The following is a 56,149-nucleotide window of genomic DNA, read 5'->3' as shown; positions in this document are numbered from 1 at the left end:
ATATGAGAGGGATCGTAGTGTGGGCGATCGCGGCCGCCGCGATCGGCGGTTGTCAGAACGGCCCCGGGGGCGACGGAGACACGAACGGGGCTACCGACAGCGACGGGGTCACGGACGGGGTTCCGGCCGGCGCGACCGACGGAGGTGAGGCTGCGGAGTGCAGGGGCATCGAGCCCGGACCGTCGCCGATCCGGCGCATGAATCGGCGCGAGTACGACAATACCGTCTTCGACCTGCTGGGCGACGACAGCCGCCCCGCGCAGAACTTCCCGGCCGAGGAGGAGGCGCTCGGCTTCAACAACAACGCCGACGCGCTCGTCGTCACCTCGCTGCTCGCCGAGGGCTACCTCGCCGCCGCCGAGGCGCTGGCCGAGAACGCCGTCAAGGACCTCCCCGCGCTGCTCCACGGCTGCGACGTCAAGTCCGACGGCGAGGCCGCGTGCGCCGAGCGGTTCATCACCGAGTTCGGCCGCTCGGCCTATCGCCGACCGCTGGCCGCCGGCGAGGTCAAGACCTTGCTCGCGGTCCATCAGGCCGCCGCCGACGAGTTCGACTTCGTCACCGGCGTGCGCCTCACCATGACCGCGATGTTGCAGTCGCCGCATTTCCTCTACCGCGTCGAATTCGGCGAGCCCATGCCCGATAGCGACGACATCCTCAAGCTCGCCCCGTACGAGCTCGCCTCGCGGCTCTCGTACTTTCTGTGGGGCACCATGCCGGACGCCGAGCTGTTCGCGGCCGCGGCCGAGGGTCGGCTCGCGGAGCCCGAGGACGTGGCCAAGCAGGCCACGCGCATGCTGGCCGACGCGCGCGCCCGCGCCACCGTGCGTGACTTCCACGGCCAGTGGCTCGAGCTGCGGCGGATCGAGGAGATGGAGAAGGACGACGAGGCCTTCCCCGAGTTCGACCCCGAGATCCGGCCGCTCCTGCGCGCCGAGGCCGAGAAGTTCCTCGACCACGTGATCTGGGACGACCAGGGCGACCTCGACTCGATCTACCTCGCGCCCTACACCTTCCTGAACGGCGAGCTCGCCGACTACTACGGCGTCAAGGGCCCGAACGGCGACGCCTTCGAGAAGTTCGAGCTCCCGCCCGGCCAGGCCAGCGGCTTCCTCACCCAGGGCGGTCTGCTCTCGGTGCTCGCCAAGCCCAACCAGACCTCGCCGATCCACCGCGGCAAGTTCGTGCGCGAGCGGCTGCTGTGCCAGGTCGTGCCGCCGCCGCCCGACAACGTCGACATCACCCCGCCCGAGGTCGACCCGACCCTGCCCACGCGCGAGCGATTCAAGCAGCACTCCGTCGATCCTACCTGCTCCGGCTGTCACAGCATGATGGACCCCGTCGGCTTCGGCTTCGAACACTTCGACGGCATCGGCCGCTGGCGCGACGAGGAGGCCGGCAAGCCGGTCGACGCCAGCGGCGAGATCATCGGCGCCACCACCAAGGGCACCTTCGACGGCGTCCCCGAGCTCGCGGCCTTGCTCATCGATTCGCCCGAGACCGAGCGCTGCATGACCCTGCAGTGGTTCCGCTACGCCTACGGCCGCGCCGACGCCGACGCCGACGCCTGCACCATCGACGACCTCACCCGTCAGTTCGCCGGCTCGGGTCGCCGCATTCAGGACCTCATCGTCGCCCTCACCCAGAGCGAAGCCTTCCTCTACCGCCGCGCCCCGGAGGGAGAATGATCATGAGATCCTCGAACTTCTCCCGTCGCACCTTCCTCCGCGGCGCCGGCGGGGCCTGCCTCGCCTTGCCGCTCCTCGACATCATGCACGGCTGCGACAGCCCCGGCGTCGCCGCCCTCCCGCAGCAGTTCCGCGGCAAGGGCGGGCCCAAGCGCTTCGTCGTGTTCTGGACGCCCAACGGCACCATCATGAGCAACTGGCGCCCGACCGGCAGCCCCGACGCCTTCACGCTCCCGCGGATCTTGGCCCCCCTCGATCCGCACAAGCAGGACATCGTCGTGCTCGACGGCGTCGACGAGCTCTCGGCCTACAAGGGCCCCGGCGACGCCCATCAGAAGGGCACCGGCCAGGGCCTCACCGGCACCGAATTGCAGGAGGGCGACTTCGCCGGCGCCGACGGCCTGTCCGCCGGCTGGGCCGACGGCATCTCCGTCGACCAGGCGATCGCCGACGCCGTCGGCAACGAGACCAGGTTCCGCTCGCTCGAGTTCGGCGTGCACGTCTACGGCGCCAACGTCGGCTCGCGGATCTCCTACCGCGGCCCCGCCCAGCCGATCCCGCCGGAGAACGACCCGGCCGCCGCGTTCAACCGGATCTTCGGCGACCTCGAGAGCGACCCCGAGGCGCAGAAGCGCAGGATCGCCGAGCGCAGGATCGTCCTCGACGCCGTCGCCGAGGATTACAAGCGGCTCGTGCCGAGGCTCGGCGCGGCCGACAAGATCAAGCTCGACGCCCACCTCGCCGCCGTGCGCGACATCGAGATGCGGCTCGACACCGTCGGCAGCGTCGGCGGCGCCTGCCAGCCGCCCGTGCTCGGCGAGGTCAAGGATCCGACCAAGGTCGGCAACATCCCCGCGACCGGCAAGCTGCAGATGGACCTGCTCGCGATGGCGCTCGCCTGCGACCTCACCCGCGTCGCCTCGCTGATGTGGATGAACTCCGCCACCGCCAAGCCGTTCCCGTGGCTCGACATCCCCGAGGGTCACCACGAGCTGGCCCACCGCGGCGACAGCGACCTCGACGCCCAGGAGAAGCTGACCCGGATCAACGTCTGGTACTGCGAGCAATTCGCGTACCTCATCGAGCGGCTCAAGTCGCTCCCCGAGGGCGACGGCAGCGTGCTCGACAACACCCTGCTCATCTGGGTCAACGAGCACCAGAAGGGCAACGACCACGACCGCCACGAGATCCCCTACGTGCTCGCCGGCAAGGCCGGCGGGGCCATGAAGCCCGGCCGGTGGATGCAGGTGCAGGGCGACGTCCCGCACAACAACCTCCTCGTCGGCCTCATGAACGCCATGGGCCTCGAGGCCACCACCTTCGGCAACCCCAAGTACTGCACCGGCGCGCTCTCCCTCGCCTGAGCGCGCCCCGGCCGGCCACGCTCACGCGTCCTGGCGCCGCGTGAGCGTCGGCCCGGCGCCGGCTCACATGTTCCTTCGGACATATATACATTCTTCCGCCGACGCGCCGCGCCAGGCGGCCTCGCCGGCGGAGCGCGCGGTCGCTGCAGGTGGCGCGCCCGCCGCGGCCGCGTCGAGCTCGACCGCCGGTCGGCGGCTCGACACGAGCGTGAACGATGCTACGGACCGTGATACGCCGTGATGAACTTCATGCAGCACCACCGGGACGAGATCCTCGTCGAGTGGGCGACAGAGGCGAGGTCGGCGGCTTCGGCCCGCGGACTGACGGACGCCGAGCTGAAGAACGTGATGCCGCTCGTGCTCGCCGCGCTGACCGGCGGCGCCGAGTGGAACGGGCTCAAGCGTCCCATCGAGAGCCACGTCGCCGACCGCATCCGTCGCGGCTTCGAGATCGGAGAGATCGTGGAAGAGTTCGCCATCCTCGAGCGCTGCGTCGCCGACAGCGTGCGTCGCTCGCCCGCGGACCTGCGGCCCACCGAGGAGGAGCTCGCGCGGCTCTTCGTGACCTTGCAGAGCATCATGGTGCAGACGACCGATGTGTTTCAGGAGCACATGCGGCTCGACGAGCAACGCGAGAAGCGCTATCTCCGGCAGCTCCGCACCCTCGCCGATACCGCGCTCCGGGCGCCCTCCGGCGCGCATGACGGATTGGAAGCGCGGCTGCATGAGGCGATGGAGATCGTCCGCGAGGCCATGGGCGCCGACGCCGCGGCGCTGCTCCTGTACGAACCCGAGTCGCGCAAACTGGTCACCCGGGCCGTCGCCGGCGACGTCGAGGCCGGCCTGCAAGAATTCGCCGACTCGGTCGACCTCGACTCGTTCACCGGCCAGGTCGCCGCGCACGCCCAGGCGACCGAGCTGAGCGACGTCGTGACGACCGAGCTGAAGGTCAGCGACGCCCTCCGCTTCAGCGGGATCCACTCGCTGCTCGGGGTCCGCCTGCCCCGCCAACACCGATTCCTCGGCATCATGTACATCGGCATGCGTGAGGCGCGGCCGTTCACCAACCGCGAGACCCGGCGGCTGGAGGCGCTCGGCGAGGGACTGACCCTCCACCTCGACAACGCGAAGCTGCACGCGGAGCTCCGCGAGCACCTGAGCGAGCTCGAGGCCGAGCGGGCCCTCCGCGAGCGCTTCGTCGCCGTCCTCGCCCACGACCTCCGCGGCCCGCTGGCCACCGCCAAGATGAGCACGTGCCTGCTCGACGAGCTCGACGACGGCGCCGAGCAGCGGCCGGCGCTCATTCGCAGCATCGACCAGAACCTCGACCTCATCGACAAGATGATCCACGACCTCCTGGATGTCAGTCGCATGCGCGCCGGCCAGCGGCTGCCGCTGCGCATCGACTGGTGCGACCTCCGCACCCTCGCGGACGAGGTCGTCGGGGATCTGCGGGCCGTACACGGCGAACGCTTCGAAATCGAGGGCGATCCCGAGGTTCGCGGTCTGTGGAGCCGCGACGAGCTCAAGCGGGCGCTGTGGAACCTCGCCGAGAACGGCGCCAAGTACGGCGCCCCTGACTCCCCCGTGACGATCCGACTCGAACGACGGCGACGCGAAGCCGTCGTGGCCGTCCGCAACCTCGGCCCGGCGATCCGCCCGCAGGACCGGGAGCACATCTTCGATCTGTTCGCGCGCACCCGCGCCGCCCCGCCGATCGGAGCGAGCTGGGGCCTCGGCCTCGCCTCCGTACGAGCCTGCGTCGAGGCCCACGGCGGCACCGTCTCGGTCGACAGCGGCGCCGACGAGACGACGTTCACCATGATCCTCCCCCTCGACGCCCGACCGCATCAGCCGTAGTCCGCTCGCGGGTCCTCACGTGCGCACGACCTGCGCAAAGTTGCGGAGCGCTCGAGACGGCCTCCGCCGCCTGTGCTAAGAAGATCTGTCTTGCCCACGAAATTCGTCGGACTGCGACGAGGAAGCCTCGAATCGTCGCATGTTCATGACCAAGAAATCGCAACGCAGAGCGCGGGTGGCCGCGGGGACCCGGCGGGTGGCGCTCGCGGAGTCCGAGCTGACGGCCGCGATGGCCGAGCTGACCTGGGCCGACCGCGCGGACAAGCAGATCGCGGGCGAACGGCTGCGATCGGCGCTGGCCGAGCTCGTCACGGCCAGGGACTCGCTCGCCAGGGACACGGCGGCGGTGAATTGATGCGCGGCGGCGGACATCGTTTGGCGCCGGCCGCGGCCGGCAGCGACGAGCGTGAGTCATGCAGATCAACGGACTCGACCTCCCCGGCGCGCTGACGCGTGCGATCGCGGAGCGACGGTGGCGCCGTCCGCCGCTCGACGTCCTCCGCCGCGTCTTCCGCGAGAGCCCGGTGGCCGTGCATCTCTACGACCTCGCCGCGATGCGCGCCGCCAATCGCCGCTGGCTCGAAGAGAAGGATCCCGCGTACTTCGGTCATCTCGACGACAAGAAGCCGCCCGGCGACATCGACCCCGCGCGCTCGCTGCTGCTCGGGATCCTCGGCCCGCACATGCCGTTCGCGCTCGACTATCGGGTCGCCAGCGACCGCCCTCGCGTCCTCTATCTCCACTCCGGCGGCGACCGCTGGATCACCGTCGCCGGCGACGTCGAACAATTGCTCGCCCGGCTGCAGCTCGACGAGCATCCGCGCAGTCGATGATTCGTGCGCTCACGCTCGTGCGCTCGCCGGCGGTGGACCCGCGGTCCGCGAACCGTCGGCCGTGACGTGTCGCCGGTCCGCGGCCGCGCCCCGCGACGGCGCGCCGGTTGTCAGCGGCGCGGAGCCGTGTTACGAATCGGGCGTCATTCGTTTCTGGCGCACTTGCACGCTCTGCCTCCTGGTCGACTCTGCGTCTCCCGGCGGTCATGGGGTTCATTTCCGGCGACGTTGATGGTGCAGCACCTGCTTGTTGCGATCTTCGTTCGAGCGCTGGCTCTTCGACCGAAAACATCCCCCACACCGGCGCGACGCGCCGAGAGCCCGATCCAGAGACGAACAAGACAATGGGTAACCGACTCTTCGTAGGCAACCTCTCCTTCCAGATCACCGACACCGACCTCCAGCAGGCCTTCCAGGCCTACGGCACCGTCCAGGAGGTCAAGGTCATGACCGATCGCGAGACCGGCCGCTCGCGCGGCTTCGCGTTCGTCGCCATGGCGAAGGAGGGCGACGCGCAGCGGGCCATCGAGGCGCTGAACGGCGCCTCGCTCGACGGTCGCCCCCTGCGGGTGTCCGTCGCCGAAGATCGCCGCAACGGCTCCTCGGGTCCGTCCGGCGGCGGCTACGGCGGTGGCGGCGGCTACGGCGGCGGCGGCCGCAAGCCGGGCCGCGGCGGCGACCGCTATTGATTCGTGGCCGGGCGGGCGCCGCGGGCCTTCGTCCGGGGCGCGCTCGTCAGGGCGCGGCGTAAAAATCTTCGCCGTGAGGCTCACCGGCGACCCGGTCGAGGTCGCCCTGAGTCATCGGCCATTGCAGCGCTCCGGTGAGGATGAGCAATTCCCAGCGTGCCCGCGCCCGTGCCGGATCGGCCAGCGCCGACGCGATCAGGGGCGCATAGCCGTCGCTGCCCCAGCCGCAGCCGTCGGCGAACTGTAGCGGCCAGCGGTTGCGATAAAACAGCCACAGCACCTTGCGCAGCATCACCGCGTTGTAGGCGTCGACCCCCGCGGCGCGTGCGGCCCGTTCTGCGCCGATCCACGGCCCCGCGTCATACGACCAGGCTTGATTGCCGCGCGCGAGTTGACTCTCGAGCGCGGCGCAGGTCCGGCGGTCGATGCCGTCGACGATCAGCCGGCCGCGGAGGTCGCCCATCGGCTCCGGCAGCGGCAGCCACGTGCCCTCGCCGATGGCGAGCGGCGCCTTGCCGTGGCGATGCCAGTAGACCGTGACGGCCCGGGTGCAGAGGTCGAGCTCTGCCCCGAAGACCTCCACGCGCGCACGACGAATGCGCGATTCTACGCGCGTGGATATTCCGAGCATGAATTCCATCATCTCACGCCTGGAGCGCGATGGGAAGCGTGACGCCGGTGGCGAATGGCGGACCAAACAGCCGGCAAGCCGAGAAATGGGGGCATGCCGCCCCATCTCTCGTCGAGCCCGCCGGCTGCTCACGCGTCCTGGTGCCGCGTCAGCGTCGGCCCGGCGCCGGCGACGACGTCGATCGCCGGATCGACGCCCAGCAATTGCGCGTGGTGGATCCACCACACCCAGCACAGCATGCCGAACGGCAGGTAGCCGAAGTAGCCGAGCAGCGGCATCTCGTACACCTGCAGCACGTTGACGTACGGCACGTCGTACTTCCAGAAGTTGGGGTTCTGCGACGTGCTGTAGAAATTCCACATCTCGCCGACCAGGTAGTTGAGCGCGCAGGCCAGGCCGATCAGCACCACCGGCGCCCAGTTGCCGCTGCGAAGCGCCGAGAACGGCGTCCACGCGCCCGCCAGCGCCGTCGCGGCCGACAGCACCAGCAACGGGCTGAGCCAGATCAGCGGGAACAGCGGCGCCGGCCACAGCACCAGCGCCGCCAGCGAGGCCAGGCCGATCCACAGCAGCCGCCGCACCGCCGCGCGCGACAGCTCGATCTTCGGCCCGCGGGCGAAGCGGGCCCGCAGCGGCTCGATCGTGGTCAGCAATTGATACACCACGAAGATCGACGGCAGCACCGTGGTGAACGCCAGGCCGAACCACAGCAGGTACCCGCACCGCGAGAAGATGGCGTCGTTCGGGTAGTACCAGTTCGAGCGCGTGAAGTAATTGAGGTACTCGAAGAAGTACCAGCTCACGCACGAGGTCGCGCCGATCGCCAGCACCGCGCCCGGGCGGCGGGCCACCAGCGAGGTCCCGCCGGTGCGGCGGTAGACCACGCCGTCGAGCGCGAGGATGAAGCCCCACCACAGCGGCACGAAGCTGAACGGCACCAGCGCCGCCAGCTCCGGCAGCTCGCCCCACATCAGCGCCCACGAGGCCATCGCCAGCAGCGCCCCCGGCACGCACCACGGCGGGAACGCGACCAGGCGCGGCTGCTCGCGCGGCGCCGGCTCCGGCGGCGCGAACCCGAACCGCTGCGGCGCGCGGATGAAGCCGGCGATCAGCAGCGCCAGCGCCACCCCGAGCACGAACACGAACCAGCTGAACCCCGGCACGTCCGGGCTCTTCGGCGGCGGGAACACGCCCCAGGTGTCGGGCATGCTGCCGTGGACCAGCAGGCGGGTGGCGAGCGGCGTCGCCACCAGGGCGAGCAACGCGGCGACGAGCGGCGGCTTGCGGACCTTCGCGGGCATCATGCGCCGGCGACTCTACCACACCCGCCGGCGCGCCGAGCCGCTCGCCCGCGCGCCTGCGCGAGCGGCTGATGTCCCATCGGACATGTCATGCCCGACCCCTCCGGACGCGGGACACACGAAGGACATGCTCTTTCGAGCATGTCCTCTCATTGCATCACCGCGCCGGCGGCCTCACGGCGCCGAGTTGGCCGCGCCGAGCGTCGGCGTGCAGCCGGCCGCCCAGCTGCCCTGGGGCCCGTCGACGACCCGGCAGAACGACAGCGCCGCCTGGTCGGCCCCGTAGGAGACCTCCGAGACCCGCGTGAGGTCGGGCTTCAGCAGGGTCACCGTGTCGCCGTTGGAGCCGAGGCCGAACGCGTGCTGGCCCGGCTGGTTGCCGCGCTTCACCACCAGGAACTGCCCCGGCGCCAGCGTCGTCCCGGGCGCGAACACCAGCTTCTCGTCGTCGACCGCCGGGTCGAAGGTGGCGTCGAGCGCCATGTCGGTGAGGATCCACCCCGAGATGTCGACCGGCTGGGCGCCGGCGTTGAACAGCTCGATGTCGTCGTTGGTCGACTCGAGCTCGTTCACCGCCACCGCCACGTCGGCCGTGCACATCGACGAGTCGAGCGTGCACTTCGGCGTGCACGTCATCGCCCCGCCGGTGAACCCGCGGTCGGCGCACTTGGCCGCGCCGACGTCGAGGCCGTCGCACGCCTCCGCGCCCTCGCGCGTGCCGTCGCCGCAGATCGTCTTCGCCTCGACGTTGGGCGCGCCGAGGGTCTGTTCGCAGTGTGACCACGAACCTGTCCCATCGGGCAGGCGGCACCACGACACCATCGCCGCCACGCCCTCGACCGTCAGCGCGTCGCGGGTCTTGTCGTCGGCGTCGACCAGCGTCAGCGTCTCCGGGTTGCTGGAGCTGATGCCGAACGGCAGGTCGCCCGCGCCCGTCACCGCGTCGAGCTCGACCAGCACCAGGCGCTCGCCCGGCGCCAGCTTCGTCCCCTCGGGGAACACGTAGGTCTTGTCGGCCGGGAACGTGTCGTCGTCGGACAGCCGCCAGCCCGACAGGTCGGCCGGACCGTCGCCGGCGTTGAACAGCTCGACCGCGTCGCCCTTGCCGGCGAACGGCCCCGCCTCCGCGCCCTTCGACGTCAGCTCGTTGAGCGCGACGCGCGGCTCGCCGACGGGCTCGGCGACGCACTGCGAGGCGTCGATCGCCAGGCAGTCCGCCGAGCAGCCGAGCGCGCCGGTGAACGTCGGGTCGACGTCCGCGCACGACATCCCGTTCAGCTCCACGCCGTCGCACACCTCGTCGCCCTCGACGACCCCGTCGCCGCAGACCGGCCCGACCGGCCCCTCCGAGGTCACCGACGGCTCCTCGCCCGTGCTCGTGCCCGGGCTCGGCTCGTCGCCGGTGGTGTCGGCCGGCTCGTCGGCGGTCGAGCCGCCGCCGCCGCCGCCCTGATTGCAGCCGAGGGCCGCCGGGGCGGCCATTGCCAGGAGTGACAGAGACACTGCTACGATTCGACGCTCGAACATGACATACCCTCGCTGATGGAAATAGAGGCAGTGAAACAACGCTCGTTCAACGCGGCAGCGGCGCCCCGACCGCGGCCTCGAGCTCGATGAGCGCGTCCCGGCGCTCGAAGCGGGCCGCCAGGTGCAGCCGTCGCGCGGCCACCCGGCGGGCCTCGATGTCGAGGACCTCGACCACGTCGAGCGTCCCCGCCGCCAGCGCCGCGTCAGCCTGACGCGCCGCCGCATCGACCTGCGGCAGCAGGCCTTGCTCGATCTCGTGCACCCGCGCGTCGGCCCGCTGGGCCCGCGCGATCGCCTCGCCGACCTCGCCGGCGATCGCCGCCACCTCGGCGCGCTCCTCCACCTGACGCTGGCGCGCCAGCGCCTTCGCGGCCTTGATCTTGCCGCGATTGAGGCTGAACAGCGGCACGTCGATCGCCAGCGCCAGGCCGAACGAGGCCGGCGTGGTGGTGCCCGGACCGACGAAGTAATTGACCTGGGCCCAGCTCACCCACGGCGCCGCCTCGACCTTCGCCAGCGTCACCGCCGAGCGCGCCGCGCCGACCCTCGTCTGGGCCGCGCGCAGCTCCGGGCGGGCCCGCAGCGCGTACTCCGTCAGCGCCGCCGGGTCGAGCACCAGGTCGTCGATGTCGAGCTGCTTCCGGTCGACGCGCACGCTGAACGCCGGCCCCGGCCCGACCACGCGCGCCAGCTCGGCCTCGGTGCGCGCCAGCTCGCCGCGCAGCTTGCGGGCCTCGTCGACCACCTCCGCGCGAGCCACGTCGGCCAGCGCCAGCTCGACGTCGGTCGCCACCGCGCGGGCCACCCGGGCTCGCAGCTGCCGCTGCCGCTCGTCGCACAGCGACACCGCGCGAGTGACCTCCTCGAGGTCGGCGGTGAGCCACGCCAGGCGGGCGAACAATCGATACACCTGCGCCCGCAATTGTCGGCGCGCCGCCTCGGCCTGGCCCTGCGCGCTCGCGGCCGCGTGCCGGGCCCCGTCGACGCGCGCGCGCACGCTGCCGGGCCGGGGGATCGGCGCGCGCAGGCCGAGGTTGAAGCCGAGCCGCCCCTGCGCCGAGTCGTCGACGCCGATGTTCGACACGCGCACGCTCGGGTTGTCGATCTGCCGCGCCGCCGCGATCTCTTCCGTCGCCACCTCCGCGCGCGCCTCGACCACCGCGAGCTCGGGGTTGTTGGCCAGCGCCAGCGCGTACGCCTGCTCGACCGTCAGCGCGTCGCCGGCCTCGAGCGCCGCCACCGCGGCCTCGGGCAGCGGCCCGTGCGGGTGGCCGACCTGCATCTCGCGCCAGGTCGCGACCGCCCGCTCGGGCGAGATCGCCGGCCCCTGCACACAACCGACTGCCATCATCGTCAATGACGACAGGATCGTCCACGCGCGGGTCATGGCGCCTCCGACCTCTCCGGCGCGGCCGCGCGGGTCGGCTCGAGCATCGCCTCGAGCTTCGGCGCCGCCAGCACGCCGGCGTCGACCGCCGACGACGACGCCACGTCGACCGGCGCGCACGGCGACGGGTAGCCGAGGAAGCTGACCGAGAACGCCTGCCCGGGCAGGAGCGGCGCGGGCTCGTCGAGCGCGACCGCGATCTCGCGGCCCCACTCCGGCAGCTCCGGGTTCCGCCGGCAGCGCTCCGGCAATTCGCCGATCTGCGGGCCCAGGCGGGTCACGTGGGCCGTGACCGCCGCCCCGCCGGCGCCGCGCGAGCGCAGCAGCACCGCCTCGCCGATGCGCACCTGCCCGGCCTGGCCCTCGCGCAGGCACACCACCACCTCGTCGTCGTCGCCCGGCCCGCGGCTGACGATCGTCAACACCGGCGCGTTCGGGCCGGCGACCGCCCCGGCGGGCACGTGGACCGCCGCCACCTGGCCGTCGGCCGGCGCGCGCAGGACCGTCTGCTCGCGGCGCACCGCCAGCAATTGTTCGCGCCCGGCGATCACCGCCAATTCGGCGCGGACCGGCCGCAACGCCAGCTCGGTCGCGTCGGTCGGCAGCGACTGGCGGCGGGCCCGAGCCGCCGCCGCCTGGCGCACCAATTCGGGCACCAGCGTGTCGGCCGCCTCGACCTCCTTGCGCAGCGCCGCGCGCTTGACCTTGAGCGCGTCGAGGTCGCGGCGGTCGGCCATGCGGTCCTTGACCAGCCCGGAGAGCGCGTCGAACTGGGCGCTGACCGCCCGCAGCTCGGCGGCGCGGATCTCGCGATTGCTACGAGCTGTCCGCACGGCCATGTCGGCCTCGGCGACCGTCGCCTCGGCGGCGCTGACCTTGTCGTCGGCCGCCATCGTCGTCTCGGCGCGGACCGCCCCGAGCGACGCCTCGAGCTTGGCCCGCTCGGCGGCGAGGATCGCCTGCTCGGCGTCGAGCTCGCTGGCGTCGAGCACCGCGACGACCTGCCCGGCGCGGACGTGCTGGCCCGGCGCCACCTCGATCGTCTGCACGCGGCCGGCCGCCGGCGGCCTCACCTCGTGCTCGACGCCGAGCGCGAACCCGAGGGCAGCCCCCTCGGCGCGGACATCGAGCCACAGCCAGGTCGCGCCGGTCATCGTCCCGGCCCAGACCACCCAGGGGAGGATGCGAGTCCTGATATACGAAGACATGCTCAGATCTCCACCGTCGGCTCTTGCAGCAGCAACGAAACGTCCTGGACCCCCGGCAGCGCCTCGAGCCCGCGGACCAGCGCCGCGCGCTGCCCCGGGTCGCCGAGCCGGACCTGATAGGCGTGCTCCATCGCCTCGCCCTGGGCGACCTCGCGCAACGTCACCAGCGCGATGAATCGGCTGTACTTGCGGAGCAGCGCCATCACCGGCGCCTCATCGGCCCCGAGCGGCAGCTGGAAGCGCAGCAGGCCGTCGAAGCGCCGCTGGCTGCCGAACTCCGAGAACGTCAGCAGCCACACCGCCACGCAGAACAGCGCCGTGCCGCACAGCGCCGCCGCGTGCGCACCCAGCCCGGCGGCGATGCCGGAGCCCATCCCCGCGAACACGAAGATCATGTCGCGCGGGTCACGGAGCGCCGTGCGAAAGCGGACGATCGCCAGGCCGCCGGCGATGCCGAGGCCGGCCGCGATGCTGTTGCCGATCGCCAGCATCAGCATGCAGGCGATCACGCTGCCGAGCACGATCGCGTGGACCAGCCCCTGTGAATACGACATCCCGCGGAATGTCCACACATACACGGCCCCGAGCACCTGCGTCAGCCCGAACGCCAGCAGCAGCGCCAGCGCCGCGCTCTTGAACGCGAACGGCTCGCCGCCGCCGGCCATGAATACGTCGATGGAGTTCATCGCCAACCTCCCGCGAACCGGTACATCCGCGCGTCCTGAGCCCCGTAGAACGCCTTGATGGAGGTGCCGTACTTCGAGAAGGAGCGCCGCGTCAGGTCGAGCTGCTCGACGATGTTGTGCAGCCACAGCGGCACCTGCGTCGTGAACTTGAGCTCGAGGACGATCAGCGACTCGTGCGCCCGCTGCGTCGCCCCGTCGTCGAGCGCCCGCCAGTTGCGGTCGGGCGCCGCGAACGACCACCGGTCCGTCGCCTGCGCGCGGATCCGCGTGTCCATCGTGACCCGCACGTAGTCGTCGACCCGGCTGAAGTACGGCTCGCGGTCGTAGCGGACCACCGTGTACGGCCGCAGGTGCATCGTCCGCGTCAGCGCCAGGAAGCGCTCGACCGCCGCCCGGTCCTTGCCGGCCACCTCGCCGGGGATCGGCGCGGCGCGGTCGGCCAGCAGCTGCGCCCAGCGGTCCCGCGGCACCCGCCCGCGCGTCTTGGTGATGACGTCGTTGATCCGTCGCTTGACCTCGAGGAACACCGGGCTGTTCGGCGCCTCGGCGTAGCCGCGCACGCGCACCTTGATCCGGTCGACCTGCTCGTGCTCGTTGGCCCAGTAGAGGCCCATGGTCGGCGAGTCGAGGTACAGGCTCTCGATCGTGTAACGTCCGCCCGGGCTGCGGGCGGCGTACGGATCGATGTCACAGAACGGGCGGATCGCCGCGCGCAGGCGCACCGCGGTCGCGTTGTCTATCAAGTATTTATATTCTCGCCTCTCGATCACGTTTGCCGTAACCACGGACATGACATATCGCCCTCCATCGGCGCTGCGCCCCCCGAGGGCGCGCTGGTAGGATCAATCGCCGAAGCGATCGTTCGGGCCGGGTACGCCCGTCAATTCACATCCGTCCATGCTAGGACCGCCGGTCGCGATTGACCGTGAGCTCGAGCATCTGCGGGCTCGATCGGGCCACGCACCCGGCCACGGACGAACTCCAAGGCGTCACCCGCGGCCCCTGCCGTCGCCCGCGCAGCGCCCGCCCCGGCCGCCCCAGCCCGCCCCTCCACGCGCGTGGCGAATGTCGCCACCACGGCGCGCCCGTGCCCCGCGACGACGCGGTCCCCTGCCGCGACAGAACCGCCGCGAAGGCCGCCGCAGCGGCCGCCCCGCCGACTTTCGGGCGCCGTCATCCAGTGACGTGCGGCACCGCGGTCAGGCGGCTACCCACGTGACGCGATCGACACACACACGACATACTCCTGGCGCCGTGTGGGCAATGCGTCCACGCTTCAATCGTCGCTCGTCCGCGGCCCGGCCATGGAGATCCGTGACGCGTCGCCCTTGAACCCGGGGAGTCTCTCTGTAGATTTCTCGAGTATGCGTATTGGGAAATTTCTCCTCGTGATGATCGCGGCGAGCGGATGTAACTCGGACGACACCGCCACCGGCTCGGACACCGACGGCGACGAGGACGACGGCACGACCACCGGCGCCGCGCAGCCGCCCGGCACGAGCACGAGCCCCGCGACCACCTCCGACGCCGCGCCGACCACCGGCGACGGCGGGTCGGAGACCACCGGCTCGGTCGAGCCGCCGACCACCGGCGAGCCCGAGCCCACGACCGGCGACGACACCACCGGAGGCGTCGAGCCGCCCGGTTGGGTGCCGAAGGGGTGCCCGGAGATCTATTCGCAGGACATCCTGCCGACCTTCGAGATCGAGCTCTCGCCGTCGGAGCTGGCCGGGCTCAAGGCCGAGTGGGAGGCCGCCGACGACGACAACAAGCCCGAGCACCCGGTCAAGCAGTTCAAGTACCAGGACCAGATCATCACGAACGCGTCGGTCCGCCTGCGCGGCAACGACACCTGGTGGCACGGCCAGAACAAGATGCAGCTCGAGGTCTCCTTCAACACCTATAACAAGAAGGGCCGGTTCCAGGGCCTGAAGAAGATCCTGTTCGACGCCGCCGAGTACAACCGCACCTTCCTGCGCGACCGCCTCGCCATGCACATCCTCCGCGACGTCGGCCTGCCGGCCCCCTGCGCCAACAACGCCCGCCTGATGCTCAACGGCGAGTACTACGGCCTGTTCACCAGCATCGAGAAGGTCGACAGCGAGTTCATCGAGCGCTACTTCGAATTCGACGAGGGCAACCTCTACAAGAAGGGCGGCCGCTGGGAGAAGAAGACCAACGAGGAGAACCCCGACGAGAGCGACATCAAGGCGTTCGACGCCGCCGACGCCCTCGCCGAGCTCGCCCCCCTCATGAACCTCGACGAGGCGGTGCTCGCGTGGGCCGCCGAGGCCGTGATCCCTGACAACGACGGCGCCTGGGCCGGCGGCCTCAACCTCTACCTGTACAACGACCCCAAGACCGGCTTCAACATCATCCCCTGGGACAAGGACGCCACCTTCGACCGCGTCGAGCCCAACGTCGACCCGTACACCTATATCAAGCCCAACGACAAGGGCCGGCCGCAGTACGAGATCGTCACCGCCGACCCGGAGTGGTTCGCCAGGTACATCGCCGCGATCGAGCACGTGCTGGCGACCGGCTACGACGTCGGCGTGCTCCACGCCCGCATGGACGCCTGGTCGGCGCAGATCGAGGCGGCCGCGCTGAGCGACGTCAACAAGCCGTTCACCAACAAGCAGTACCACTCCGCGGTCAAGGAGATGCGCGAGTTCATCGCCGAGCGCGCCGCGTTCGTCGACGACTGGCTCGATTGCTGGCGAGGCGGCGGCAAGAAGGGCGACACCGGCCAGTGCGTTCCCTGACCTCCTCTCACCAGTCGATCGGCACCCACTCGAACCACTCCGGCGGGTACACGTAGTCCTCGCCGCACTCGTCGATCACCCCGAGCACCCGCGCGCTCGCCCCCGTGAGCTCGTAGACCGAGCCGACCACCAGGCTCGCGCACGCGCCCTCGCCCTCGGGATCCCAGCGCAGCACGCCCGTGACCGCGTCGGGGACCAGCAGCTCGCTGGTGCGGACGCAGCGGGCCTGCAGCCGCTCGAGCTTCGGCAAGCGCAGCGCGGCGCTCAGCTCGGCCAGCCGGGCCGCCGCGATGGCGCGCCAGTCGGCGTGGCCGAGCATCTCGAGCACGCAGGCCGCGAACAGCTTCGGCCGGCTCACCGGCAGCAGCGCGTCGCAGTCCTCCTCGCCGCGCCAGCCCGCCTCCGGGCAGCGGTCGACCAGCCGCTCGGCCAGGCGATAGACCCGGCGCACGCTCATCCCCGCCAGCAGGATGTGCAGCTCCGGCTGCAGCGCGTGCAGGTGCCCCAGCAATTCGTCGGCCGTCCCGGCGCGCAGCTCGTCGGCCAGCGGACCGGGCGCGGCCAGCAGCAATTCCTGGATGTCCTCTCGGACCTGGTCGAACGCGCATGTGATTCCGCGGTGCCCGGTCTCGGGCGCCCACACCCCGCGCCCGGTCGTCGCCCGCCAGAACACCGCCCGGCTGCGCCGCGGCTCGCCGGCCGCCTCCCACGTCAGCGCCCGCCGCAGCTGTCGCAATCGCCGCGCCCGCGGCGGCCCGGCCCCGATCGTCGGCTCGAACAGCACCAGGTTGCGCACGCGATCGGGCCGCCGCAGCGCCGCGTGGATCGCCGCCGCGCTGCTGCTCGCCCACGCGACCACGTGCGCCGGCTGGCCCAGGCTCTCGATCACCGCCAGCAGGTCGTCGCCGTGCGTCGCCCACCAGTCGTGCGGCCCGTTCGACCCGCGGCTGTCGCCCCAGCCGCGGCGGTCGTACGTGACCACGCGCAGGCACGTCGCCAGCTGCTCCGCCGCCGCCGCGAAGCCGCGCCGAGTCATCGCCGTCGGGTGCACCAGCACCACCGGCTCGCCGTGCCCGCGCGTCTCGCCGACCAGCGTCGCGCCCTGCGGACGTCTCAGCGACCACGCGGCCATGCCCCACGATCGCACAACTCGCGCCCGCGGTCAGGTCGCCCCGGCGCGCGCGCGTACCCTACCGCGAACGCATGACTTCGCTTTCGCGTCCTGTTTCGCTCGCGCTCGCGGTCGGGCTCGCTGATCGCCCCGGCGACCCGCAGAACCCCGCCACCACCGGCTCGACCGGCCCCGGCTCGAGCCGCGACGCCGAACCGACCTCGACCGATCGGCGGGCGCGCACCTCTGGTCGCAGAGGTTCGCCAGCGCCGCCGGCCGCGGCGCGCACGATCTCTCCGTCGCGTCCTCCGGCGACATCGTCTTCGCCGGCCCCGCCGATCGGTCGCTACCGCGAGTGCGCCCCGTATCGCGAACGCGGCCGCACCCGGGCGGGTGCGGCCGCGTCGGCTCACCTCGTTGCGCCTCAGTCGAGGAACCAGAAGTACAGGTAGGCGTGGGCGACCGCGATGGTGCCGAGCATCAGCGGGAACGCCAGCTTCAAGTACGTGAGGAACTTGAAGTGCACGCCCTCGCGCTCGGCCAGGCCCGCGACGGTCAGGTTGGCGCTGGCGCCGACCAGGGTGCCGTTGCCACCGAGGCACGCGCCGAGCGACAGGGCCCACCACAGCGGCATCACGCCCTCGGTGCCGCCCATCGCCGGGGTCATGCTCTTGAGCAGCGGGATCATCGTGGCGACGAACGGGATGTTGTCGATGATGGCCGACAGCACCGCCGAGGCCCAGAGGATCACGATCGCCGTGAAGTTGCGGTCGCCGCCGGTGACGTCGACGAGGCCGTGGGCCAGGTGCTCGAGCAGCCCGGCGTGTTCGACGCCGGCGACGACCATGAACAGGCCGATGAAGAAGAAGATCGTGACCCACTCGACCTCGCCGAAGATGTCCTGCACCTTGTGCGACTGGTCGGCCCCGGGGTGGCGGCGGACGTAGAGGAACATCAGCACCGCGGCGCCGAACATGGCGATCGTGCCGGGCTCGAGGCCGGTCTGGCGGGCGGTGACGAAGCCGGCCAGGACCGCGAACAGCACGCCGAGCGAGCTGACCAGGAGGCCAGGCTCCTTGATCGCGTCGGCCGGCTCGATGGCCATGATGCTGCGCTGCGCGTCGGGGTTGGTGCGCAGCTTCTTGCCCCAAATCGCGTGCAGCGCCATCACCTGCAGGGCGATCAGCACCCCGACCACGGGCGCCAGGTTTTGCACGAAGTCGTTGAACGACAGCCCGATCGCCGAGCCGATCAGGATGTTCGGCGGGTCGCCGATCAGCGTCGCCGTGCCGCCGATGTTGGACGCGAAGATCTCCGCGAACAGGAACGGGTAGGCCGGCACGTCGAGCTCGCGCGCCACCAGCAGCGTGACCGGCGTGAGCAGCAGGACTGTCGTCACGTTGTCGAGCAGCGCCGACAGCACCGCCGTCACCAGCGTGAGCATGATGAGCAGCTTCCACGGCACCCCGCCGGCCTTGCGCGCGGCCCAGTACGCGACGTACTGGAACACCCCGCTCTTCCGCGTGATGTTGACGAGGATCATCATCCCCGTCAAAAGCGCGATGGTGTTGAAGTCGACGCCGTGGACGGCCTGCTCCTGGGTGAGCACGCCGAGACAGATCATCAGGCCGGCGCCCAGCAGGGCCACCACGGCGCGATTGATCTTCTCCGACATGATCGCGGCGTAGGTCAGAATCAGCAGCGCGGTGGACAGCCAGAGAGGATCGAGGCCGAAGATCACGTGTTCGGGCATGATGGAGATGTCTCGTGGGTCATGATGCAAGAGTCAGCTCGCGCCGGACCCTTGCGTTCGCGGCGGGGATTAGCCCAAGCGAAACGCGCTTGCTATGACACGGGTCGTGAGATATCGCGGCGCGCTGCGCGACTCGCACTGCAATCAAGGCACAGCGAGCTCGGCGGCGATTGCGAGGACTTCGGAACTCGCGTGCATCGTCGGGCCATAGCCGGACAAATCGACGAACCAATCGCTGGCCTGCGACGGCGCGCCGGCACGGGGTCGAGATCGCTGTCGCTGCGCTATTGGCCGGTATTTCGCCGACGCGTACGCGAAATACCGGCCGCGGCGCCGTCGCCTCCGGCCAATCGTACGTACGCGAGGTCACCCGTCCGCGAGTCGAATTCGCCGCCATGATCACCGGCAATTCGCTCGCAAGCGCCGCGGTCCCCTCGAGCACGATCGGCGCGCTCGACTCCTGCGACGAGTGGTTGTGACGAACAAAAATTCATGATCCTCGGTCATCGCCTTCACGGGCGCCCACGTGACCATCCCCGCGAACCGAGGGATTGAAATCGCGTCGAATGGGGGATGTCCGGCGTCGGCGAGGTGCGTCCAGAGCGCGGGGCGATTACCACCGGTTCTCCGTCTTGCTGTCGCGACCCGGACGCGCGCGAAGAGCGCGGTCCGAGAAGATTGTTGAGCCGTCGCCGCCGGCTCGTGCGACCACTGTCCTGCGATGCGACTACGGGTCGTGGGGAGCGACGACGAGCCGGCGCGGCCCGGGGCGGCCGGCGCGGCCGCGTCGCTGCTCGAGCTGGCCCACGCCGGCGACCCGCGCACCGGCGAGGCCCTGTTCGACCTCGTCGGCGCCCAGGTCAACCGCCTCGTGTGGCGCGTGCTCGGGGCCGACGAGGACCACGACGACCTCGTCCAGCAGGTCTTCGTCGCCCTCCTGGCCGGCCTCGCACGCGTACGCGAGGCCGAGGCGCTGCGCGGGTGGGTCGCCGCCGTCACCGTCAACACCGTGCGCAGCGAGATCCGCCGTCGCCGCGTGCGCCGGTGGTTCGGCATGCAGGCCGCCGCCGCCGAAGCGGTGCACACGCCCACCGCCTCGCACGAGGCGCGCGAGCTGCTCGAGCGGACCTACGCCGTGCTCGCCCGCCTCCCCGCCGACGAGCGGATCGCCTTCGCCCTGCGCTTCATCGACGAGCAGCCGCTGGGCGACGTCGCCGCCGCCTGCAACTGCTCCCTGGCGACCATCAAGCGGCGGATCTCCGCCGCCCAGGCGCGGTTTCGTCGGCTCGCCGAGCGCGACCCGATGCTCGCCGAACACCTGCGCGAACTCGAGGTGCAGCGATGACCCATCCGGTGCAGCGTCTGGCCCGCGAGGTCGCCCACAACCTCGGCGACGGCCCCGGCCCGATCCGCCGCGAGCGCCAGCGCGCCGCGGTCGCCCGCCTCACGCGCGCGCCCTCGCGCGCCCCCAGGAGCGCGTGGTGGCTCGTGCCGCTGGTCGCCGCCGCCGTGGTCGCGCTGATCCTCGCCCGCCCCACCACCACGAGCGCCCCGCTCACCGTCGCGGTCGCCCAGCAGGCCGTCATGGTCGGCAGCTGGCTGGCCGCGCCCGAGCACGAGGCGCTCGTCCTCGAATTCTCCGACCGCAGCCGCGCCGAGCTCGCCCCCGGCACCGCCGCGCGGCTCGTGAAGCTCGAGTCGACGCGCGTCGAGCTGCACCTCGAGCGCGGCGCCGTCGCCCTCGACGTCGAGCCCGCCCCCGGCCGCGAGTGGTTCGTGATCGCCGGTCCCTTCACCGTCGAGCTCAGCGACGCCGCCAGCAGCGCGACCTGGCACCCCGACACCCGCACCCTGATCGTCGACGTCCGTCGCGGCAGCGCGGCCATCGGCGGTGACGCCCCGCCGACGCGCCTGACCGCCGGGCAACGCCTCGAGCTGCGCGACCTGCCTGCCGGCGGCGATCCTCGACTCGCGTCCACAGACACATCCGCGAACGATCCTCCCCCGCCGTCGCCCCCCGCAACCAACCCCGCCCCGACATCCGCCGGCGATCCACCCTCGCCTTCCAACAAGACCCCCTCCGCCAAGCCCGCCGCGACCGCGAAATCACCCCCCTCGCCGCGCCGACCGGCGTGGATCGAGCTCGCCGAGGCCGGCGAGCACACCGCCGCGCTCGCCGCCGCCGAGCACCTCGGCTTCCCCCCCCTCTTAAAAGATCTCGCAATCGACGACCTCGATCTGCTCGCCCGCTGCGCCCGCTTCGCCGGCGACGGCCCGCGCGCCCGCGACGCGCTCCAGGCCCTGCGGCGGCGTTTTCCGGGCGATTCGCGGGCCCGCACCGCCGCCTTCCTGCTCGGCCGGGTCGCCCTCGATCTCGAGCGCGACCCGGCGCGCGCCCGCGAGTGGTTCGCCACCTACCTGTCCGAAGCGCCAGACGGTGCATTGGCCGGCGACGCCCGGCGCCGCCTGGACGAGCTCGGCCCGCAGGAATAGATGATCCGCACGACCTCTCGATCGCTCATTCTTCTCGCCGACGTCTTCGTCGTCCTCGCCGCCTGCGACCTGGCCGCCCTCGACCCGATCCGCACCGCCGATCGTGCCGGGCTCACCTGTCTCGACATCGCCCTCCCGCAGTGCGTTCCCACCTGCGACCCGGTGGTGCAGGATTGCCGCGGCGGGGAGACCTGCAGCTTCTTCGGCTCGGGCTTCGGTTGCTGGGATACCATCGAGGAGCCCCGCGGGCTGTTCGATAGCTGCGAGTTCGCCAACGCCTGCGAGCCCGGCCTGGCATGCGTCGTGCCCGACCTCGTGTTCGAGTGCGACCCCGACTCGAGCGGCTGCTGCACCCTCTATTGCGACCTCGACGGCCCCGACTCCTGCCCCGGCGCCGGCCAGGAGTGCCTCCCGTTCTTCTCGCCGGGCGAGGCAGCGCCCGGGTTGAAGCACCTCGGGATCTGCCGCATCCCATGATTCGCCCGTCTCGCACGCTTCCAATCACCACACCTCGAGCCGCCCGCGCGTCCGACGGCTCACCCCGCGGCCTGCTCGCTCGCCGCCTCGCTCGGGCTCACCGCGACTCGCACGCCGCGCGCCGCGTGCACGACGCGCTCCGTCCGCCCGTCGCCGGTGAGCGCGCGCAGCATCGACCATCGCGCGATGGCGGCCCGCTCGACCTCGACCACTGCCACGCGCGCACGCTGTGCGCAAAAATAGTTGAGCCGTCGGCGACCCCTCCCGCGACCTCCACCCCATGCGATTGAACTTCTCTTCCCCTATTCACCTCGGTCTCGCTCTCCTCGCCCTCGCCGGCTGCGATCTGGGCATCCTCGACCCGATCATCACGACCGGGCTCACCACCGATTCACCGGACACGGGGGTGATTGTCACCGCGACCAGCACCACCAGCGGCGACCCCGATCCGGAGACGACGGCCGCCCCCTCGACCTCCGGCGAGGACCCCGGCACCACCGGCGACACCACGACCAGCGCCTCGGGGGGGAACTTCATCGTCCCGCCGGACCCGCCCGCCGGTTGCGACGCGTGGGCGCAGGACTGCCCCAGCGGCGAGAAGTGCTCGGCCGCGGGTCCGCCGCCGTTCTCGAGCGAGATCATCGCCTGCCACCCGATCGCGCCCGACCCCGATCAGCTCGGCGAAGAGTGCGAGATCCTCGTCGAGGGCCACCTCGGCCCCGATACCTGCGACATCGGCCTCTACTGCCACGCCGTCGACGCCGACACCGGCAAGGGCACCTGCATCCCGCTCTGCAGCGGCAGCCCGGCCGACCCGGCCTGCGGCGCCGGCCTCACCTGCCTCGTCCTGGAGCTCCCGCTGTGCATCCCCGAGTGCGACCCGCTGCTGCAGAATTGCCCGAGCGGGCAGAGTTGCAACTACCTGGCCGACTCCTTCGCCTGCTGGCCGCTCGTGGAGGAACCCAAGCAGCTGTTCGAGGGCTGCGAGTACGTGAACCAGTGCGAGCCCGGCTTGATGTGCGTCGCTGTCGAGTTCGTGACCGAGTGCGACCCCACCGATATCGGCTGCTGCACCCCCTATTGTGACCTCGACAACCCCGGCGTCTGCCCGGGCGTCGGTCAGGTGTGCCGCCCGTTCTTCACGCCCGGCGACGCCCCGCCCGGGCACGAGGACGTCGGCGTCTGCGCCCTCGACGTGTGATTCGAGCGTCCGCGGATCCAGCCCGCAATCACCGCACTTTCCCGAGCGCGCGACCGTGATCCCTCGACTCGCTAGCCGCGCGCCCGGGCGCATAACCGATATATGACCTTATAGACATTACCTTAAAAACATATCCTTACGGCCATGCATCGAGCGTGCGCCGCCGGCTCGCCGCGTCCGCGCGCGGCGAGCCGGTCCGATCGACTTCTGCAACTCGCGGTCGCCGACGGGTCGGGCATCGGGCATCCTTCCGTCCGATGGCTCGCCCCGCAGCCTGCTTGTTCGCCGCCCTGCTCGGACTCACCGGCGGCCCCGCGCGCGCGGCCACCGTGGTGCTGGTCCACGCCGACAGCCCCGCGGGTCCGCGCTGGCCGCTCGCCGAGCAGCGCGTCCGCGACGAGCTGCGCGCGCTCGGCATGACCGTCGCCGAGGCGCGCCCGCGCAGCACCGACGACGGCGCGATGGCGGCCCTGCTCGCCGAGCACGCCGCCGTCGTCGCGGTCCAGATCTCCCGCACCAGCGATCGCGGCGACGTCACGCTGTGGCTCGCCGAGCCCGCGCCGCGCCGCGTCTCGCTCGCGCTCGCGGACGGCCAGCACGCCGGCATCGCCGCCCTCCGCGCCGCCGAGCTCGTCCACACCGAGACCCGCGAAGGGGCCCGCCGCGAGCCCGCAGCCGATGCCCCGCTCCCCGAATCCCCGCTCGTCCCGCTGCCCCCGTGGACCGTCGCGACCACCAATTCGACCGCGGCCCCGATCCCGCCACCACCTTCGGCCGACGCCACGCCACCCGCCTCCGCGTCGCCCTCGCCACCGCTCACCGCCCCACCTGCGGCCGCGATTCCCCCGCTCCCCGCGCCCACCGCGACGCCCCCGCTCGCCCCGCAGCTGCCGTCCGAGTTCGTCGACGATCTTCCGCCCGCGACAGCGGACCTCGGCGCGCCCCCGCCCGCGCCCTCGCGGCGACACGGCCTCCTCGTCGCCGGCAACGTCGGCGGCGGCCCGGGCGGCACCGGCGTGCTCCCGGGGCTCGAGCTCGCCGCGCGGCGCGAGCTGACGCGCCGCCTCGAGTTCGGCGGCGGAGTGTTCTCGCTGGTCTCGCCGACCTGGAGGTCCGACCCCCGCGGAGCGATCCGCTTCGGTCTCGTCGCCGCGCGCGTCCAGCTCGGCTTTCGCTGGCAGCTCGCGCCGCGGCTGTCCCTGCGCCTCGCGCTCGGCGGCGGCCTCGCGCTCGGCTGGGCCGTCGGTCGCGCCGACAGCCCGTTCCGCAGCGCCACCAGCATCTCACCCGTCGGCGTGCTCTCGGGCGGCGTCACCTTCGTCGTCCCGCTCGGCCCGCGCATCTCCCTGCACGCCGGCGCCGCGGCCGACATCCTGTTGCCCTCGCTCAGCGTCCGCAGCGCCGGGGTCGAGGCGTTCCGGCTCGGCCTGCCGCTCCTCCGCGGCGTCCTCGGCATCGCCTGGGACTGGCCGCTCCGACGCCCATGACGGCGACTCCTCCGGGCCGAACGTCCGCGACCGGCCGCGTCTGCCGAATCAGGCGCCTGCCATCTCCGCCAGCTTCAGCACCGTCCGCCAGTTGCGCGCCGTCAGCGGCGAGCCGACCAGCCGATCGATCAACGCCGGCGTCCACTTCGAGCGCGCCACGCCGCTCGGATAGTGGAACCACAGCACCTCGCCCGCGGCCTCGACCCGCTCGCCCGCCGTCGCCCGCGCCCGCAACTTCTCGACCGCGTCGGCCTCGGGCGGCCGCTTCGACACCCCGAGCAGCACGTGGTCGGCCTCGGACTCGGCCACTTCCCGCAGCGGATTGCCGGCCACGACCGCCGCCCACTGAGCGGCCGTGCGCACCGCGACGTCGACCTGGAAGCCGAACACGCGGACGATGCCCTGCTCGAGCGCCGCCTCGTGCGCCGCCGCCGGGCCGTCCCCCGCGAACACCACGTTGCCGCTCTGGATGTACGTCTGCACCCCGGCGAGGCCGAGTTCCCCGCACAGCCCGCGCAATTCGGCCATCGGCAGCCTGCGGTGACCGCCGACGTTGATGCCGCGAAGGAGCGCGATGAAGGTCGTCATGGTGCGCTCGATCGTGCGCGCATTCGCGAACGCTGACAAGCCGAGGCCGCGGCCCTCGACGCACATGGTCGATCGGTCATGTCCTCGCCCGTGCTACCGTCGCGTCCGATGTCCAGTGACACCTTCTACATCGAGATCCGCAGCATCGAAGGCGACACCGTGGAGATGCTGTGCACCACCAGCACGGCCGGCGGCGTCAACGACTACGCGCTCACGCGCTCGTTCGCGTTGATGGCGCTCGAGGACGGGATGCCGTACGCCGGCGACAACCCGACCCCGCTGCAGAAGGCGATGCGCGAGGTCGGCGGCCCGACCCCGCCCGTGTGGGAGCAGGGTTTCCACCGCGAGCACGTCGGCAAGTTCATCGCCTCGACCGAGCTGGTCGAGCGGATCGGCATCGTCGTCGACGAGCGCGCCTGGCGAGACGGCCGCTTCAACGGCGGCGACGACCGCGAGGCCGAGAAGGACTTCCCGTCGCACAAGTTCGTCCTCCGCGCCCGCGTCACCGATCCGAAGTACCTCGAGGGCCTGACCGTCGGCTCCGTCCACGGCACCACCGCCTTCGACAGCTGGTGGGACGACCCCGTCCGCCAGTCCCGCGCCGAGACGGACGCGATCACGGCGAGAGCGTCGCGCTGGTTCCCGCCGAGCAAGAAGGCCGCTACCAAGAAGGCCGCTACCAAGAAGACGGCGAAGAAGGCCACCACCAAGAAGGCCGCCAAGAAGGCCGCCCCCAAGAAGACCGCCAAGAAGGCCGCCAAGAAGACGACGAAGAAGGCCGCCCCCAAGAAGACCGCCAAGAAGGCCGCCACCAAGAAGACCGCCAAGAAGACGACGAACAAGAAGACGGCGAAGAAGGCCGCCCCCAAGAAGGCCACCAAGAAGACGATGAACCAGAAGACCGCCACGAAGAAGACGGCCAAGAAGGCCGCCCCCAAGAAGACCGCCAAGAAAACCGCGACCTAGAAAGCGGCCCCCAAGAAGGCGAGCAAGAAGACGGCCGCTCCGCCGACCTCCGCTTGATCGGCCCGAGCTGCCGCTCCTCGCGTCTTGCAGCCCCTTGCCGCCGTCTGAACCTTCGGACAGGTTCCGATTCATGCGTGTCCGCCGCCCCTCGCGAGCGGGCGGCTCATCCTCCCCCCTGCGTCCGGTCCTGCCGCCTCCGCAGCCCCGCCGCGCCCGCCGGCGACCGCCGCGAGTTTTCGCGTCGAACCGTCGAGCGGCGCCGGCCGGCGGCGTTCCTCCCCGGCCGCGCCCGCAGACAGCCGCCGCGATTTTCGAGTAGAACCGTCGCGCGGTGCCGACCGGCGACATCCTTCCCCTCCTGATCACCCTCTTCGGGCTCGTGGCCGTCGGCCAGCTGCTCCGGCTCACCGGCGCGCTGCCGCCGACCGCCGCGGACACCCTCGCGCGCGTCATCCTGCAGGTCACGATGCCGGCGCTCATCGTCGTCATCCTCGCCGACGCGCGCTTCGAGCCGGCGCTGATCCCCGCGGTGCTCGCCTGCACGATCGCCCTGTTCAGCGCCGTCGCGCTCGGCGTGCTGTGGATGCGGGCGCGCGGCGCCTCGCGTCCGACCCAGGGAGCAGCCGGCATCGTCTCGGCCTTCGCCAACACCGCCTTCCTCGGCGTCCCCTTCGTCCTCGCCGTCCACCCCGGCTCGCGCGGGGCCGCGACCGCCGCGGTCATCATCGACACCGTCGACACCACCATCCTCCTGCTCACCTTCGGCGTCGCCTTCGCCGGCGCGATGGCCAGGCCTCCCAGCCCCGTGAAGGCCCCGCTCGCCCCGCGAGTGCGACGCGCCCTCGGCGAGCTGCTGCGCCAGCCGATGATCGTCGCCGTGCTCCTCGGTCTCGCCCTCGCCCTCGGCGGCGTCGCCTTGCCGGCCGCGCTGGCCCAGCCGCTCGCCCAGGTCGGCCAGACCACCGCCGTCCTCGCCTTCCTCACCATCGGCCTCGGCCTCGACCTCCGCTCGCTGCGCGGCCAGACCGTCCCGCTCGCCGGCATCGCCGCCATCAAGCTGCTCATCGCCCCGGCGATCGCCTGCCTCGTGCTGCTCGCCCTCGATGTCCGCGGCGACGTCGCCCGCACCGCCGTCCTGCAGGCCGCCATGCCCACCGCCGTGGTCTCGGCGATCATCGCTACCAACGCCGGCTGCGACGGTCAGCTCGCCGCCGCCGCGTCCGTCGTCACCGCCCTGCTCTCGCTCGCCACCCTCCCGCTCGTGCTCGCCTGCCTGCAGGCGATCGGCCTGTAGTCACGTGCCCCTTGGGACATGCCCTTTGAAGCATGCCCCAAAGCTCGCCTATGCGTCGTCGACCGGCCCGCGCGCGCGCGGCTCGAGCGGCACCTTGAGCTCGCGCGCCAGCTCGCCGAGGCGCAGCAGCTTCTCCAGGTTCTGCAGCGACATGTCGGCGAACACGGCCGCGATCGACGGCGCCTTGCCCTTGCGGACGGCGAACAGGAGCGCGCTGTAGGGCAGGTCGCGCACGGACTGGCCGAACGTGCGGTCGTCGGCGATCTCGCGGCCGCGGGCGAGCGCGGCCTCGGCCTCGGCGCGGAGGGCGAGGAAGCGGTCGCGGACCGCCTGCCAGGCCGGGCGCGCCTCGGGGAAGTACGCCAGGAACTCGTCGCTCTCGTTGGTGCGGACCACCTCGAGCAGGTGGCGGAGGTTGGTCGCGCCGCGCATGTGGTGCAGGGCCACGAACGCCGGCGACTTGATCTTCACGCGATGGAAGCGCGCGTCGCGAGCCACCAGCCCCTCGTGGCGGGCGGGGTCGAGCTCGCGGACGATCTGCAGCGCCTGCGCCAGGTCGGACACCGCGTGCGTCGGCACCAGCTCCCACCCGTACGCCCGCGCGAACGCGTCGGGCTCGACCTCCTGCATCGTCGTCAGGTCGCGCGCCCCGTGCAGCAGCAGGCGCGGCGCCGCGTGGCGGATCAGCACCGGATCGCTCGGCAGGCACAGCTCGAACATGAAGCAGTGGTCGACGCGGTCGGGCAGCGCGTAGCCGCCGGCGCGGAACACGTCCCAGAACGCCTCGGCCACGCTGCGCCCGTAGTTGCGCAGCTGCCCCTGCGCGTCGGGCAGCGACGCGCTGGCGACGTGCCAGGCGTCGCCGTAGTGGTAGAGCGTGCACAGCGTCCCGTCGACCTTCTCGAACACGCGCGCCGTGCTCCAGTCGATCGGCGCCGCGTGGCCCTCGTGGGCGTTGAAGAACTTGTCGTAGGGGTACGCGACCGGGCGATGATCGTCGGCCTCGTCGACCACCAGGCCGCGGCACTGCCGGGCCACCGGGTCGCTCATCGGCGTCTCGATCATGTCGTACTTGAGCAGCACCAGCCGGGGGTGCTGGCGGTGGCGACGGGTGTGCAGCGCGAGGCGCCGCGCCAGCCCGTCGACTCCCTCGCTGCGGAGCGCGCGGACAACGGCGATATCGGACATAAGGCCGGGCACATTGCCAGAGCCTCCTTCGATTCGCAAGACCCCGCTCGCTTTCGACTGTATACAATCAGTCGCGGGCCCGGCCCTGCAGGCGCAGGACCTCGGTCAGCTCGGCCAGCCCCAGCTCGACCGCGAGGACCTGCTCGCGTCCGCGCAGCTCGGCCTGCTCGATCGCGTGCGACAGCATCACCACCGCCGCGGTCACCAGCATCGCCAGCGCCACCACCAACATCACCAGGGCGCTGGGCCCCGGCGACGCGGCGGCCAGCGCCGCGAGCATCAGCAACGCCACCAGCGTGAAGCCGAAGGCCATGCGCGCCGCGGCGGCCCGGTCGCGCCGGCGGTGCACCGCCCCGCGCCGCAGCACCCCCGCCGCCCACAGCGACCAGCTGGCGCCGAACGCCGCGCACAGCGTCAGCATCGCCCGGCTCAGCGGCGGCAGCGTGTCCGGCTCGCCGACCACCAGGGACGCGCACACCCCCGCCCCGACCAGCCCCGCCAGCGCCACCCCGGCGTGCAGCAGCGTGAGCGCCGGCGTCAGCGGCTGCAGCAGCATCGCCTCCACCGCTCGGCGGTAGCGCTCGCGCAGCGTCGCGGTGGTGTGCTTCTGCTCGAGCTCGAGCAGCCTGTCCGAGAACCTGTCCGAACGGTCAGTCATCATCCCTCTCCTTCCAGCACGGCTCGCAGGGCCCGTCGCGCCTTGAACAGCCGGGACTTCACCGTGCCCGGCGGGATCGCCAGGACCTCGGCGATCTCGGCGATCGACAGATCTTCGAGGAAGCACAGCGTCAGCACCTCGCGGTCGACCAGCGGCAGGCGGGCCAGGCCGGCGTACACGCGCTCGACGTCGGCGTAGCGGGCCAGCGGGTCGTCCTCGTCGACCGGCTCCGGCGCCTCGGGTCCCGCGCGCTCGCGCTCGGCGTAGCGCCCGCGCAGGTGCGTCATCAGCGTGTTGCGGGCGATCGTGTACAGCCATTGTGGCAGGCACCGCGGCTCGCGCAGCCGATCGATCCGCGACAGCACCGCCACCCACACCTCCTGCAGCACGCCCCACGCCTCCTCCTCGTCGGCGAGCATCCGCCGGACGTAGAAGAACAGGCGCTGCTCCCAGGTGCGGACCAGCTCGGCCAGCGCGGCCGGCTCGCCTCGTCGGCAGCGGATCGCCAGCAGCTCGTGGCGGATGCGTTCGGTCTCGCGTGTCATGGCGCTCCTCTCGTACAGTCGCGGGCGGGGGCGCCTCGGTTCACGGCGGGCGAAGAATATCCGATCCCGCCGCCGCCGGCCGTCCCCGAGCCCGCCGCGGGCGGACCCCCGACCCGACTGCGGCCCGCGACCGCGGAGGGCGTTCGCTATCAATGTCCTTTCGGACATATTGACATAGTCGACTCGACGGCGCGACGGTCGCCGCGCGCCCGTTGCGATGAATGTCGCATACACGGGCACCCGCGACCCGCCGCGGCCCCGTGTGGGCGCGGCCGACATTCACAAGACCGCCGAATCGAGCGATCGGTCTCTGCGAGCGCCCCGGCGGTGCGCGGCGGGCTCCGGGGCCGCCGCGGGCGCGCCGCTTGTCCAATGAATCCGCCGGGTTGTCCCTTCACTGCGCACGGCGGGCCGGACGCGGCTCACGGCGCGTCTTCCGACGTCGGCGGCGCGGCGGGCGAATCACACGATTGACACTGTACATTGTGTAGCGCGTTACATCGCCACGGATCGACGGCTGCAATTCGCGGCCGCGAGCCGTCGGCCGGCGATCGACGAATTCACGCGAATGCGCCGGCCCTCCCGCGTCTCCGTCGCGGACGCGACGGGCCCGCGCCGCCGCTCCTGGCCACAATTCGAGATTGCCGGTCGGGGCGAGGCAATCAATCTTCCCTTCGGACGGCGGCGAGAATTCACTCGCGGTCGTCCCTGAAGAAAGGATGCTCACCATGTCTCGCAAGCTCCTCATGTTGGCCCCTGCGCTCGCGTTCGCTCTGCCCATCGTCGCCTCCCTGCCGACGATGGCGCGCCCCCTCGCCACCCAGGCTGTCGAGACGCGTTGGGGCGACAACAACAACAACTTCCACGATCACGACGACGACGACGACGACGACGATCACAACAACAACGACGACTTCATCGAGATCGCGGTCTGCTTCCAGGCCCAGCTCGTGCTCGCCGATGACAACCGCGCCTACTCGTGCGACATCGTCGACGGCCCGACCTGCCTGTCGCGCTGCACGCCCGAGGCGGTCGCCCCGCTGTGCGCGACCGAGCTCGCCGGCCGCGCCTTCGGCAGCGAGTTCGCCGCCTGCCAGGCGGAGCGCATGGCGACCTGTCGCAGCCAGTGCGACTCCGGCGGCGCCGCCTTCTGCAGCCCCGAGGACGCCGGCCTGAAGACCCGCGGCGGCGACCACGACGACCACGACGACCACGACGACGACGACGACGACGACGACAACAACAACAACGTCTTCGAGAACATCGACGTCCACAAGGACGACGGCTTCATCTTCATCGACATCGAGATCTGCTTCGACCTCGTGATCGACGAGGACAACCGCTGACGCCCGCGCTCGCGCGCCTGGCCGCGACCGGCGCCACGCCGGTCGCGGCCCCGTCGCGTGGTCGTCACAACCCCTGCACGAACTCCCAGATCTGCTGCCCGCCGAACAGCGGCCAGCCGTGCGTGGTGCCGTCGTAGCCGCCCTCGCTGTGCTCGCACCAGACGACGGACAGCCCGTCGTCGCAGCCTTGATACGCGGCGCAGGCGTGGCTCTCCGGCTCGCCTTCCACCGCCGCGTGGACCTCGGCGATCGTCGGCACCGTCTCCTCGCCGCAGGCGTCGCGGACCCGCCAGAAGTCGCGCGCCTCCTCGCCGTTGTCGAACGGCACGTGGACGTCGGCGATCCCGTGGATCACGAGCGCCGCCACCCGGTCGACGCAACCGTCCTTCTCCGGCAGATAGCCGGCCACCGGCGCGACCGCCAGCAGGCGGTCGCCGAAGCGGCACCCGAGGATGTTGACGAAGTGCGCCCCCGAGCTGGTGCCGGCCGCGAACACGCGCCCCTCGTCGACGCAATAATTCTCGACCACCCGATCGAGCACCTTTTCAAAGAACTCGGCGTTGATCTCGCGCTCGCCGTCGCCCTCCCAGCCGGTGCCGCCGAGCGACGTCATGTACACCAATATCGCCTGGTCCCCCATCGCCGCCTGGAACCCGGCGCAGTCGCCGTCTTGACAATTGGGGCCGGTGCGGTTGCGGCCGTGGAACGCGAACCCCAGCGGATACGGCGTGTCCGGGTCGTAGTCCGCCGGCAATGACACGATGTACTGCCCGGATTGATCCTGCACGTCGATCGTCAACGCTCCGCTGGCAGGATTCATCGCACCACACCCGGCGCTGCCGGCGGCCCCGGTCGTGCCCGAAGTCGTGCTCGCGTCGGTCGTCGCCGGCTCCGTGGAGGAGGTCGGCCCGCCGGTCGTCGTCGGCGCCGCCGTCGTGCCCGTGCTCGTGCCCGTGCCCTCGTCCGTGGTCGTCGGGGCGGTCGCTCCGCCGCTGCTCGTCGCGTCCGTCACGGCCTCGGAGGCCGAACCCGTCGCGCCCGTCGAGCCCGTCGCCTGACCGGTCGCGTCGGTGCCCCCGTCGCCCCCGCCGGAGCAGCTCGCGCTCGACACCACCGCCAGCCACACCGAGCACCACCGATTGCGCAATGTGCGGATCATGCATCACGTTACCAGATCCGCGGCGGCTCCACGATCGTCCGCCGGGCGCATTCGTACGTCGACGCGCGCCGCCGATCCTGCGATCGTCCCGCGCATGCGCGATCCTCGGGAGATCTCACGATCCGACGCCGCGGCGATGGGGGCGGAAGCCCTGAAGATCTGTCGCGCCGGCAGCTACACCGCCCCGTCGGGCCGCCCCGTCGAGCTCCGCGACGCCATCGCCCGGGCCGTCGCCCACGTCGCCTTCGCCATCCTCGACACCAGCCCCGAGCGGCGCACGATCGGCCCGTTCGCGCGCCGCTTCGCCGGCCTCGCGTGAATCGTCTCGAGATGCATGTTCAGACATGCCCGATCGGTCATGTCATCGATCACCGCGGCCCGAGCTTGAATCGCAGCACCATCAGCGCGAACGGCATGTAGCGCCCCAGCGCCTCCCCATTCGCCGGACCCATCCACAGCAGGCTGGTCCCGGTCGCCAGCAGCGCCTGGCGCACGTGCGGGTGCGCCAGCACCTTGGCCTCGGTCGCCCGAGCGATCAGGGCCCCGTGCGCGGGCGAGCCGACGGCGATCTCCTCGCCGCGGTAGGCGAACGTCGCGCGTCCGCCCGTCCGCAGCCGCTTCCGCCCCGACGGGCCGGCCGCCACCAGCGCGCGTGACGGATCGGTCTCCGGCCGCTTCAAGCATTGATAGAACCACCACACGCCGTGGCACGCGAGCCCGTCGAGCACGAACGGCGTCGGTGCGTCACTTCCCAGCGGCGCGCCCGAGATCATATGATTGAGCGGCCGGCGCTGCTGCTGCCGCCAGGCCGCGTACTCCGCGTGACCGAGCTTCAGCGTGCGGGCCTCGAGCGCGTCGGCGCGGACTTCGCCCACGCTCGCCATGCGACCCTCGTAGAGCAGACCGGCGAGCCCCGGGTCGCCGGGATCTACCAGCAGACACACCTCGCCGACGCTGCGGCTCCGCAGCGTCTCTCGCAGCGGACGCCCGCTGTCCCGCGTGCTCGCCATCGACCGGAGTCTACCGTCAGAGGCCACCCCCTCCGCGAATTCTTGTTACCCTCGCCGCATGTCCACCCGCGCGCCGCGACCGGGGCACGGCGATCTGCGCTCGCTCGCCCGCTGCCGCGCCGGCCGCGACGCGCGACGACAGCCGAGGATCGCGACAGGCCTCGCCGTCGGCGCGCTCGTGCACCTCGCGTGCGAGCCTCGCCCTGCGACCCCGACCGCCGACGCGCCCGTCGTCCCGGCGGCCCCCGGGAGCACCCCTCGCCCCGCCCGCGCCTCGCCACCACCGGCGCCCGCCGTCGTGCCCGACGCCTATCAGCTCGGCCCGCTCGACTACGCCGCCAGCTCGACCGGCGTCCTGCTCGCGTGGTCGCGCCGGCGCGACGATGCCGGCGAGATCGTCGTCCAGAGCCTCGACCGCCGCGGCGTCCCGCAGGGCGGCCCGCGGCTCGTGCTCCGCAGCGACGGCGAGGTCGTCGATCTCGCGCTGAGCACCGCGGGTGGCGGCGCCTGGATCGCCTACGTCGCCGCGCTCGAGTTCGACCCGCCGGCCGGGCTCGTCGGCGCCGTCGCCCTCGCCGACGACCTGTCCGCGACATCGGCTCCGCTCGTCCTCGACCGCTTCAGCCACGAGGCCCTCGTCGCCTGGGACAGCGAGCGCGTGCGCGTGCAGGCCCTCGGGCGGGGCACCGCGATCGTCGCGGCTCTCGGCGCCGCCGTGGCGTGCCGCGATCGCGTCCGCGGCGGCCAGCGCCCGTGCCCCGGCTACCACATGTACAGAATCGACGGCGCCGCGTTCGTCGAGGTCGCGCAGGTCGGCGTCGACGGCGGTCAGTCCGACATGGGCGCGCTCCTCGACGTCGGCGCCGGTCACCTCCTCGACGTCTGGGCCTGGCACGGCGGGCCCAGCCACGCCGGCATCTATCTCCCGCGCGGGGCCGGCAAGGCGGCCACGCCGAAATTCCGCCGCATCGACTGCCGTCCGCCGATCCGCCGCGGCTTCGACGGCGCCGCGCTCGTCACCTTCTGCGCCGACGACCTCGACGCGCGCTGCCACCTCGCCGTCGGTCCCGGTGACGACGACGCCTGCGATCGCTTCCACGCCGTCGACCTCGCCGACCGCGTCCTCACCCCGCGGCAGCAGCCGCACGGTCCTGCGATCACCTCGCAGCAGCTGCGCTGTCACGACGGCCACCCCGTCCTCGACATCGCCTGGAAGGGCGGCCAGCGCCGCCTCGACCCGCAGGCCCCGCGCGCCGCGCTCGACCTCCGCCCCGAGATCGGCGTGTGGACCGGCGAGCTGGGCGTGCGGGTCGCCGCCGACGGCCGCATCGATCGCTTCCGCTGCGACGAGGACCGGCTCGTCGAGTCGACGGAGCCCGCGGCCCCGGCGTTCGTCGACCTCGCGGCCGCCGCGCGCGAACTCAAGTGACCCTCCGGACATGCCCTCACGAGCATGTCCGTTCGGTCAGCCTCTCGATCTCAGCGGTTGAGGTTCCAGATCGCCGCGTTCAACGCCAGCGCGAACGTGACCCACAGCAGGTGCGGCACCTGCAGCAGGGCCGCGGCCGGGCGGATCTTGGCGAGCGCGCGGACCATCGAGATCAGCGCGAACCACTGCACGCCGACGCACACCAGCGCCAGGTCGGGGCGGTGGAGCCCGAAGAACAGCGGCGACCAGGCGGCGTTGAGCAGCTGGTAGACGAAGAACAGCCCGACCGCCCACGGCAGCAGCGGGTGCTTGTCCTTGCGGCACGCGAGGTACATGCTGAGGGCCATCGTCGCGTACAGCGTGATCCACACCGGCGCGAACACCGAGTCGGGCGGGGTCCAGTCGGGCTTGTGCAGGCGGTGGTACCAACGGTCGGGCCCGAAGAAGTACCCGGTCAACGCGGGCACGTAGGCCACGCCGATCCAGAACAGCAGGCTCAGGGGTGACAATCGGCGGTCGTGCATAATCGCAAGACTGAGGGCGATCGCCACCCCCGGCAACTCGCGGCGATCGCGTTTCGTCGCCGATCCACCGCCGCTCGAGCCCGCTGACGATCAGCCCTCGTGCCACTCGGCGAGCGTGGTCAGCAGCGCCGCCGTGAACTCGCGCGTCGCCTCGCCGCGGCGGACCTCGGTGAACGCGAACTCTCGCACCGGCGCGCGGCGGAACGCCCCGTCCTCGTCGACGAACAGCGCGCTGCCGAAGGGCAGCGGGTTGCCGATCTCGGCCACGGGCAGCCACGCCAGCAGCGCCTCCCCGCGGGCCCGCGCCTCGGGGCCGACCTACGGCAGCGCGCGCCAGGTCGCCGCGACGTGCTCGGCCACCACGCGCCGCGCCGCCTCGATCGTGCGCCGCGACGATCCCTCGACCGCGAACGTGGCCACCGAACCGGTATCGATCCAGTGGTACGCGCTCAGGAACTCGACCAGGCTCGCCGGCAGCTCGCGCCCGACGCGGTGGCGCAGCGCCACGATCGCCCCCGGCAGCGCCCCGCGCGGCGCTCGCTCGAGCGACACGCGATCCGCCAGCCACGCGAGCGCCTCGTCGAGGCTCGCGCGCGGCATCGCCTCGTCGTCGTCGTCGTTCATCACTTGCGACCCGCCGGCGTCAGAAGCAGATGATGATGTCGCAGATGCCGAGGATGTTGTCCTTCACCCCCGCCGGGCAGCAGTTCGACTGCGGGTTGTTCTCGTCGAAGATGCAGAACTCGCCCTGACCCGCGCAGTTGAGCGTCTCGCACCCCGAGGTGTCGAGCGTGCACGACGGCGAGCAGCCCAGCGCGCCCTGGTCGTAGCCGAGGCTGATGCACGACTGCCCGCCGAGCTGGCCGCCGTCGCACTGCTCCGCGCCCTCGAGCACCCCGTTGCCGCACGACGCCAGCGGCGTGCAGCCGCTCGTCTCGATGCTCTTGCAGTTGGCCGCGCACACCAGGTTGCCGCCGCCGTAGCCGAGGCTCTGGCAGCTCTTGCCGTTGAAGTTGGTGCCGTCGCACGCCTCGGCCATGTGCACGATGTTGTCGCCGCACGTGTAGCAGCCGTCGGTGAACAGCTTGCAGTCCGGCCCGCACACCAGCGTGCCGGCGCCGTAGCCCTCGGTCATGCACGTGCTGCCGACCAGCGACTCGCCGTCGCACTCCTCCTCGGGGTCGACGTTGCCGTCGCCGCACACCCCCGCCGGCATGCCGGTCGTCCCCGGGTTCGTCGTGACCGGGTCCGGCGTGCTCGTCGTCGGCTCGCTGCTGTCCTCGCTGGTCCCGTCGCTGTCGCCCTCGCTGCCGTCGCCGTCGCTGTTGCTGTTGCTGCCGTTGCTGTTGCTGCCGGCCGAGACGCTGGTGGGGTTGGTGGTCGGCAGGTAGACCGAACCACTGTCGCTGACGCTGCCCTCGGCGCAGGCCAGCAGCAGCGCGAACATCAGGCCCATCCCCGCGAACTTGTTCGGCATCCCATCCGAGCCTAACAGCGCCGGCACGGCGGTGTGAACTCGCCCGACCCGCGGCCCCGCGCGCCCACGCGCGCCCAGACGCGAGAGGATCCTCATTGCTCCGCCCGGCCCCCGCGCTCGTCTCCCCTCGAGCGTTCCCCGCAGTCCGTCCTCGCAGACCGCGGCCGTCAGGCCCGAGCCCGACCGCTCGATGTCCGGCGACGCCCTCCTGCGTTCGCGCAGGTCGAAGCGACGAGCCCGTCCCCGGTCCGCAGCGCGACGACCGGCGACGGCCTGGCCCCTGCAGCCCGCCAGGGGCCGCTCGCCGCCGCCCGTCGGATGCCCTTCGGGTCAGGTCACATGTCTCTCAAGACATGCTTCAAAGCGCCGCCCGCGTCGGGCACTCGCCCTCGCCCTGGAAGTCGCCGAGGGTGCGCGCCTGCGCCTCGAGGTAGTCGTACGCGGTGGTCACGGGGATCTGCGCGCCGGTCACGCTGTAGCCGAGCTCGGGCGTGAACACGGCCGCGGCCTTGACCATGCGCAGCTCGTCGAGCGTCGCCTCGCCGTCGTGGTTCAGGTCGGCGTCGGCGATCCACTGCGCGCGCCGCTCGGTGATCTCGGCGCCCTGCGTGATGTTGGTGAAGAACCAGTGGTCGCCGTGGATCGTCGGCTTGATCTGGGCCGTCCCGCCGGAGGGCACCGCGAAGCCGGCGTCGCCCTCCTCGGGCGCGCAGTCGTCGAACGACGTCCCGGCCGCCAGGCCCCACGCGAACTTCACCTCGGTCGCCGCGACGCACTCGTCGGTGCCCGGCACGCACGACACGCCGTCGGCCTTGGTGATCGCGCCCTCGACGTAGACCGAGAAGCCGTTCGTGACCATGAATTCGAGGTCGGCCGCCGACGTGCCCTCCGCCGCCTCGGCGTCCGCCGGCGCGTTGGGGATGTCGTAGCCGACGCGGTCCCAGCGGACCGCCTCGACGTCGGCGAACTCGGTCAGCACGAACCCGCCGACCGGCAGGTTGAGCAGGTCGACCACGTAGACCGCGGGGTCGCTCAGCGACGCCGACGAGTCGGCGCTGCGACCGGCGCGGAAGTTGCCGACCACCACCAGGAACTTGGTGTAGCTCGCGGCCCAGCCGTCGACGATGTTCTCCTCGCCGGAGCCCGGCTGCAGCCCCTCCGGGATGGTGTCCTCGGCCTCGACGAACACCTGCACCCTTCCGGTCGCGCCGCCGCCGGCGGTGCAGCCGGCGAGCGCGGCGAAGGCAGTGACGAGGGTGATGACGGTCGAACGCAGCATGACGGCTCTCCTTGCGCGATGTCGGGGGGTCGAAGCAAATTCTCGGACGAGCGCGCCACGTCGGCGACCTCGCTCGCCCGGGACCCGCCAGCCCCGCGCGCGCTCCGCCTGCCCGATTCCGGGGGCGCCGGAGGGGGCGACGGCGGGCGAGCGGGGGTCGACGGCGGTCACGGCGCGACTGTATGCCACGCGCGTTTGCAATTCAATTTGCAAACGCCTTTGTTTTGCATCTACCGCCTCCTCCGTCTCCGACCGCACCGTCACGAACGGCGGCCAAGCCCGTCGATTCGCCCGTCCGCACTCGCACACGCATTGCTTTTGCAATACGATTGCAAAAATTGACCTTGCGCACGCGCGCCGCGGCTTGCCCCGCGCCGGCGCGGCTGCCACCGTCAGGTCATGACGCAGCGCTCGCCCCTCGCAGATCCCGCCCCGTGGAACCTCGTCGACACCTGGTACGCCGAACACGGCGTCCAATACATGATGGCCTACGCCCGCGACGCCATCGCCCTCGCCGCGCCCTCGCCCGCCGCGCGCGTGCTCGACGTCGCCGCCGGGCCCGGCACCCTCGCGCTGGAGGTCGCCCCCCAGGTGGCGCACGTCGCCGCCCTCGACTTCGCCCCGGCGATGATCGACGGCCTGCGCCGGCGCGCCGACAGGGCCGGCCTCGCCGTCGACGCCCGCGTCGGCGACGGCCAGGACCTGCCGTGGCGAGACGCCGAGTTCGAGTGCGCCTTCTCGATGTTCGGCCTGATCTTCTTCCCCGACACCGCCCGCGGCCTGCGCGAGCTGTTCCGCGTGCTGCGCCCCGGCGGTCGCGCCGTCATCGGCTCGTGGATCCCCTTCGACCAGTCGCACCGCCTCACCGCCCTGTTCGACGCCCTGCGCGCCGCCATGCCCGAGCTGCCCGTCGGCCGCGGCACCGCCCCGCTCGGCCAGCCCGACGTCCTCGCCGCCGCCCTGCGCGACGCCGGCTTCACCGACGTCCGCGTCGTCCCCAGCACCCACGAGTTCGTGTTCGCCGACGTCGACGCGCTGTGGGCCATGCAGGTCCACGGCAACGCCCCGATCGCCCTCCTGCACCGCGACCTCGCGCCCGCGCGCTGGCAGGCCTTCGAGCGCGACGTCCTCGCCCGCCTGCGCGAGGTGTTCGGCGCCGGCGAGGTCCGCTACGCCCAGACCGCCCTGCTCGGCCTCGGCGTCCGTTGATCCTGCAAATACGCGGCAGACGACATGTCCCTCGGGACATTGACACCAGCGCCCCGCCGGGCGCGGGCCACATTTGCGGCGACCGGCGTCGAGCCCGCCCGTACACGTGTTCGGCCGTCGCTGCGACCACATCGAGGGGTTTGGCGAGAAGAGTGGGACCGTGCCGCGGAGATCACGGTCTCTCCGCACTGACGCGAGGGCCCGCGGCGCCCGGGATCACGCTCGTCGTGTGTAGTGAACAACAATTCCCCGCCAAGCCCCGACCGGGCGCCCGCGACATCGAGCCGTCCGTCACACGCGACACCATCGCCGCGATCATCACGCGCTAGCTTCTCGATCGCCACGTAGCCATCGGACCCCGATGGTTGTGTGTCCGTGGATTCCATGCACCGACGAGGAGATCTTAGATGTCGCTACGAGATCGAGGCACCATTCAACCCACAGCGCGCCTGCTGCTCGGCGTCGCGCTCATCGGCACAGGGGCGTGCGTCGAGGCGGAGGAGCTCGAGGCGTCCGAAGTCGACGCGATCGACTTCCGGCTCGCGGCCGACCCCTTACTGCCCGAGACGTCGACGCAAACCGGCCCCGGGCCGGCCTACCACGGCGGCGTCGTCGCCACCACCGAGCCGCAGGCCGCCGCCGTCGGCCAGGCCATCCTCGCCGCCGGCGGCAACGCAGTCGACGCGGCCGTCGCGGTGCAATTCGCGCTCAACGTCTACGAGCCGCAGTCCTCGGGCCTCGGCGGCGGCGGCTTCATGATGATCCACAAGGCCGGCGCGGCGCCCAAGGACACCGTCGTGATCGACTTCCGCGACACGGCGCCGGACGCCGCCACCCGCCGGATGTTCGACACCTCGGTCTCGACCGACGTCAAGAGCACCAGCGGCTACGCCGTCGGCGTGCCCGGCACGGTGAAGGGCATGCTCTACGCGCTGGAGCGGTACGGCACGATGACGCGGAGCCAGGTGATGACGCCGGCGATCGACGCGGCCGGCGGGTTCAACATCAGCTCTCGCCTCGCCAACGACACCGGCTCGTCGCGCCTGCGCCTCGAGACCTCCACCAACTCGTCCAACAAGGGCTACTACGCCGAGGCACGCGGCGTGTTCCGCCCCAACGGCAGCAGCCTCCCGACCGGCTTCTTCCTCAGGCAGCCGCGGCTCGCGGAGACCCTCACGGCCATCCGTGCTCGCGGCGCGAACGCCTTCTACAGCTGCGCCGACCCGTCCGGGATCGCGCTTGCGATCGTCGAGACCCAGACGGCCACCCGCACCGGCAACTCGGGCGGCCGCGGTCGCATGACCTGCAGCGACCTCGCGAACTACAGGCTGCGGGTGTTCGACCCGGACGACGCGCAGCCCGAGGTCAAGCATGCGCCCATGGTCGGCACCTACCACGGCTACACGGTCGTGGCGGCCCCACCGCCGGCCTCCGGCGTGTTCTTGCTGCAGATGCTCGACATGCTCGAGGCGCTCGAGGCGCGGCTGAACTTCAGGATCGGCACGGGCAACTACGAGTTCGGCGAGACCGGGACCCTCCATATGATGCAAGAGGTGATGCGCTCCGCCTTCGCCGATCGCGCGCGCTGGCTCGGTGACCCCGACTTCGTCTCCGTGCCCACCGGCGGCCTCCTCGCAGCGAGCTACATCGCGTCGCGCACCAGCGGCATCCAGCTCAACTCGCGCCGCTCCAGCGTCTCTGCCGGCACCCCCCCGAACGTCCCCGACCCCCAGGTGGTCGAGGAGGACCCGCAGCAGCCGCAGAAGCCGGGCAAGGGCAAGGGCAAGAAGACGAACGTGCACGAGGGCGTGGACACCACGCATTTCACCGTCATCGACGACGAGGGCACCGTCGTCATCGTCACCAGCACGATCAGCGACACCTGGGGCACCGGGCTGATGGTCCGCAATCGCGGGTTCATGTTGAACAATCAAATGCTCAACTTCAACGACACGCCCGTCGGCAGCGCGTCCAACCCCGCGCCCAACGACGTCCAGCCGCGCAAGCGCCCGCGCTCGTCGATCACGCCGACCATGGTGTTCCTCGGCGACGAGCTCGTCGCCGCCTACGGCTCGCCGGGCGGCAACGGGATCCTCAACGCCCTCTTCCAGGTGACGCTGAACCTGATCGACCACAACCTGACCCTCAAGAACGCGGTCGAGCGCCCGCGGATCTCGCTCGACAGCGGGAGCAGCTCGGCGGACACGGACATCGAGGCGGGCTTCCCCTCCTCGGTGCGGTCGAGCCTGCAGAACATGGGCTACGACTTCGACAGCGTGAGCTCGATCGGCGCGGTGCAGGCCATCGTCACCTACCCTCAGCCCAACGCCCTGAATGAAGACCCGCAGCAGTACGGCGCCGCCGATTCGCGCCGGATCGGCGGCGTGCGAGGGCTCGACGAGCGTTGAGCAGCGGCCGCGTCCGCGCCGTCACGGCCTCGTGCCCGAGGGCGCGGGCGCACGCTCGCCCTGCCACCATGGACCGGGCTCGGTCGCTCGTTGCGGCGGCGTCAGGGCCGCCGACGCCGCAGCAACGTGAATGCCAGCACCAGCCAGACCGCGCCGAGCCCCGCATCGCCGACCGCGCACGAATTCGTGGTCGACCTCGGCGGCTCCGGCGGCAGCGTCGCCGGCCCGCCTGCCGGTGACGGCGGCGCGCTCGCCGGCTCGGCCTCGGCCCCGGGCACCTCCACCGAGTCGGGCACGTCCTTCACAGGTCGCCCCGGCATGGCCCAGCTCCCGGTCGCGCCCAGCGGGCAGAACACCTCCGTCCCGCCGGAAGGACCGCCGTATCGACAACGCCGCTCCCAGCCCTTCTTCCTGGCCTCGGCCCGGCAATCCGCGCCGACGGCGATCCGGTCGAGGGACCCGTACTCACAGACCACGCCGGTCGGACACTGCTCCTCGAGCGTGCAGTGCAGATCGATCCGGTCGGGCAGCGAAATGATGACGTCGGCCCGTGCCGCGCCCGGAGTGAATGCGATCACCGCGACGGCGAGGCCGGATGCGAGGACGCGCCTGTGCATACCCGCCAGCATACCGAATCGGGTCGCCCGGCGATGGTGAGTCGCACGCCGCGAACGCCTCGGCGTGCGCCCGATCGGGTCATCCCCTGCCTCCCGCGCGAGCTCCGGGCGCCTCCGTCAGCGACATGTCTCCAGGGACATGCGCCGGCGATCGTCGCGCGCCGCCCATCATCCGCCCGGTCGCACGATCATGTGCGTCGGCGCCTGCAGCCCGCCGGCCAGGCCGACGCGGGTGCCGAGGTGTTCGCCGGTGTCGACGGCGAACGCCTCGATCGTCTTGCCGCCGAGGCTCACCACCAGCAGCGCGCCGTCGGCCGTCCGCGCCATCCCGCTCGGCTCGGTCAGCAGCCCGCTCGCCTGCGTGATCAGCGTGTCGACGTAATCACCGGTGTCGGCGTCGAAGCGGACCACCTCGCCGCTGCCCTCCGACGTCACCAGCAGGTGGTCGCCGACGAACAGCAGCGTGCGCGGCCTCGCCAGCGAGCCGTCGGCCGGCGTGAACGCCCCCAGCGGCTCGCCGGTCACGCCGTCGTAGCGCAGCACCTCGTCGCTGTAGTAGCTCTGCACGTACAGCGCCCCGTCGGGCCCGAACACCATCCCCGCGTCCGGCCCGTCGAGCCCGCCCTCGCCGCTCGCCACGAACACGTCGACGAACGCCCCGGTCTCGCCGTCGTAGCGGAGGATCGCGTCGCTGTCGAAGCTCGACACGTACAGCAGCCCGTCGGCCCCGAACAGCAGCGCGCCCGGGCCCGAGAGCCCGCCGGTCTCGTCGTCGGGCGTGTCCGCGTCGTCGCCGACGAACACGTCGACGAAATTGCCGTCGGCGTCGAAGCGCAGCACCTTGTTCGCCTCCTCGCTGGCCACGAAGACATGTCCTTCCGGACCGACGACGAGCCCGAGCGCGCCGTCCAGCTCCGGCGCCCGCGCCCACGCCCCGAGCAGCTCGCCCGTGGCCGCGTCGTAGCGGCGCACGTCGTCGCCGACGAAGTCGGCCACGAGGATGTCTTCGAGGACAGGCACCCCCGTCGTCCCGTCGGTGCCCGTCGGCGTCCCGGTCGTCGTCGTCGCCTCGCCGGTGCCGTCGGTCGTCGCCGTCACCGCCGTCCCGCCCGTCGCCGCCTCGGTCTCAATATTCGTCGGACTCCCACCATTGCAGGCGATGATCGCCGCCAGCACGCTGCCGAGACAGCACACGCCGATACGCATGGCTCGCTCGGACCCGGGCGACCGCGACGCGGTTTCGCCGCTCCCTGCAAGCGCCGCGATCCCGCCAGGCTCGCCCCGCGCACGCGGTTCGCGGCGCACCTCTCTGTTTGCGGCCCCGCTATTCAGCCGGGCAGCCGGCCCCCGGCGCGACCTCGCCGTGGGCCATGAAATAGATCGGGTGGCTGCCGGCGAAGGCGCCGTCCGGCAGCACCTCCCAGTTCACCCCGTCTTCGCTGCGGAAGAACCTCTGCTTCTCGTACCACACCATCCAGCCGGCGTTCGCCGCCACGAACGTGCCCTCCGGGCTGCGGGCGATCGGCCCGATCGACGCGTCGGCCGGCGTGATCGGCTCGCTCTGCCAGCTCGCCCCGTCGGCGCTGCGGTGCAGCGTCGAGCCCTCGTAGACGAAGAACTCCGAGCCGGTCCAGATCGGCGGCGACGACAGGTCGGCCGACACCGGCACGTACTCCCACGTGTCACCGCCGTCGCTCGTGCGGCAGACGTGGCCGTTGCCGCTGGCGATCACGCCGACACCTGACCCGTAGGCCATGCCGATCACGTGGCCGCCGCACTGCGGCGGCCGCGTCGTCGCCGGCGCCCACGTGATCCCGTCGGGGCTGCGGACGATGTCCCGCGTCTCCCCGCTCTCGCCGGTGACCACGAACCACCCGGCCTCGTGCGGGAAGAACTCGATCGCGCGGGTGTTGATGTCGATCCCGAGCGGGCCGCCGGGGCTCCACGTCTTGCCGAGGTCGTCGGAGATCTGCGTCGTCGAATTGTTGGCGACGAAGCGCCCGTTGCCGAACGCGACGTCGGCGAACGTCGGCGTGTCCATGAGCACGGTCTCGAACATCGCCGCGTCTTCGCTGCGCACCACCGAGCCGGGCGCGCCCCAGCCCCACGTCAGCACGAAGGTCTGCTCGCCGTGGGCGATCCCCCGCCCCGCGAACGCGTCGTGGTCACAGTCGAGGGCGTCCTCGAAGCAGCGCACGCTGTCGTCCTCGGACTTGTCGTGAATCCACGTGTGCCCGTCGTCGCACGAGATCGTCGTGCGGCCGTAGTGACCCTGGGCGATGAACACCGGCACCGCCGTCACCGGCGGCGGTCCGGTCGTCGTCGTCGTCGACGTCGGCTCGTCCGTCGTCCCCGTCGGCGCCTCCGTGGTCCCGCTCGTCGTCGTGATCGTCGTCGTCTCGATCGACATCGTCGTCGTGACCGTCGGCGACGTCGTCGTCGCCTCTGCCGAAGTCCCGCTCGACGTCGTCGCCGCCGTCTCGCTCTCGCCGGCGTCGACGCCGGCCGTGTCCTTGCCCGCGCCCTGACACGCGACGACCAGCGCCGCCCCTATCCACATCTGCCGCACCGCGCCACGGTAGCGAGGTCGCAGCGCACCTCGCAAGATGTCACGAGCCCCCACGCGCGCGCTCGCATCGCGCGTGTGCGCGCGTTTGACAGCATGCACACGCTCCTGTAGCTGTGTTCGACGCGTGATACGAGGACGGGAGGAGTGGCGATGATCGACAGGAGACAGGCACGAGCGTGGATGCTCGGTGGCGCGGTGGTCCTGGCGTGCAACGGCGGAGGCGGCGGCAACGGCACCGACGAGCCCACCGCGACCGCGGGGCCGAGCACCGACGGCGACACCGATGCGACCACCGTGCCGACCACGAGCGAGGGCACCGGCGTCGACCCGACCGAGGGCGAGCCCGCCGAGTGCGGCGCCCCGCTCGACCCCGGTCCGGCGCCGCTGCGCCGGCTCACGCACACGCAGTACAACAACACCGTCCGCGACCTCTTCCCCGGCGTGACGCTGCCGCCGCAGACGATCGCCGTCGATCCGAAGGTCAACGGCTTCGAGAACAACGCCGACGTCCAGACCCCCTCGGCCCTGCTCGTCGAGCAGTACCAGCGCGCCGCGCTGGCCGTCACCGAGGCCGCGTGGGCCGCCCCCGAGGCGTTCCTCCCGTGCGCGGCCGACGGCGGCGGCGAGCCGCAGCAGTGCGGCCACACCTTCCTCCTCGACTTCGGCGCGCGCGCCTTCCGGCGCCCGCTCACCGCCGACGAGGAGGCCGCGTTCCTCGGCTTCTTCGACCAGCAGCTCGCCGAGACCAACTTCAGCGTCGCCCTCCAGCTCACCACCCAGGCGCTGCTGCAGTCGCCGGCCTTCCTCTACTTCCTCGAGTTCGGCGGCCAGCCGGTCGAGGGCGGCGCCGCGGTCGCGCTGAGCGGCCACGAGCTCGCCTCGCGCCTCAGCTACTTCCTGTGGGACAGCATGCCCGACGCGCAGCTGTTCGCCGCCGCGGCCGCCGGCGACCTCGACACCGTCGAGGGCCTCGTCGCCGAGGCCACGCGCATGCTCGAGGACGGCAAGGCCCGCGGCGCGCTCGTCAACTTCCACCGCCAGTGGTTCGACTTCGACGGCGTCGCGCTCATCAACCCCGACGCCGACACCTACCCGACCTACACCCCAGACCTGCGGGCCGCCATGCGCGCCGAGCTCGATCGCTTCGTCGAGGCGACCCTGTTCGAAGGGCCAGGTACCTTCGCCTCGCTGCTCACCGCCACCGAGACCGAGGTCGACGCGACCCTCGCCGCGCTCTACGGCGTCGACCCGCCGCCGCCCGGCGAGTGGGCGCCCGTCAGCCTCGACCCCGCCCAGCGCAGCGGGATCCTCACACGCGCCGGGTTCCTCGCCCGCACCGCCCACGCCGTCCACCCCTCGCCGGTCAAGCGCGGCGTGTTCGTGCTCGCGCGCCTGCTGTGCGTCCCGCCCGCGCCGCCGCCCGCCAACGTCAACACCAACCCGCCCGACGAGGGCGAGCCCGGGCAGCCGAAGACCAACCGCGAGCGCTACGCCAAGCACACCGCGCAGGCCGACTGCGCCTCGTGCCACACCACGATCGACGGCGTCGGCTTCGGCTTCGAGCACTACGACGCGCTCGGCCGCTGGCGCGACCTCGACAACGGCGAGCCGGTCGACGCGAGCGGCGAGCTGATCGGCACCGACATCGACGGCGCCTTCGACGGCGCGATCGAGCTGTCGGAGAAGCTGGCCACCAGCACGCAGGTGCACGACTGCGTGGTCTCGCAGGTATACCGCTACGCGCTCGGCCGCGGCACCGGTGCGGCCGACCTGTGCAGCCTCGACGACCTGCGGGCGCAGTTCGCCGAGGCCAGCGGAGACATGCGCGCCCTGCTCCTCGCCGTCGTCGCCAGCGACGCGTTCCGCACCCGAAAGGAGGCCCCATGACCGCCACGTACCCGCCCCGCGCGCGCATGCGCCGTCGCAGCTTCCTCGGCGGCCTCGGCCTCGGCCTCGGCGCGCTGTGCCTGCCCTCGCTCCTGCCGCGAGGCGCCCGCGCCGAGCCCCCGGGCCCGGTCAAGCGCCTGCTCGTGTTCATGACCGAGCACGGCACCGTCTATCAGAACTGGCGCATGCGCCCGGGCAACCTGCCCGAAAATACAGATTGGGAGGCGCCGCTCGGCGCGCTCGCGGAGGCCGAGTTCAGCGAGATCTTGCGCCCGTTGCACGGCTTCCGCGACCGCATGCTGGTGCTCGACGGCGTCGGCATGGCGACCGGGCACATGACCGGCATCAACGAGCACGAGGAGGGCCACGCCACCTGCCTGACCGGCACCCTCGCGCAGCCGGTCGACGGCGGCGTCGCGCTCGCGGGCGGGCCGTCGATCGACCAGATCGTCGCCGCCGCCGTCGCCGAGCCGGGCCAGATCGCCTCGCTGCAGGTGTCGCACGGCAGCTGGGCCTACAGCTACGACCCCGGCGGCAAGGCGCTGCCGTGGATCACCGACCCGTGGGAGCTCTACTCGAAGCTGTTCCCCGGCGGCCCGGTCGACCCCGACGAGCCGCCCAGCGATCTCAAGTCGATCCGCGACCGCCAGAGCAGCGTCGTCTCGCTCGTGCGCGAGCAGTACCACGCGCTCGCGCCGAAGATGTCGGGCGAGGACAAGCTCAAGGTCGAGCAGCACCGCGACCTGCTGCACGCGCTCGGCCAGCAGCTCGACAACCTGGCCAACATCGTCTGCGAGGCGCCGGCCGAGCCGGGCCAGGGCCCGGCGTGGGAGGACCCCCAGTTCTACTTCCACCGCGCGCAGATCTACACGACCCTCACCACGCTCGCGCTGTCGTGCGACATGACCCGCGTGGCCGTGCTCGCGTTCAGCGGCCTGCGCAACGAGCACGTCGCGGCGCCCCCCGGCGACCTCCACAATGATTATGCACACCAGGCCTCGACCGACCCGACGGCGATGCAGGTGATGACGAACTACCACAAGATCCACGCCGAGGACCTCAAGAACATCCTCACCGCCCTCGACGCGGTCCCGGGCGAGAACGGCACCCTGCTCGACGACACCCTGGTCGTGTGGGCCAACGAGCTGGCGACCGGCGAGCACAGCATGAATCAATGGCCGATCGTCATGACCGGCGCGACCAACCATTTCAAGACGGGGCGCTACGTCCGCTGGGCGCAGAACAATATTATCAAAGGGACATGGGGCGACGAGCCGCAGGGGCCGCCGCACAACCGCCTGCTGGTGTCGATCGCCAAGGCGATGGGCGCCGACGTCGACCAGGTCGGTGAGACCAGCGTGACGCTCAAGGGCGACACGCAATTGTCGTGCACCGGCGAGCTCGACCGCTTGACGTGAACATCCGGCCCGAGCGTGGCGGCCCGGCCGTCAGGCCCGCGCCGCCGTGAATCGCTGCCACAGGGCCTCGAGCGCGACGGCGGCGCGGGCGCGCAGGCGATGGTCGACGAACCGCGAGACCTCGCTGTCGCCGGGGTTGATCTCGACGGTCGGGATCCCCTGCTCGTGCGCCTCGATCACCGGCGCGGCGATGTACGGGAACACGCTCGTGGTGCCGATCGACACCACGAGGTCGAAGCCGGCCCGGGTCTCGCGCTCGTACGCCTCGGTCGCGTCGGGCGGCAGGAGCTCGCCGAACAGCACGACCTCGGGGCGCAGGACGTGGCCGCAGGCCGGGCACATCGGCGGGAGCGACACGACCTGGTAGTCGCTGACGGTCTCGCGGCGCGAGCAGCGGGTGCAGACGATGCTGCGCGCATTTCCGTGGATCTCGATCACCTGCCGCGAACCGGCGTCGCGGTGAAAGCCGTCGACGTTCTGCGTGAGCACCCAGGCGCCCGCGATCTCGCGCTCGAACGCGGCGAGGATCTCGTGACCCCGGTTGTGCCGCGCGCCGGTGCAGGCGGCCCCGATCTGGGCCATGTACTTCCAGCACACCTCCGGGCGCGACTGCAGCATCTGCCCCGACAGCGCGACCTCGATCGGGAAGCCCTCGTCGGTGTCCTTGCGGTCATAGAGACCGCCGATCCCGCGGTAGGTCGGCAGGCCCGAATCCGCCGACATTCCGGCGCCGGTGATGAACAGGATCCGCCTCGCGGTCTGGAGCAGCGCGGCGACGGCGTCGACGGTGGCGGCGGGAAGGTCGTCTTGCAGCATTTTTTTCAGAAGGAAGAGTACGTGAATTTGCTGTCGACTACGGCCTTGCTCGGTGACGCGAGGACCGCTGTCTCCACGGACTCGTGGCGCTGCGATCTTGTTGGCGCTCGCCGGCGTACTCGCGCGAGCGAGCCTGCGAGATCGCCCTGCGCGCTCGTGGCTGTTGACACGCTCCCGACGATCATGAGACCGTCGCGCGATGTCGCGCATCCTTCTGCTTCTGCCCTCCACGCTGCTCGTGGTCGGCTGCGTGGCGCCTGGCCTGAAGTACATCGATCCGCCGCCGGTGACGATGACGACCGGCGACTCGAGCACGGGCGACGACGGGTCGACCACGATCATGACCACGACCGAGAGCTCGGCCGGCGAGGATACCGGTTCCGGTGATGGCGCGAGCGACGGACCGCAGTCGAGCACGACGGGCACCGGCACGAGCTCCGGCGGCGTCGACACGACCACGACCGGCACGACCGGGGCCGCCGACCCGGTGTGCGGCGACGGCATCGTCGAGGGCGACGAGGAGTGCGACGACGCCAACGACGTCGCCGACGATCGCTGCGACGACTGCACCAAGAACCGGTGGATCTTCGCCACCGCCGCGTTCCACAACAACGGCGACATCGGCGGTCTCGAGGGCGCCGACAGCCGGTGCCGCCAGTACGCCCTGCAGAGCGGCAAGGCCGACGACACCTGGAAGTCCTTCATCGCCTGGCTGTCCGACGCCGACCACGACGTCCGCGATCGCCTCTACCCCGGGCGGGGCCGCTACGTCCGCACCGACGGCGTGGTCGTCGTCGAGACCTTCGAGCAGTTCTTCTCGGGCTCCCTCGCGGCGCCGATCAACGTCGACGAGCACGGCAACCAGGACATCGGCGGCGGCGTCCTCACCGGAACCCGGCCCGACGGCACCGCCGCGCCCGGCACCCACTGCGACAACTGGACCACCAGCGCGCTCTCCGATCATTCGGCGTACAAGGGCAACGTGTCGTCGATCACCGAGACCTGGACGATGTTCCCCGACGACCCGCCCTTGCCCTGTACGGCCCTCAGCGCGCGGCTCTACTGCATCGAGGGGGAGTGAACCATGGCGCGCAGGACGTACTGTACCGGTCTTCTCTTCCTGTCCCTCGGGACAGCTTGTACGGACGACCCGCTGGTCTCCACGCCGGCGTCGGACAGCCAGGACATGAGCGGCGGGCCCACGTCCTTCGACCCGCCTCCGACCGCGACCACCGGGGACGAGCCCACGACCTCCGAGCCGGGCACCACGAGCGGGCCGTCGACCACCGAGGCCTCGACGACCTCCGAGGCGCCCGTCTGCGGCGACGACATCGCCGAGGGCGCCGAGGAGTGCGACTTCGGCAAGGCCAACGCCGACGACGGCGGCTGCACCATCGAGTGCAAGCTCGCCACCTGCGGCGACGGTCTGGTGTGGAAGGGCGTCGAGCAGTGCGACATGGGCTCCGCCAACAGCAACGACTACGGCGGCTGTCGGCCCGACACCTGCCACTGGGCCGCGCGCTGCGGCGACGGCATCCTCGACCCGGACCACGAGACCTGCGATCGCGGAGAGCTCAACGGCACCGGCGTCACGGACGACGAGCTCGCGCCGTGCGACCTCTCGTGCGGCTTCTACGGGCGGCTGCTCTTCGTCACCGCGGCGAAGTTCGCCGGCAACCTCGGCGGCGTGTCCGGGGCCGACCTCAAGTGCCGCGCCGCCGCTTCTCAGGCGGGCCTGACGAACGCCAACGCCTACCGCGCGTGGATCAGCGACGACTTCCAGTCGCCCGCGACGCGCTTCGAGCAGTGGGAGCTGGCGGTCCCGCTGATTCTCCCGGGTGGCCTGGTCGTCGCCGACGATCTCCTCGACCTCGTCGACAACGGCCCCCACACGGGGATCTCCCGCACGGAAACGGGAGACGTCGTTCACCAGGAGCTGGTCTGGACCAACACCTCGGCGTTCGGCGAGATCTTCAGCGTCACCGACCATTGTGACGCCTGGCTGTCCGCGAGCGACGCGCTGGAGGCTCGCCAGGGGTTGAACGCCTTGGCTGTCGAGGACGGGCCCGACTGGGACATCTGGCGGGATGAACGCTGGTGGACCAGTTACCTGAACTTGCGATGCCACGAAGTGGCCCACCTCTACTGCATCGACGACGGCTTCGTGCTCGCAGAAGAGCGCTGAAGCGGGCGCGCCCGGACAGCGCCGACGCCGTCAGCGCGGCGACGACAGCTGGAAGCGGTACTCGTCGGCGACCTCGTCGATCGCCTTCAAATAATTCTCGGGGTCGAGCTCGGCCTTGAGCTCGTCGGAGATCGGGAAGACCATCGGGGCAGGTTCGTAAGAACATGTCTCTCCGGTCTTGTGATTGACGACGCGGCCCTCGGCCAGCGCGCGCGCGGCCTCGACCAGGCTCGCGCCGGGCAGCGCCTCGCGGATCGCCCGCATGCGCGCGGCGGCGCGGGGGTCGACGAAGCGCAGGCGCTTCTGCCACTGCACCGCGAGGTGGTACTGCGACGGCGTGACCACCAGCCCGGCCAGGCCGACGCGCTCGCAGGCGATGATGAGGAGGGCCACGACCTCCTCGAACAGGCCGAGGCCGGGGTGGCGCTGGCCGGGCAGCTGCGGCTTGTCGGCCGAGAATTGCTCGCGCGGGTTCTGCAGCAGCAACCAGTCGACGGACAGCAGCTCGAAGCCGGGGATCGTGCGGCGGTCGCGGTGCACCACCAGCTCGAACAGCAACTCCTTGTGGTCGGGGTCGCCGAAGATCTTGAGGATGTGCCGCTGCGGGTCGACGAGGTTGAACTCGAGCGACGGCTGGAAGCCCTTGGCGCGCACGCGCCCGAGCAGGCCGTGGCGCTCGAGCGCCAGCTCGAGGCCCTGGCGCGAGTAGTAGCCGAGGAAGCGCGGCTCGCGGGCCGTCGCCGCCAGGCTCGGCACCAGGTCCTCGAGCGTGAGGCCGAGGTCGTCGCCCTCGCCGGTGAGGTCGGCCGGCTTGAGCAGCGCCGCGTAGTGACGCGCGCGCATCAGCGACAGCTCGTCGTTGTCGGGCGGCTCGAACCCGCGGTGGCCGCTCTGCAGCCAGGCGAAGCTGCGCGCGCTGTGCTGCCAGGTCGTCGGCCCGTAGCCGCCGGCCAGGCACACCACCACCGCGGCGTCGGGCGCGAACTCGCGGATCGCCTCGAACACGGCGATGTCGCGCTCGAGCATGCCCTCCGCGCTGATCTGCCACACGCCGACCTTGTCGCCGACGGCCGGGTCGGTGCCGGCGAGGAAGTAGATCAGGCGCGGCCGGTGCTGCCGCAGCGCCTCGGTGAGGTGGAGCTGCACCGTCTCGAGGTAGAGCGTGTCGCCGACGACGTCGCCGAGCGCCACGCTGGTCGAGGCGACCGCGTCGGTGCTGCCCCAGTGGTGGTTGTGGATCGACAGGGTGAAGACGGTGGGGTCGTCGGCGAACAGGGCGCGGGTGCCGTCGCCGTCGTGCTGGTCGAGGTCGACGACGAGGACGCGCTCGTGGAAGCCGAGCGCGCGCTGCTCGGCGATCGCCACGGCGACGTCGTGGAACACGCAGAAGCCGCGACCGACCTCGCGGTGGGCGTGGTGGAACCCGCCGCCGAGGTTGACCCCGATCTTGCCGGTGCCGAGGGCGATGTCGGTGGCGAGCATGGTGCCGCCGGTCATGGCCCGCTGGAGGTCGAGGATCCGCGCCGTGTCGACCTCGCCGACGCCGAGCCCGCCGAGGATGTCGGCCATCACCTCCGGGCGCTGGCAGGCGTCGAGGTAGGCGTCGGCGTGGACGCGGCGGATCGCGTGGTACGTGGCCAGCGGGGGCCGCCGCACCTGCTCGAAGGTGACGAGGCCCTCGGCCGCCAGCGCGGTGAGGATCCGTTCGCCGCGCACCTCGTCGACCGCGGAGCCCGGCCACGAACACTCGTAATGCGGCCCGTAGACGAAGGTCAGCGGCGGCGGCCGCAGGCGCGCGAACATCTGATTGGCGCGACGCCGCAGCTGACGAAAGATCTTGTCGCCGGTCGTCATCGCCGTTGTGCGGCATGGTTGGCACGTCCCCCGTGGTTTGGCAACGCTCGCCCGCTTCGCTACGATCGCCGGCCGCATGCCTGCCATGCTCCGCTGGTCCCACGCCGTGGTCGTCGCCGGCCTCGCCTGGACTTTTGGGACAGGTTGTGCTGCGCCGCGGGACGCGACCATCGTCCGCGAGCTGCCGTCCGTCGACTGGCTCGCCGCCCGCGTCGACGAGCTGGCCCGGGCCGACCTGCTGCGCGGCGCGCCGCCGCTGGCCCAGGCCAGGCTGGGGTCCCTCGACACCGAGCTGCGCGTGTGGATCCGGACCCCTGCGAGGCGCGCGCTGGTCGAGCTGCGCAGCGGCGCCGAGGGCGTCACCGGCGAGACGTGGGTGTTCTGGTCGGCGCCCTCGCAGGAGGAAGACGACGGGGTGTTCGCCGAGTACCGCGACTGGATCGACTGCATCGACCGGCGCAGCGGACACGGCCTCGGCATGTGTCGGCCCAGGCCGCGGCAGCCGGTCGACTGGGCGCTGGTCGAGGCCAAGCTGAAGCCGGCGTGGAAGCTGCCCGATCAGGCGAAATTTGCGCCTCCGGGCGAGATCGACGGTCAACTGATGATCATCGAGCGACGCGACGGCAGCCGCGGCGAGGTCGTCCACTGGGACATCGCCGTCCCCCTCACCACCGACCCCGGGCGCAAGGAGTCGGCCATGGCCGAGGAGATCTGGGAGGCGCTGTGGGACACCCTCGGCCTGGCCGAGCCGCCGACGTGAGCGCCGGCGCGGCGACGTGGTAAGGAAGCGCGATGCGCGAGGAACTGTGGGAGTTCTGGATCGATCGCGGCGGCACGTTCACCGACTGCGTCGGCCGCGTGCCGGGGACCGGCCACCTGCGCGCGATCAAGGTGCTGTCGACCGACGACGCGCCGCTGCGGGCGATCCGCGCGCTGCTCGGGCTGGCCGACGACGCCGCCATCCCGCGCTGCCGGATCCGCCTCGGCACCACCGTCGCCACCAACGCCCTCCTCGAGCGCAAGGGCGCCCCCACCGCGCTGCTCATCACCCGCGGCTTCGCCGACCTGCTCGAGATCGGCGACCAGGCGCGACCCGACCTGTTCGCGCTGGCGATCCACAAGCCGACGCCGCTGACCTCCGCGGTGCTCGAGGTCGACGCCCGCCGGGCCGCGAGCGGTGAGGTGCTCGTGTCCCCGGAGACAGGTGCGCTCGAACATGCCCTGAAGGCCATCCACGCCGAGGGCCTGCGCAGCGCCGCGGTGGCGGTGATCCACGACCACCGCGACGGCGGGCTCGAGCGCATCGTCGGCGCCGCGGCGCGGGCGGCCGGGTTCGAGGAGGTGGTGCTGTCGCACGAGGTCGCGCCGGCGCAGGGGCTGCTGGCGCGGGCGGAGACCGCCGTGGTCGACGCGTACCTCACGCCGCTGCTGCGGGAGTACGTCCGCGGGCTGCGGGCGCGCCTCGGGTCGGCGGAGCTGCAGCTGATGCAGTCGAGCGGCGACCTGTGCGCGGCCGAGCGGTTCCGCGGGCGCGACGCGGTGCTCTCGGGGCCGGCCGGCGGGGCGGTGGCGTGCGCCGCGATCGCCACGCGGCTCGGGCTGGCGCAGGTGATCGGCCTCGACATGGGCGGGACCTCGACCGACGTGGTGCGCTGGGGCGGGGAGCTCGAGCGCAGCTACGAGACGCGGGTCGCGGGGGTCCGGCTGCGCACGCCGATGCTGGCGGTCCACACGATCGCGGCCGGCGGCGGATCGATCTGCAGGTACCGCGATCGCAAGCTGTCCGTCGGGCCAGACAGCGCCGGCGCCGACCCCGGGCCGATGTGCTACGGCCGGCCGCAGGCGCAGGCGCTGACGCTGACCGACGTCGACCTCGTGCTCGGGCGCCTGCACCCGGCCCGCTTCCCGTTCGCGCTCGACCGCGAGCGCTCGTTCGCCGGGCTCGAGGCGCTGACCGAGGAGGTCAACGCCGGCGGGGCCTCGATGTCGCCGCTGCAGGTCGCCGAGGGCCTGCGGCAGATCGCCGACGAGCGGATGGCCGCGGCGATCCGCGACGTCACGGTGCGCCGCGGCCACGACGTCCGCGAGCACGCGCTGATCGTGTTCGGCGGGGCCGGCGGGCAGCACGCGTGCGCGGTGGCGCGGGCGCTGCAGATCCGCACGCTCGTGTTCCACCCGCTCGCCGGGGTGCTGTCGGCCGTCGGCATCGGCGCGGCCCGCCCGGGCTGGCACGGCCAGGCCGACGTCGGCGGGATCGAGCTCGGCGAATCACTGGACCTTCGGGACATGTTCGAAAGGCTAGAGCGCGAGGGCCAGGCGGCGCTGGCGGCCGAGGGCGGGCCCGGAGCCTCGGCGGTGCGGCGGGTCGACCTGCGCTACCACGGCACCCACGTGGCGCTGACGATCGCGTGGGCGGGCGAGGGCCTGCGCGAGGCGTTCGAGCGGGCGCACGCGCGCGAGTTCGGCTACGCCCGCCCGGGCCACCCGATCGAGGTCGTCAGCGCGCGGGTCGAGCTGCTGGTGAGCGACGAGGCGACCTCCGGCGCGCCGCTCGAAGAGACAGGTCGATCGCAGCTGCCTGACCGATCGGACATGTGGGTCGAGGGCGGGTGGAGGCTGGTGCCGACGCTGCGGCGCGAGGCGATCGCGGCCGGGCAGGCGATCGCCGGCCCGGCGCTGATCCTCGACGCCACGGCGACGATCGTGCTCGAGCCGGGCTTCGTCGCCGAGCTGGCGGCCGATGGCTGCCTGGTGGCGCGCGACGTGACCGGCGGCGCGGCCGTGGCGGCCGGCGCGGTCGACCCGGTCAGCCTCGAGATCATGAGCGCGCGGATCTCCGGCATCGCCCGCCACATGGGCGTCGTGCTGCAGCGGACCGCGCTGTCGACCAACATCCGCGAGCGGCTCGACTTCTCGTGCGCCGTGTTCGACGCCGAGGGCGGGCTGGTGGCCAACGCGCCGCACATCCCGGTCCACCTCGGGGCGATGAGCGAGTCGATCCGCGGGGTGCTGGCGGCGCACCCGTCGCCGCGGCCCGGCGACGTGTTCGTCACCAACGACCCCGCGGCCGGCGGCTCGCACCTGCCCGACATCACCGTCATCGCCCCGGTGCACGACGACGCCGGGGCGCTGTGCGGCTTCGTCGCCAACCGCGGGCACCACGCCGACGTCGGCGGCATCACGCCGGGCTCGATGCCGCCGGACGCGCGCACGCTGGCCGAGGAGGGCGTGGTGTTCCGCGCGTTCCCGGCGGTCCGCGGCG

General features: G+C 71.9%; 51 protein-coding genes (1 of these 51 running past the window's edge). 25 read left to right on the top strand and 26 right to left on the bottom strand.

The genetic code is table 11. The annotated features are described in order from the left end of the window. Positions 1 to 197 precede the first annotated feature (197 nt). The 6 genes from K7C98_RS00965 (at position 198) to K7C98_RS00940 (ending at position 6,434) form a co-directional block, all read left to right on the top strand. A complete protein-coding gene (locus K7C98_RS00965; RefSeq protein ID WP_224189573.1) occupies positions 198 to 1,688 on the top strand; it encodes a DUF1592 domain-containing protein in 1,491 nt (496 codons plus the stop codon). 2 nt (positions 1,689 to 1,690) lie between these two features. Further along, complete coding sequence (locus tag K7C98_RS00960; RefSeq protein ID WP_224189572.1) at positions 1,691 to 3,052, top strand: DUF1552 domain-containing protein; 1,362 nt, start codon at positions 1,691 to 1,693, stop codon at positions 3,050 to 3,052. 249 nt (positions 3,053 to 3,301) lie between these two features. After that, positions 3,302 to 4,912 carry a sensor histidine kinase gene (locus K7C98_RS00955; protein WP_263429132.1) on the top strand — a complete coding sequence of 537 codons (1,611 nt, stop codon included), beginning with the start codon at positions 3,302 to 3,304 and terminating at the stop codon, positions 4,910 to 4,912. A gap of 145 nt (positions 4,913 to 5,057) precedes the next feature. Continuing rightward, a complete protein-coding gene (locus K7C98_RS00950; RefSeq protein ID WP_224189570.1) occupies positions 5,058 to 5,267 on the top strand; it encodes a hypothetical protein in 210 nt (69 codons plus the stop codon). Positions 5,268 to 5,325: 58 nt separating this feature from the next. After that, the gene (locus K7C98_RS00945; protein WP_224189569.1) at positions 5,326 to 5,745 is read left to right on the top strand and encodes a hypothetical protein; all 420 of its coding nucleotides are present in this window, start codon (positions 5,326 to 5,328) and stop codon (positions 5,743 to 5,745) included. Between the two features lie 344 nt (positions 5,746 to 6,089). Further along, a complete protein-coding gene (locus tag K7C98_RS00940) occupies positions 6,090 to 6,434 on the top strand; it encodes an RNA recognition motif domain-containing protein (RefSeq protein ID WP_224189568.1) in 345 nt (114 codons plus the stop codon). Between the two features lie 46 nt (positions 6,435 to 6,480). Here K7C98_RS00940 and K7C98_RS00935 read toward each other — a convergent pair whose 3' ends face one another. The 7 genes from K7C98_RS00935 to K7C98_RS00905 all read right to left on the bottom strand — a co-directional run bounded on the left by K7C98_RS00935 (position 6,481) and on the right by K7C98_RS00905 (position 13,965). After that, positions 6,481 to 7,074 (bottom strand): hypothetical protein, encoded by a 594-nt coding sequence (locus tag K7C98_RS00935; protein ID WP_224189567.1) that lies wholly within the window; start codon positions 7,072 to 7,074, stop codon positions 6,481 to 6,483. 119 nt (positions 7,075 to 7,193) lie between these two features. Further along, complete coding sequence (locus tag K7C98_RS00930) at positions 7,194 to 8,369, bottom strand: hypothetical protein (RefSeq protein WP_224189566.1); 1,176 nt, start codon at positions 8,367 to 8,369, stop codon at positions 7,194 to 7,196. Between the two features lie 171 nt (positions 8,370 to 8,540). Then, positions 8,541 to 9,869: a lamin tail domain-containing protein gene (locus K7C98_RS00925; protein ID WP_224189565.1), complete on the bottom strand. Its 1,329-nt coding sequence runs from the start codon at positions 9,867 to 9,869 to the stop codon at positions 8,541 to 8,543. A gap of 70 nt (positions 9,870 to 9,939) precedes the next feature. Then, positions 9,940 to 11,280, bottom strand: coding sequence for a TolC family protein (locus K7C98_RS00920; RefSeq protein ID WP_224189564.1), 1,341 nt, complete (start codon positions 11,278 to 11,280; stop codon positions 9,940 to 9,942). Continuing rightward, entirely contained in the window at positions 11,277 to 12,488 is a 1,212-nt protein-coding gene (locus K7C98_RS00915; RefSeq protein ID WP_224189563.1) for an HlyD family secretion protein, read from the bottom strand. The genes K7C98_RS00920 and K7C98_RS00915 overlap by 4 nt, the downstream gene beginning before the upstream one ends. A 2-nt stretch (positions 12,489 to 12,490) precedes the next feature. Next, positions 12,491 to 13,174 (bottom strand): DUF4956 domain-containing protein, encoded by a 684-nt coding sequence (locus K7C98_RS00910; protein WP_224189562.1) that lies wholly within the window; start codon positions 13,172 to 13,174, stop codon positions 12,491 to 12,493. Next, entirely contained in the window at positions 13,171 to 13,965 is a 795-nt protein-coding gene (locus K7C98_RS00905) for a polyphosphate polymerase domain-containing protein (RefSeq protein ID WP_224189561.1), read from the bottom strand. Before K7C98_RS00905 ends, K7C98_RS00910 begins: the two co-directional genes overlap by 4 nt. Positions 13,966 to 14,538: 573 nt before the next feature. Here K7C98_RS00905 and K7C98_RS00900 point away from each other — a divergent pair. Beyond that, positions 14,539 to 15,939, top strand: coding sequence for a CotH kinase family protein (locus K7C98_RS00900; protein WP_224189560.1), 1,401 nt, complete (start codon positions 14,539 to 14,541; stop codon positions 15,937 to 15,939). 7 nt (positions 15,940 to 15,946) lie between these two features. Here the strand turns inward: K7C98_RS00900 and K7C98_RS00895 are convergent, their stop codons facing one another. Both K7C98_RS00895 and K7C98_RS00890 read right to left on the bottom strand, forming a co-directional pair. After that, positions 15,947 to 17,071, bottom strand: a complete 1,125-nt coding sequence (locus K7C98_RS00895) for an alpha/beta fold hydrolase (RefSeq protein WP_224189559.1) — start codon at positions 17,069 to 17,071, stop codon at positions 15,947 to 15,949. 403 nt (positions 17,072 to 17,474) lie between these two features. Then, the gene (locus K7C98_RS00890) at positions 17,475 to 18,803 is read right to left on the bottom strand and encodes a sodium:proton antiporter (protein WP_224189558.1); all 1,329 of its coding nucleotides are present in this window, start codon (positions 18,801 to 18,803) and stop codon (positions 17,475 to 17,477) included. Positions 18,804 to 19,524: 721 nt separating this feature from the next. On the opposite strand from K7C98_RS00890, the gene K7C98_RS00885 reads away from it, so the two are divergent. From K7C98_RS00885 to K7C98_RS00875, 3 genes are read left to right on the top strand one after another with little or no spacing between them, the layout of a single operon-like run. Continuing rightward, positions 19,525 to 20,148 (top strand): RNA polymerase sigma factor, encoded by a 624-nt coding sequence (locus tag K7C98_RS00885; RefSeq protein WP_224189557.1) that lies wholly within the window; start codon positions 19,525 to 19,527, stop codon positions 20,146 to 20,148. Continuing rightward, a complete protein-coding gene (locus K7C98_RS00880) occupies positions 20,145 to 21,296 on the top strand; it encodes a tetratricopeptide repeat protein (RefSeq protein ID WP_224189556.1) in 1,152 nt (383 codons plus the stop codon). The genes K7C98_RS00885 and K7C98_RS00880 overlap by 4 nt, the downstream gene beginning before the upstream one ends. Then, a complete protein-coding gene (locus tag K7C98_RS00875) occupies positions 21,297 to 21,773 on the top strand; it encodes a hypothetical protein (protein WP_224189555.1) in 477 nt (158 codons plus the stop codon). It abuts the gene before it with no gap. A gap of 59 nt (positions 21,774 to 21,832) precedes the next feature. Here the strand turns inward: K7C98_RS00875 and K7C98_RS00870 are convergent, their stop codons facing one another. Beyond that, entirely contained in the window at positions 21,833 to 21,991 is a 159-nt protein-coding gene (locus K7C98_RS00870) for a hypothetical protein (RefSeq protein WP_224189554.1), read from the bottom strand. 62 nt (positions 21,992 to 22,053) lie between these two features. Here K7C98_RS00870 and K7C98_RS00865 point away from each other — a divergent pair, with 62 nt between their 5' ends. After that, positions 22,054 to 22,974 (top strand): hypothetical protein, encoded by a 921-nt coding sequence (locus K7C98_RS00865; protein WP_224189553.1) that lies wholly within the window; start codon positions 22,054 to 22,056, stop codon positions 22,972 to 22,974. 257 nt (positions 22,975 to 23,231) lie between these two features. Further along, positions 23,232 to 24,461: a hypothetical protein gene (locus K7C98_RS00860; RefSeq protein WP_224189552.1), complete on the top strand. Its 1,230-nt coding sequence runs from the start codon at positions 23,232 to 23,234 to the stop codon at positions 24,459 to 24,461. A gap of 48 nt (positions 24,462 to 24,509) precedes the next feature. On the opposite strand, the gene K7C98_RS00855 is transcribed toward K7C98_RS00860, so the two are convergent. Beyond that, a complete protein-coding gene (locus tag K7C98_RS00855; protein ID WP_224189551.1) occupies positions 24,510 to 25,049 on the bottom strand; it encodes a DUF1697 domain-containing protein in 540 nt (179 codons plus the stop codon). Positions 25,050 to 25,157: 108 nt separating this feature from the next. Between K7C98_RS00855 and K7C98_RS00850 the strand changes: the two genes are divergently transcribed. Together K7C98_RS00850 and K7C98_RS00845 are read left to right on the top strand one after the other, a co-directional pair. Beyond that, entirely contained in the window at positions 25,158 to 26,015 is an 858-nt protein-coding gene (locus K7C98_RS00850) for a hypothetical protein (protein WP_224189550.1), read from the top strand. Positions 26,016 to 26,346: 331 nt separating this feature from the next. Continuing rightward, positions 26,347 to 27,309, top strand: a complete 963-nt coding sequence (locus tag K7C98_RS00845) for an AEC family transporter (RefSeq protein WP_224189549.1) — start codon at positions 26,347 to 26,349, stop codon at positions 27,307 to 27,309. A gap of 48 nt (positions 27,310 to 27,357) precedes the next feature. Here K7C98_RS00845 and K7C98_RS00840 read toward each other — a convergent pair whose 3' ends face one another. The 3 genes from K7C98_RS00840 to K7C98_RS00830 form a co-directional block, all read right to left on the bottom strand. Next, positions 27,358 to 28,497 carry a T4 RnlA family RNA ligase gene (locus K7C98_RS00840; protein WP_224189548.1) on the bottom strand — a complete coding sequence of 380 codons (1,140 nt, stop codon included), beginning with the start codon at positions 28,495 to 28,497 and terminating at the stop codon, positions 27,358 to 27,360. Between the two features lie 67 nt (positions 28,498 to 28,564). After that, a complete protein-coding gene (locus tag K7C98_RS00835) occupies positions 28,565 to 29,155 on the bottom strand; it encodes a hypothetical protein (RefSeq protein WP_224189547.1) in 591 nt (196 codons plus the stop codon). Continuing rightward, complete coding sequence (locus K7C98_RS00830) at positions 29,155 to 29,700, bottom strand: RNA polymerase sigma factor (protein WP_224189546.1); 546 nt, start codon at positions 29,698 to 29,700, stop codon at positions 29,155 to 29,157. Before K7C98_RS00830 ends, K7C98_RS00835 begins: the two co-directional genes overlap by 1 nt. A gap of 728 nt (positions 29,701 to 30,428) precedes the next feature. Here K7C98_RS00830 and K7C98_RS00825 point away from each other — a divergent pair. Continuing rightward, positions 30,429 to 31,046 (top strand): hypothetical protein, encoded by a 618-nt coding sequence (locus K7C98_RS00825; protein WP_224189545.1) that lies wholly within the window; start codon positions 30,429 to 30,431, stop codon positions 31,044 to 31,046. Between the two features lie 64 nt (positions 31,047 to 31,110). Here K7C98_RS00825 and K7C98_RS00820 read toward each other — a convergent pair whose 3' ends face one another. Then, positions 31,111 to 32,205 carry an alpha/beta hydrolase family esterase gene (locus K7C98_RS00820; RefSeq protein ID WP_224189544.1) on the bottom strand — a complete coding sequence of 365 codons (1,095 nt, stop codon included), beginning with the start codon at positions 32,203 to 32,205 and terminating at the stop codon, positions 31,111 to 31,113. Between the two features lie 94 nt (positions 32,206 to 32,299). On the opposite strand from K7C98_RS00820, the gene K7C98_RS00815 reads away from it, so the two are divergent. Continuing rightward, positions 32,300 to 32,524, top strand: coding sequence for a hypothetical protein (locus K7C98_RS00815; protein WP_224189543.1), 225 nt, complete (start codon positions 32,300 to 32,302; stop codon positions 32,522 to 32,524). A 49-nt stretch (positions 32,525 to 32,573) separates the two neighbouring features. Here the strand turns inward: K7C98_RS00815 and K7C98_RS00810 are convergent, their stop codons facing one another. Further along, positions 32,574 to 33,215, bottom strand: coding sequence for a hypothetical protein (locus tag K7C98_RS00810; protein ID WP_224189542.1), 642 nt, complete (start codon positions 33,213 to 33,215; stop codon positions 32,574 to 32,576). A gap of 58 nt (positions 33,216 to 33,273) precedes the next feature. Here K7C98_RS00810 and K7C98_RS00805 point away from each other — a divergent pair, with 58 nt between their 5' ends. Beyond that, positions 33,274 to 34,644 (top strand): hypothetical protein, encoded by a 1,371-nt coding sequence (locus K7C98_RS00805; protein WP_224189541.1) that lies wholly within the window; start codon positions 33,274 to 33,276, stop codon positions 34,642 to 34,644. 50 nt (positions 34,645 to 34,694) lie between these two features. On the opposite strand, the gene K7C98_RS00800 is transcribed toward K7C98_RS00805, so the two are convergent. From K7C98_RS00800 to K7C98_RS00780, 5 genes are all read right to left on the bottom strand, one after another. After that, positions 34,695 to 35,153 (bottom strand): TspO/MBR family protein, encoded by a 459-nt coding sequence (locus K7C98_RS00800; protein WP_224189540.1) that lies wholly within the window; start codon positions 35,151 to 35,153, stop codon positions 34,695 to 34,697. A 105-nt stretch (positions 35,154 to 35,258) separates the two neighbouring features. Next, positions 35,259 to 35,435 carry a hypothetical protein gene (locus tag K7C98_RS00795; RefSeq protein WP_224189539.1) on the bottom strand — a complete coding sequence of 59 codons (177 nt, stop codon included), beginning with the start codon at positions 35,433 to 35,435 and terminating at the stop codon, positions 35,259 to 35,261. A gap of 51 nt (positions 35,436 to 35,486) precedes the next feature. After that, positions 35,487 to 35,792: a hypothetical protein gene (locus tag K7C98_RS00790; protein ID WP_224189538.1), complete on the bottom strand. Its 306-nt coding sequence runs from the start codon at positions 35,790 to 35,792 to the stop codon at positions 35,487 to 35,489. A 19-nt stretch (positions 35,793 to 35,811) separates the two neighbouring features. After that, on the bottom strand, positions 35,812 to 36,645 hold the full coding sequence (locus K7C98_RS00785) for a hypothetical protein (protein WP_224189537.1): 834 nt from the start codon (positions 36,643 to 36,645) through the stop codon (positions 35,812 to 35,814). Positions 36,646 to 37,003: 358 nt separating this feature from the next. Then, positions 37,004 to 37,924 carry a hypothetical protein gene (locus tag K7C98_RS00780; protein ID WP_224189536.1) on the bottom strand — a complete coding sequence of 307 codons (921 nt, stop codon included), beginning with the start codon at positions 37,922 to 37,924 and terminating at the stop codon, positions 37,004 to 37,006. 399 nt (positions 37,925 to 38,323) lie between these two features. Between K7C98_RS00780 and K7C98_RS00775 the strand changes: the two genes are divergently transcribed. Beyond that, entirely contained in the window at positions 38,324 to 39,133 is an 810-nt protein-coding gene (locus tag K7C98_RS00775; RefSeq protein WP_224189535.1) for a class I SAM-dependent methyltransferase, read from the top strand. A gap of 407 nt (positions 39,134 to 39,540) precedes the next feature. Further along, positions 39,541 to 41,541, top strand: a complete 2,001-nt coding sequence (gene ggt / locus K7C98_RS00770; RefSeq protein WP_224189534.1) for a gamma-glutamyltransferase — start codon at positions 39,541 to 39,543, stop codon at positions 41,539 to 41,541. A 101-nt stretch (positions 41,542 to 41,642) separates the two neighbouring features. Here the strand turns inward: ggt and K7C98_RS00765 are convergent, their stop codons facing one another. From K7C98_RS00765 to K7C98_RS00755, 3 genes are all read right to left on the bottom strand, one after another. Then, positions 41,643 to 42,158 carry a hypothetical protein gene (locus K7C98_RS00765; RefSeq protein ID WP_224189533.1) on the bottom strand — a complete coding sequence of 172 codons (516 nt, stop codon included), beginning with the start codon at positions 42,156 to 42,158 and terminating at the stop codon, positions 41,643 to 41,645. 168 nt (positions 42,159 to 42,326) lie between these two features. Next, positions 42,327 to 43,364 (bottom strand): Vgb family protein, encoded by a 1,038-nt coding sequence (locus K7C98_RS00760; protein ID WP_224189532.1) that lies wholly within the window; start codon positions 43,362 to 43,364, stop codon positions 42,327 to 42,329. Between the two features lie 118 nt (positions 43,365 to 43,482). Then, positions 43,483 to 44,727: a WD40/YVTN/BNR-like repeat-containing protein gene (locus tag K7C98_RS00755; RefSeq protein ID WP_224189531.1), complete on the bottom strand. Its 1,245-nt coding sequence runs from the start codon at positions 44,725 to 44,727 to the stop codon at positions 43,483 to 43,485. Between the two features lie 150 nt (positions 44,728 to 44,877). On the opposite strand from K7C98_RS00755, the gene K7C98_RS00750 reads away from it, so the two are divergent. Further along, entirely contained in the window at positions 44,878 to 46,614 is a 1,737-nt protein-coding gene (locus K7C98_RS00750; RefSeq protein WP_224189530.1) for a DUF1592 domain-containing protein, read from the top strand. Further along, the gene (locus tag K7C98_RS00745; protein ID WP_224189529.1) at positions 46,611 to 48,032 is read left to right on the top strand and encodes a DUF1552 domain-containing protein; all 1,422 of its coding nucleotides are present in this window, start codon (positions 46,611 to 46,613) and stop codon (positions 48,030 to 48,032) included. Before K7C98_RS00750 ends, K7C98_RS00745 begins: the two co-directional genes overlap by 4 nt. Before the next feature lie 30 nt (positions 48,033 to 48,062). Here the strand turns inward: K7C98_RS00745 and K7C98_RS00740 are convergent, their stop codons facing one another. Then, complete coding sequence (locus K7C98_RS00740) at positions 48,063 to 48,848, bottom strand: NAD-dependent deacylase (protein ID WP_224189528.1); 786 nt, start codon at positions 48,846 to 48,848, stop codon at positions 48,063 to 48,065. 199 nt (positions 48,849 to 49,047) lie between these two features. Between K7C98_RS00740 and K7C98_RS00735 the strand changes: the two genes are divergently transcribed. Both K7C98_RS00735 and K7C98_RS00730 read left to right on the top strand, forming a co-directional pair. After that, positions 49,048 to 49,929, top strand: a complete 882-nt coding sequence (locus K7C98_RS00735) for a DUF4215 domain-containing protein (protein WP_224189527.1) — start codon at positions 49,048 to 49,050, stop codon at positions 49,927 to 49,929. 3 nt (positions 49,930 to 49,932) lie between these two features. Beyond that, positions 49,933 to 51,033, top strand: a complete 1,101-nt coding sequence (locus K7C98_RS00730) for a hypothetical protein (RefSeq protein WP_224189526.1) — start codon at positions 49,933 to 49,935, stop codon at positions 51,031 to 51,033. Positions 51,034 to 51,063: 30 nt separating this feature from the next. On the opposite strand, the gene K7C98_RS00725 is transcribed toward K7C98_RS00730, so the two are convergent. After that, the gene (locus K7C98_RS00725) at positions 51,064 to 52,887 is read right to left on the bottom strand and encodes a histone deacetylase family protein (protein WP_224189525.1); all 1,824 of its coding nucleotides are present in this window, start codon (positions 52,885 to 52,887) and stop codon (positions 51,064 to 51,066) included. A gap of 76 nt (positions 52,888 to 52,963) precedes the next feature. Between K7C98_RS00725 and K7C98_RS00720 the strand changes: the two genes are divergently transcribed. Both K7C98_RS00720 and K7C98_RS00715 read left to right on the top strand, forming a co-directional pair. Then, positions 52,964 to 53,647 (top strand): hypothetical protein, encoded by a 684-nt coding sequence (locus K7C98_RS00720; RefSeq protein WP_224189524.1) that lies wholly within the window; start codon positions 52,964 to 52,966, stop codon positions 53,645 to 53,647. 32 nt (positions 53,648 to 53,679) lie between these two features. After that, positions 53,680 to 56,149: the 5' portion of a hydantoinase B/oxoprolinase family protein gene (locus K7C98_RS00715; RefSeq protein WP_224189523.1), read on the top strand. 1,130 nt of this gene lie beyond the right edge of the window; 2,470 of the gene's 3,600 nt are visible here — the first part of the coding sequence; it begins with the start codon at positions 53,680 to 53,682; its stop codon lies off the right edge, out of view.

Origin of the sequence: Nannocystis pusilla, assembly GCF_020073745.1 — a bacterium.
In the GTDB taxonomy this organism is placed as follows: domain Bacteria; phylum Myxococcota_A; class Polyangia; order Nannocystales; family Nannocystaceae; genus Nannocystis; species Nannocystis radixulma.
This window is presented reverse-complemented; position numbering and strand designations above follow the sequence as displayed.

Bases quoted from the DNA above. Each gene is read 5' to 3' on its own strand.
- K7C98_RS00965 (WP_224189573.1), top strand. From the start codon at position 198: ATGAATCGGCGCGAGTACGACAATACCGTCTTCGACCTGCTGGGCGAC.
- K7C98_RS00960 (WP_224189572.1), top strand. From the start codon at position 1,691: ATGAGATCCTCGAACTTCTCCCGTCGCACCTTCCTCCGCGGCGCCGGC.
- K7C98_RS00955 (WP_263429132.1), top strand. From the start codon at position 3,302: ATGCAGCACCACCGGGACGAGATCCTCGTCGAGTGGGCGACAGAGGCG.
- K7C98_RS00950 (WP_224189570.1), top strand. From the start codon at position 5,058: ATGACCAAGAAATCGCAACGCAGAGCGCGGGTGGCCGCGGGGACCCGG.
- K7C98_RS00945 (WP_224189569.1), top strand. From the start codon at position 5,326: ATGCAGATCAACGGACTCGACCTCCCCGGCGCGCTGACGCGTGCGATC.
- K7C98_RS00940 (WP_224189568.1), top strand. From the start codon at position 6,090: ATGGGTAACCGACTCTTCGTAGGCAACCTCTCCTTCCAGATCACCGAC.
- K7C98_RS00935 (WP_224189567.1), bottom strand. From the start codon at position 7,074: ATGGAATTCATGCTCGGAATATCCACGCGCGTAGAATCGCGCATTCGT.
- K7C98_RS00930 (WP_224189566.1), bottom strand. From the start codon at position 8,369: ATGATGCCCGCGAAGGTCCGCAAGCCGCCGCTCGTCGCCGCGTTGCTC.
- K7C98_RS00920 (WP_224189564.1), bottom strand. From the start codon at position 11,280: ATGACCCGCGCGTGGACGATCCTGTCGTCATTGACGATGATGGCAGTC.
- K7C98_RS00915 (WP_224189563.1), bottom strand. From the start codon at position 12,488: ATGTCTTCGTATATCAGGACTCGCATCCTCCCCTGGGTGGTCTGGGCC.
- K7C98_RS00910 (WP_224189562.1), bottom strand. From the start codon at position 13,174: ATGAACTCCATCGACGTATTCATGGCCGGCGGCGGCGAGCCGTTCGCG.
- K7C98_RS00905 (WP_224189561.1), bottom strand. From the start codon at position 13,965: ATGTCCGTGGTTACGGCAAACGTGATCGAGAGGCGAGAATATAAATAC.
- K7C98_RS00900 (WP_224189560.1), top strand. From the start codon at position 14,539: ATGCGTATTGGGAAATTTCTCCTCGTGATGATCGCGGCGAGCGGATGT.
- K7C98_RS00895 (WP_224189559.1), bottom strand. From the start codon at position 17,071: ATGGCCGCGTGGTCGCTGAGACGTCCGCAGGGCGCGACGCTGGTCGGC.
- K7C98_RS00890 (WP_224189558.1), bottom strand. From the start codon at position 18,803: ATGCCCGAACACGTGATCTTCGGCCTCGATCCTCTCTGGCTGTCCACC.
- K7C98_RS00885 (WP_224189557.1), top strand. From the start codon at position 19,525: ATGCGACTACGGGTCGTGGGGAGCGACGACGAGCCGGCGCGGCCCGGG.
- K7C98_RS00880 (WP_224189556.1), top strand. From the start codon at position 20,145: ATGACCCATCCGGTGCAGCGTCTGGCCCGCGAGGTCGCCCACAACCTC.
- K7C98_RS00875 (WP_224189555.1), top strand. From the start codon at position 21,297: ATGATCCGCACGACCTCTCGATCGCTCATTCTTCTCGCCGACGTCTTC.
- K7C98_RS00865 (WP_224189553.1), top strand. From the start codon at position 22,054: ATGCGATTGAACTTCTCTTCCCCTATTCACCTCGGTCTCGCTCTCCTC.
- K7C98_RS00860 (WP_224189552.1), top strand. From the start codon at position 23,232: ATGGCTCGCCCCGCAGCCTGCTTGTTCGCCGCCCTGCTCGGACTCACC.
- K7C98_RS00855 (WP_224189551.1), bottom strand. From the start codon at position 25,049: ATGACGACCTTCATCGCGCTCCTTCGCGGCATCAACGTCGGCGGTCAC.
- K7C98_RS00850 (WP_224189550.1), top strand. From the start codon at position 25,158: ATGTCCAGTGACACCTTCTACATCGAGATCCGCAGCATCGAAGGCGAC.
- K7C98_RS00840 (WP_224189548.1), bottom strand. From the start codon at position 28,497: ATGTCCGATATCGCCGTTGTCCGCGCGCTCCGCAGCGAGGGAGTCGAC.
- K7C98_RS00835 (WP_224189547.1), bottom strand. From the start codon at position 29,155: ATGACTGACCGTTCGGACAGGTTCTCGGACAGGCTGCTCGAGCTCGAG.
- K7C98_RS00830 (WP_224189546.1), bottom strand. From the start codon at position 29,700: ATGACACGCGAGACCGAACGCATCCGCCACGAGCTGCTGGCGATCCGC.
- K7C98_RS00825 (WP_224189545.1), top strand. From the start codon at position 30,429: ATGTCTCGCAAGCTCCTCATGTTGGCCCCTGCGCTCGCGTTCGCTCTG.
- K7C98_RS00820 (WP_224189544.1), bottom strand. From the start codon at position 32,205: ATGATCCGCACATTGCGCAATCGGTGGTGCTCGGTGTGGCTGGCGGTG.
- K7C98_RS00815 (WP_224189543.1), top strand. From the start codon at position 32,300: ATGCGCGATCCTCGGGAGATCTCACGATCCGACGCCGCGGCGATGGGG.
- K7C98_RS00810 (WP_224189542.1), bottom strand. From the start codon at position 33,215: ATGGCGAGCACGCGGGACAGCGGGCGTCCGCTGCGAGAGACGCTGCGG.
- K7C98_RS00805 (WP_224189541.1), top strand. From the start codon at position 33,274: ATGTCCACCCGCGCGCCGCGACCGGGGCACGGCGATCTGCGCTCGCTC.
- K7C98_RS00790 (WP_224189538.1), bottom strand. From the start codon at position 35,792: ATGAACGACGACGACGACGAGGCGATGCCGCGCGCGAGCCTCGACGAG.
- K7C98_RS00785 (WP_224189537.1), bottom strand. From the start codon at position 36,645: ATGCCGAACAAGTTCGCGGGGATGGGCCTGATGTTCGCGCTGCTGCTG.
- K7C98_RS00780 (WP_224189536.1), bottom strand. From the start codon at position 37,924: ATGCTGCGTTCGACCGTCATCACCCTCGTCACTGCCTTCGCCGCGCTC.
- K7C98_RS00775 (WP_224189535.1), top strand. From the start codon at position 38,324: ATGACGCAGCGCTCGCCCCTCGCAGATCCCGCCCCGTGGAACCTCGTC.
- ggt (WP_224189534.1), top strand. From the start codon at position 39,541: ATGTCGCTACGAGATCGAGGCACCATTCAACCCACAGCGCGCCTGCTG.
- K7C98_RS00765 (WP_224189533.1), bottom strand. From the start codon at position 42,158: ATGCACAGGCGCGTCCTCGCATCCGGCCTCGCCGTCGCGGTGATCGCA.
- K7C98_RS00760 (WP_224189532.1), bottom strand. From the start codon at position 43,364: ATGCGTATCGGCGTGTGCTGTCTCGGCAGCGTGCTGGCGGCGATCATC.
- K7C98_RS00750 (WP_224189530.1), top strand. From the start codon at position 44,878: ATGATCGACAGGAGACAGGCACGAGCGTGGATGCTCGGTGGCGCGGTG.
- K7C98_RS00745 (WP_224189529.1), top strand. From the start codon at position 46,611: ATGACCGCCACGTACCCGCCCCGCGCGCGCATGCGCCGTCGCAGCTTC.
- K7C98_RS00740 (WP_224189528.1), bottom strand. From the start codon at position 48,848: ATGCTGCAAGACGACCTTCCCGCCGCCACCGTCGACGCCGTCGCCGCG.
- K7C98_RS00735 (WP_224189527.1), top strand. From the start codon at position 49,048: ATGTCGCGCATCCTTCTGCTTCTGCCCTCCACGCTGCTCGTGGTCGGC.
- K7C98_RS00730 (WP_224189526.1), top strand. From the start codon at position 49,933: ATGGCGCGCAGGACGTACTGTACCGGTCTTCTCTTCCTGTCCCTCGGG.
- K7C98_RS00725 (WP_224189525.1), bottom strand. From the start codon at position 52,887: ATGACGACCGGCGACAAGATCTTTCGTCAGCTGCGGCGTCGCGCCAAT.
- K7C98_RS00720 (WP_224189524.1), top strand. From the start codon at position 52,964: ATGCCTGCCATGCTCCGCTGGTCCCACGCCGTGGTCGTCGCCGGCCTC.